Below are 55,187 nucleotides of genomic sequence, written 5' to 3'. Positions count from 1 at the left end.
CCGACAGTCTATAGTTATTCCGGCGATGCTGCCGGCGTTGCACTCATCGGTGGCATGTCTTCGTGACGTCCGAAATGATTTCGGCGCGGCAGGAAAGGTGTGTCCACGTCGGGAATGACCATCATGAAAATCAAGACGCAATTCATCGCCCTGGCGTCGGCTACCGGCGTGGTGATGGCAGGGCTCGTGGTGAGCCTCTGGGAATATGCCGGCGCAGCCGACGACGTCACCCGGGCCTACGACCAGAAATACCAGTCCTATGTGCTCGCCGACGGCTTCCGGCAATCATCGGACGACCTGACGCGCATGATGCGCACCTATGCCGAGACGGGCGATCCGGCCTTCAAGGACCAGTACAACGCCGTCATCGAAATCCGCAACGGCACGCGTCCGCGGCCGGAAGGTTATGAACGGATCTACTGGGACTTCGTCGCCGGGGGCGTCGCCAAGCCGCGGCCGGACGGCCCGGCCGTCTCGCTGCACGACCTGATGAAGCAGGCCGGCTTCACCGACGAGGAATTCGGCCTTCTCGACGAGGCCGGCAAGCGCTCGGACGCGCTCATCAAGCTGGAGACCGAGGCGATGACCCTGGTCGACAACGCCGCCACCCTCGGCCCGCAAGCGCGCGAAAAAGCGACCCGGATGCTCAACTCGCCCGACTATCACAAGTTCAAGGCCAACGTGATGCAGCCGGTCGATACCTTCTTCGAGAAGATGGAGGCGCGCACGCAAAGCGTCATCGACGAGGCCAACGGCCGGGCCGGCCTCTGTTGGACGCTGATCGTCACGGCCATGTCCGCGTTGGCGCTGATGTTCTCCATCGTCGGCTACGTGACGTTCAGGCGCATCATCGGCGGCATGTCGCGCCTCGGCGCATCCATGGGCCTCGTCGCCGACGGTCAGCTCGACACCGAGATCGTCCTTGCCCGCAACAATGACGAGATCGGCGACATGGGCAAGGCGCTCGAAGTGTTCCGCCAGAGCGCCATCGCCAACCGGCGCCTGGAGGAGGAAGCGGTGGAAGGCCGCAAGCGCGCCGAAGCCGAACGGATCGCCATGCAGGAAAAGGCCGAGGCCGATGCGGCCGAACGGCTGCGCGTGGCCACCTCCGGCCTTGCGGCGGGCCTGAAGCGCCTCGCCGCCGGTGACCTCGCCTTCCAGATCGACGAAATCTTCGCGCCCGATTTCGAGCCGCTGCGCCAAGACTTCAACCAGTCGGTCGCCCAGCTCGCCACGACGCTCAGCGATATATCGAACGCCATCTCGACGCTCGACAACGGCACGCGGGAAATCGCCGCCGGCACGGACGATCTTTCCAAACGCACCGAGCAGCAGGCGGCCTCGCTCGAGGAAACCGCGGCAGCACTCGACGAGATCACCGTCAACGTCGCCAATTCCAGCAAGCGCACGGAGGAGGCGCGCAGCGTCGCGGGGCAGGCCAACCACGCCGCCGCCCAGTCCGCCGAAGTGGTCTCCTACGCGGAGGAAGCGATGCGCAAGATCGAGGAGAGCGCCCAGCAGATCTCCAACATCATCGGCGTGATCGACGAGATCGCCTTCCAGACGAACCTTCTGGCGCTGAATGCCGGGGTGGAAGCGGCGCGCGCGGGCGAGGCCGGCAAGGGCTTTGCCGTCGTCGCCCAGGAGGTGCGCGAGCTCGCCCAGCGCTCCGCACAGGCGGCAAAGGAGATCAAGGAGCTGATCCACAACTCCTCCACCGAGGTGGACAACGGCGTGAAGCTGGTGCGCGATGCGGGTTCGGCGCTGAAGACCATCAGCGGGTTCATCATCGAGATCAACACGCACATGGAATCCATCGCAACGTCCGCGAAGGAGCAGTCCGTCGGGCTTGCGGAGGTCAACACCGCCGTCAACGCCATGGACCAGACGACGCAGCAGAACGCGGCGATGGTGGAAGAATCCAACGCCGCATCCAATACGCTGGCGACGGAAGCGGTGCGCCTTCGCGACCTCGTCGGCCGGTTCCGCCTCGCCGGCATGCCGGCGGCGAAAGCGACATCCGGGCAGGCCGCACGCCCGCAGGCCTCCCCTGCCCGCACGCTCGGCCGCAAGGTCGCCGCCGCTTTCAGCGGCAATGCGGCCCTCGACACCCGGGCGGAATGGCAGGAGTTCTGACCGCCCCGGCGGAAAGCCGCCAGACTGAACCCGCCTGCGAAATATCGCGGGCGGGTTTTCGCATTCCCGAATGGGCTTTCGGATGAAAAGGACTATAGTATCAGGACAAAAAAATTGCACTGAAGGATGACTGCATGGATATCGACCGGGCGCGCACCTTTCTGGAGATCGTGCATACCGGCAGCTTCCTGAAGGCATCCGAACGGCTGCATATCACCCAGACGACGGTGAGCGCGCGCATCCGCACGCTGGAGGAGGCGCTGGGCCGCAAGCTCTTCGTGCGCACGCGCAACGGCGCGGCGCTCACGCCGGCGGGCCGCGAATTCGAGCGTTTCGCGCAGTCCTTCGTGCAGGTGTGGGAGCGGGCGCGCCAGCAGCTCACCGTACCGCCCGGCCGCACCGCGGTCGTGGCTGTCGGCGGGGAGATGAGCCTGTGGAACCCGCTCATGCTGGAATGGCTCGTCTGGATGAAGGGCAATTGCCCGCATATCGCCGTCCACGCCCGCGTCGGCATTCCCGACCAGTTGCTGGAGCAGCTGCGCACGGGCGTGCTCGATGTCGCCGTGCTCTATGCGCCGAAGCTGATGCCCGGCTTCCGGATCGATCTCCTGGAGGAAGAGCAGCTCATCCTGGTGCAGAACGTCGCCGGCCTGAAGGAAGGCGAGGAACCGGACCATGTGCGCGTCGAATGGGGCACGCAATTCGCCGGCCAGTCCGGTTTCGGGCAGGCCGGTTTCGCCGAGCCGGCGCTTCAGGTGGATTTCGGTCTGCTTGCCCTTCACTATATCCTGCGCGTCGGCGGCACGGGCTATTTCCGCAAGGGAACGGTGGCGCCCTATCTTGCGGCGGGCACGCTCGAAAGGGTCGAAGGCGCGCCCGAATTCACCTATCCCGTCTATGCCGTCTATGCGGAATCGTCGGAAGGACGCCGGGACGTACAGGACGCCCTTTCCGGCCTGAAGCAGGTTTCCGCCTAGCCGGACGGCCGAAAAGGCGAAAAAAGTTGCACTTCGGCAAAGGGAACGTTATCCCAAGAAATCCGCTCGCGGCAAAACGCCTGAAACGCCCTTCCCCACCCCTTTGGAACACGCGTCTCAAGATGGATTGACTGCAATTTTCTTGCAGTCAGCGGACAATATCATTCGTTTGTCACACCTCAGAACGGCCGCCAATAGTGCCCGCGAACTCTTTGGAAATGCCGGTTTTCCGGCCTCAGGAGGCGAGCGGACGCATGACTCTCTTGGAATTCAACGGACCTGGGCTGAACGAAGAACAGTGGAAGACGGTGCGCACCGTCGCCACCCAGCTCAAGCCCCAGCAGGCGCTCTGGCTGAGCGGCTATTTCGCCGGCCTTGCCGATGCCGGCCGTCCCGATGCGGCCCATCTCGTGCCCGCCGGCCTCGATCCGGCGCCGGTCGCCGCGGCCGCTCCCGTGCGCACGCTCACCATCCTCTACGGCAGCGAGACCGGCAACGGCAAGGGCGTCGCCATCCGCCTTGCCGAAGCGGCACGCGCGGCCGGTTTCGCCCCGGTCCTCGCCGACATGGCCGACTACAAGCCGCGCCGGCTGAAGGAGGAGCAGGACCTTCTCATCGTCGCCTCCACCCATGGCGAGGGCGCGCCGCCGACCTCCGCCGCCGGCTTCTTCGAATTCGTCGAAAGCCGCAAGGCGCCCAAGCTCGAGGGCCTGCGCTATGCCGTGCTGGCGCTCGGCGATTCCACCTACGAATTCTTCTGCGGCGCGGGCCGGCGGATCGACGAGCGCCTTGCCGAGCTCGGCGCCGAGCGCCTGCATGATCGCGTCGACTGCGACGTCGACTACGACGACCCGGCCGCCGCCTGGATCGATGCGGCCGTGGGCCTGCTCGCCCCGCCGCGCTCCGTCGCCGCGACACCCGCCGCCAGCCCGGCCGTATCCGCTGCCACAGCCTACGACAAGCGCAACCCCTTCACGGCCATCGTCATCGAGAACCTGGCGCTCACCGGCCGGGGATCGAGCAAGGAGACGCGGCATATCGAACTCTCGCTGGAGGGCTCCGGCCTCTCCTTCGCGCCAGGCGACGCCCTCGGCATCGTGCCGCGCAACGATCCGACACTCGTCGAAAGCCTCCTGTCGGCGCTCGATCTTTCCGGCGCCGAGCCCCTGACGCTCAAGGGCGAGGCGACGACGCTCAGCGAGGCGCTCGGTGGCGTTCTGGAAATCACCGCCGCTACCCCGCGCTTCCTCGACCAATGGGCCGAGGTGACCGGCTCGGCGGAGCTGAAGGAACTGACGGGCGATGCCCGCTCGGCATTCCTGCGCGAAAACCACGTCATCGATATCGTGCGCCGCTTCCCGGTAAGGGGTGTCGATGCGGCGGCGCTCGCCGCCGGCCTTCGTCCGCTCCAGCCGCGGCTCTATTCCATCGCCTCCTCCGCGACGGCCGTTCCCGACGAGGTCCATCTGACGGTCTCCACCGTGCAGTATGCAATGAACGGCGAGGAGCGTTTCGGCGTCGCCTCCGGCCAGTTCTCGCGCCGCGCCGGGCCGGAAACCGTCCTGCCCGTCTATGTGCAGGAGAACCCGCGCTTCCGCCTGCCGGCGGGCGATGCGCCGATCATCATGATCGGCGCGGGCACGGGCGTCGCCCCCTACCGCGCCTTCCTCCAGGAACGCGAGGCGCAGGGCGCGGACGGCCGCGCGTGGCTGTTCTTCGGCGAGCGCAACTTCGACAGCGACTTCCTCTACCAGACGGAATGGCAGGGTTTCCTGAAGGACGGCGTGCTCTCCCGCATGAACGTCGCCTTCTCGCGCGACGGGGCGGAGAAGACCTATGTGCAGCACCGGCTGCTGGAAGAGGCCCGCGACGTCTATGCGTGGCTGGAAGAGGGCGCGCATCTCTATGTCTGCGGCGACGGCTCGAAGCTCGCGCCCGACGTCCACCGCGCCCTCCTGACGATCGTCATCGAGCAGAGCGGGCGTGGCAAGGCTGCCGCCGAGGAATACCTCGCCGCGCTGCAGGAAAGCCGCCGCTATCAGATCGACGTCTATTGAGGCCCGACATGACCCTTCTTGAAACCGACCGCAGCCACGACATCTCCCAGCCCCTCGAAAGGCTCACGCCGGACGAGACGATGAAGGCAAACAGCGACCAGCTGCGCGGCACCATCGCCGAGGGGCTCGCTGCGCCGCTGACGGCCGCCGTTCCCGGCGACGACATCAAGCTGATGAAGTTCCACGGCGTCTACCAGCAGGACGACCGCGACATCCGCGACGAGCGGCGCCGGCAGAAGCTGGAGCCCGCCTATCGCTTCATGGCGCGCGTGCGCCTTCCCGGTGGCGTGCTGACACCCGCGCAATGGCTGAAGCTCGATGCGCTGGGACGTGCCTATGCCGGCGACATGCTGCGCCTGACGACGCGCCAGACCTTCCAGTTCCACTATATCCACAAGAAGAACCTGCGCGCCGTCATGCAGGGGCTGAACGACGTCGCGCTCGACACCAAGGCGGCCTGTGGCGACGATGCGCGCGGCGTGATGGCCTCGATCAATCCCGAGCTTTCGGCGCTGCACGCCGAGGTCTACGCGCTCGCCAAGGGCGCAAGCGACCACGCCACGCCGAAGACCGGCGCCTATCCCGAGATCTGGTACGGCGAGGAGCGCCAGACAAAGGGCGACGGGCCGGAAGAGCCGATGTACGGGCGCACCTACATGCCGCGCAAGTTCAAGATCGGCTTCGTCATCCCGCCCGTCAACGATATCGACGTCTACGCGCAGGACCTCGGCTTCATCGCCATCGTCGAAAAGGGCCGGCTCCTCGGCTTCAACGTGGCGGTCGGCGGCGGCATGGGGCGGACGGACCAGGCGCCGAAGACCTATCCGCGCCTTGCCAGCGTCATCGGCTTCGTTGCCAAGGACAAGGTGATCGAGACCTGCGATGCCGTCATGGGCGTGCAGCGCGACTACGGCGACCGCGCCGACCGCAGCCGCGCCCGCTTCAAGTATACGGTGGACGACAAGGGGCTCGACTGGATCAAGGCGGCGATCGAGGACCGGCTGGGCTTCGCCCTCGGCGAGGCGCGCGCCTACGCCTTCACCACCAACGGCGACACGCTCGGCTGGCAGCGCGGCGAGGACGGGCGCGAGCACTATACGCTGCGCATCGAGAACGGCCGCGTGAAGAATTTCGAGAACCTCGCGCTCTTCGACGGCATACGCGCCATTGCCGAGGCTCATCGCGGCACCTTCCGCGTGACGCCCAACCAGAACCTCATCATCGCCGAGGTGGACCCCGCCGACCAGCCGAAGATCGAAGCGCTCCTGAAGGCGCACGGGCTCGACAGGCTCAACGGCGGCAGCGGCCTCCGGCGCAATTCCATGGCCTGCGTGGCGCTGCCGACCTGCGGCCTCGCCATGGCCGAGAGCGAGCGTTACCTGCCGACGCTGATCACGAAGATCGACGCCATCCTCGCCGAGCACGGCCTGTCGGACGAGCCCATCACCATCCGCATGACCGGCTGTCCGAACGGCTGCGCACGGCCCTACATCGCCGAGATCGCGCTGACGGGCCGCGCGCCCGGCAAGTACAACCTCTATCTCGGCGGCGGTTTTGCCGGCCAGCGCCTCAACAAGATGGTGCTGGAGAACGTGGCAGAGCCGGCGATCCTCGAGCTTCTCGGCACGGTGATCGGCCACTTCGCCCGCGAGCGGCAACCGGGCGAGCATTTCGGCGATTTCGCCATCCGCGCCGGCTACGTGGCCGAGGTCACGGAAGGCCGCCATTTCAACGACTGACGGAAAGGAAAGCATCATGACGAAAGCAGCAACCGATTCGCTTGTGACCGTGGACTGGCTGAAGGACCATCTCGACGATCCCAAGGTGCGGGTCTTCGAGGTGAGCGTCGATACCGGCGTCTACGAGAAGGGCCATATCCCCGGCGCCGTCGACCTCAACTGGCACACGGACCTCGTCGACACCGTCAACCGCGACATCGCCTCGCGTGAGAAATTGCAGGAGCAGCTTCGCCGGGCGGGCGTCGACAAGGATACGACCGTCATCATCTACGGCGACCACAACAACTGGTTCGCCGCCTGGGGCGTCTGGGTGCTCGACGTCTACGGCTTCGGCGAGCGGGCCAAGTTGCTCGACGGCGGCCGCAAGCTGTGGGAAGCCCGCGGCCTGCCGCTGACGGCCGAGGTGCCCGCCTACGAGGCGACCAGCCTCGAACTGCCCGAGCGCGACAACAGCCTGCGCGCCCGCCTCGTCAACACGCTCGACTTCGCCGAGGGCCGCATCGACGGCAAGCTGGTCGACATCCGCTCGCCCGACGAATATCTCGGCAAGGTCTTCGCGCCGGAAGGCGTCAAGGAACTGTCGATCCGCGCCGGCCACATCCCCGGCGCCGAGAACGTGCCGTGGGCGACCATCGTCAACGAGGACGGCACCTACAAGCCGCTCGACGAGATCCGCCGCATCTATGCCGAAAAGGGCATCGACGGCACCAAGCCGGTCATCACCTATTGCCGCATCGGCGAGCGCTCCAGCCACACCTGGTTCGCGCTGAAGCGCCTGCTCGGCTACGACGCCCGCAATTATGACGGCTCCTGGACCGAATACGGCAACGCCGTCGGCGTGCCGGTCGTCAACAAGACCGGCACCGTCTGGCTCGGCAAGTAAGCCTAGCCGAGAAGCCCTTCGACAACGGAGGCGACGGCGAGAACCCGCGCGTCGCTTCCCCTCGGCCCCGAGACGAGGAGGCCCGCCGGCATGCCGGCGGCACCCGTCCCGCAGGGCAGCGAGACGCCGCACCAGTCGAGGAAATTGCCAACGAGCGTATTGCGCAGCGTCTTGCCGTTCACCGCAAAGAACAGGTCCTCATCGTCCACCAGCGGCTGGGTGAGCGGGGCGACATGCGGCAGCGTCGGGCTGATCAGCAGGCTTTCCGGCCCGAGCCGCGCTTCGACGGCGGTCGTCAGCCTTTCGCGGGCGGCCTGCGTTTCCAGATAGTCGGCCAGCGTGATCTTCTCGCCGAGCAGCGTGCGCTTGACGACGCGCGGGTCCATGCCTGCGGCCGCTTCGCCCTTGATGCGCTCGCGGTGGAGCACGAAGGCCTCGGCCGTAACCAGCGCACCGTGCCGCGCCATCACCGCGAAGATCTCGGCAAATTCCGGGAAGGCCTCGCGGCGGATGCGCGCGCCGGCCTTCGCCAGCCGTTCGACGCCGGCCTCGAAGACCGCGACCACCTCCGGCTCCGCACCATCGAAGAACACGGTCTCGGGGATCACAAGGGAAAGCCCGGCAAGGTCGGCGCGCGGCAGCGCTTCGCTGGCCGGTCGGCCGCGCATGGCGGCATCCACCCAGACGGCATCCTGCACGGTGCGGCAGAGCGGCCCGAGCGAATCGAGGGTGCGGGCGAGCGGGAAGACGCCCTCCATGGAATAGCGCCCGCGCGAGGCCTTGTAGCCGACGATGCCGGTGAAGGCGGCCGGGATGCGCACCGAGCCGCCGGTATCCGTGCCGATGGAGACGGGAACGAGGCCGGCAGCGACGGCAGCCGCCGAGCCCGAGGACGAGCCGCCGGGAATGCGGTGCTCGCCGGCCGGCGCTGCCGGATTGCGCGGCGTGCCGTAATGCGGGTTGATGCCGAGGCCGGAAAAGGCGAACTCGCTCATGTTGACCCGCCCGATGCTGACCATACCGGCCCCGGCCAGCGCCCGCACCACGGCCGCGTCCCGTTCGGCGGGCGCCGCGTCCGCCAGCACGCGCGAGCCGGCCGTCGTCGGCAGGCCCGCCATGTCGAAGAGGTCCTTCCAGGCGATCGGCAAGCCGTCGAGCACGCCGAGCGAGCGGCCCTCACGCAGCCGTCGGCGGGAGGCCTCGGCCTCCGCCCTCGCCCGCTCCTTCGTCAGCACCGTGAAGACCGCCTTGTCGGGGTACACTTCCACCGCGTCCAGCGTCTCCTCCAGCAGCGCGACAGGATCGAGCGCGCCCGATTGCAGAAGCACGGAAAGCTGGGCGATGGAACGCGGATTGGCAGGCATTGTCGAATGTCCTCTTCTGCACGCCGCAAGGCATGGCGGCAATTGTCTTTCACAAAGCGGTTTTCCCGGCAAGGCGGCGAAGGTCCGCCACCTCCGCTTCCGTCAGCGGCCGCACGGTGCCCTTTTCAAGGTCGCCGAGGGCGAGATTGCCGATGGAGACGCGCAGGAGGCGAAGGCAGGCAATATCCAGCGCCTCCAGCATCCGCCGGATCTGGCGGTTGCGCCCCTCCTCCAGTTCGATCTCCAGCCAGGCATTCCGCCCGCCTTCGCGAAGGAGGTGCGCGCGCCTCGCCCGCAGGAACTCGCCGTCATGCCGCACGCCCGCCGTCAGGGCGTCCAGCGCCGCGGCATCGACATGCCGGTCCACCTGCACATGGTAGGTCTTCGCCACATGGGTCTCGGGATCGAGCAGCGCCTGGGAAAATTCCGTGTCATTGGTGAAGAGCAGCAGCCCCTCGCTCGCCTTGTCGAGCCGGCCGACCGGCGAAAGATGGGTGTGGTCGAGCCCGGCAAGGCACTCGTAGACCGTCGGGCGGCCCTGCGGGTCGTGCCGGGTGGTGACAAGGCCGCGCGGCTTGTTCAGCATCAGGTAGACGCGCTTTTCGGCGGTCACCCGCCTGCCGTCGACGGCGATGGCCGCCGTCTCCACGTCGACCCAGGTTTCAAGGCTCGTCGCAATACGCCCGTCGACGCTCACCCGTCCGGCCCGCACCAGCTCTTCGGCCTGCGTGCGTGAACAGAAGCCGAGCTTGGAGAGCGCCCGCGGCAGGGTCGCGCGCTTGCCGGCGGGCGCGGGCGGCGCCTTGCGGCCGGCGGCGGATTTCTGCCCTTTGCGGATGTCTTTCATGATGGCGCCCTTGAAGCCGTGCGGCGGCCCCGCTATCGGTTGACCCATCGGCCCTTGCCACTCAACGGCGGGGGCGTCCAGCCCAATTCGCACCATTCGAAGTGAGACGCCGTTGAACAAGGACGACATTACCAGCGAACTCGTGACCCTGCGCGATTACTGGCGCTACGCGATTTCCCGCTTCAACGCCGCCGATCTCGGCTTCGGCCACGGCACGACGACCGTCGGCGACGACGCGGCCTTCCTGCTGCTCGATTCGCTCGACCTGCCGATCGACACGCTCGATCCCTTCCTCGACGCGCGCCTGCTGCCGGCCGAGCGCAAGCTGCTGGCGGAGCGCATCGAAACGCGCGTGACGACCCGCAAGCCGTCTTCCTACATCACCGGCCATGCCTATATCCAGGGCGTGCGCTTCCATGTCGACGAGCGGGTGATCGTGCCGCGCTCGCATATCGGCGAGATCCTGTTCGGCGAATATCTGAACTCGGAAGGCTCCTCTTTCCTGCCCGATCCGCTGTCGGTGGAAAGCGCGGCGGACATCTGCACGGGCTCGGGCTGCCTTGCGGTTCTGGCCGCGAAATTCTTCCCGCAGGCCGCAATCGACGCCGTCGACCTCTCAGCCGATGCGCTGGAAGTAGCGAAGATCAACCTTGCCGAACATGACGTGGAGGACCAGGTGAGCCTCCATCACGGCGACCTCTTCGCCCCGCTTGCCGGCCGCCGCTACGACCTCATCATCACCAACCCGCCCTATGTCGACCATGCGGCGCTTGCCGGCTTCCCGGCCGAGCATCGGGCCGAGCCGGTCATGGCCCATGACGGCGGCGAGGACGGGCTCGACCTCGTGCGCCGGCTTCTGACGGAAGCGGGCGACCACCTGACACCGGAGGGCGGCATGATCTGCGAGATCGGGTCGGGCCGGGAAATCCTCGAAGAGGAATTCCCCCATCTCGATTTCCTCTGGCTGGAAACCGCCGAATCGCAGGACGCGGTGTTCTGGATCTCCGCCGAGGCGCTCGGCGCCTGACGGCCTATCCGGCGTCGCCGGGCAGGCGTGCCTGCGCGATATCCGCGACGACGGAAACGGCGAGCGAGCGGGAATCGCGCGCCTTGTCGAAAATCCCGATGGGCGCGCGGATGCGCGCGAGCGCGGCGGCCTCGACGCCCCGTTCGCGAAGGGCGGCGCAGCGCTTCTCATGCGTGCGCCGGCTGCCGAGCGCGCCGATGTAGAAGGCGTCGGTGGCGAGCGCCTGCTCGAGCAGCGGCACTTCCCGATCGACGTCATGGAAGAGGATCGCGACGGCCGTATCCGCATCGACGTCGCCCGGTGCGGGCACCTTGCCGCGCTCGACGACGATCACCTCGTAGCCGGCCGCCGTCGCGACCGCGGCGACCCGCCCCGTCTCGGCAGGACCGCCGGCCAGAACCAGTCGCTCCTTCGGCCGGTACCGACGAATGAAACAGTCATTCTCCCAGCCGGTCGGGCCTGCGCCCTGAGCGAGGGAAAGCGCCTGCGCACCCGGATCGTAGCGCAGGCGCACGGGCATGCGCCGCTCCAGCGCGGCGAGCGCCCGGTGCAGCGGATCGGCATCGCGCAGGACATGGATGGCAAGGGTGATGCCGCCGCCGCAGGGCAGCACGATATCGAAGAAGGGTGAGCCTTCGCCGAGGCGGAGGTTCCGGTCTACGCCCTTGGCAATGGCGCTCGCGGCCTCCGCCGCCACCGCCGCCTCGGTGCAGCCGCCGGAAACGAAGCCGCAGTAAAGCCCGTCCCCGCGCACCGCCATCTGCGCACCGATGGCGCGGGCCGCACCGCCGTGGATCTCGACGAGGGTGACGAGGGCCGCCTTGTGGCCCTCGTCGAGACATCGGGCGGCAAAGCCCAGAATCTCGACGGCGTCGTCGGAAAGGAATGCAGCGCGCGGTTCTAGCGTCAGCGTCTGCGGGTCGGAGGCGATAAGGGCGGCCATGTCACTCCACTCCTTGCGTTCCCTGCCATCGTCGCACGATACCGGCGTCGAGGTCAAAGAGATCGAGGACCCGGCCGACCGTGTGGTCGACCATGTCCTCCAGGCTTTTGGGCCGGGCGTAGAAGGCGGGAACGGGCGGGTAGATGATACCACCCATTTCGGTCACCTGCGCCATGTTCCTGATATGGCCGAGATGCAGCGGCGTCTCGCGCAGCATCAGCACGAGCCGGCGGCGTTCCTTCAGCACCACGTCGGCGGCGCGCGAGAGGAGGTTGTCCGTCGTGCCGGTGGCGATCTCGGCCATGGTCTTCACCGAGCAGGGCGCGACGATCATGCCGAGCGTCTTGTAGGAGCCGGAGGAGCAGACCGCGCCGATATCCTTGTTGGAATGGGTGGTCGTCGCCAGCGCCTCGAGGTCCTGCTTCGTGAAGTCCGCCTCGGCCGCCAGCGTGATGCAGGCGGCGCGCGACATGACCAGATGCGTCTCGACCCCGAGGTCGCGCAACACTTCGAGGATGCGCTTGCCGTAGATGGCTCCGGAAGCGCCCGAAATGCCGACGATCATGCGTGCTGGCCGCTCGCTCATCGCCTATCCCGCGCTTGCAAGGAGTGCGGCGGCGCGCGCATTGGCCTCGTCGCTGATGCGCGCGCGCACGCCGTGGAAATTCGGCCCGCGCGTCGCATCGAGCCCCATGCGCGAGGTCGTGCCGATGCCGCTCGCCGACGGATCGAGCGCATTGCCCGGCAGGCCCTCGATGATGACGACGTCCTTGTGCGGCTGGAAATGGGTGGCGAGCGCCCAGAGCACTTCCGAGTCCTTGGTGATGTCGACGTCCGCGTCCACCACCACGACGTTCTTCAGGTACTGGTCCCAGCCGAGAAGGCCGAGCATGACCTGCCGCGCCTCGCCCTCGCGCGTCTGGTTCATCGCGATATAGGCGTGGAAATGGGTGCCGGAGGACGGGTAATGCACAGCGGTGATCGAGGGGAAGCGGGCCTTCAGCTTCTCGACCACCTCCGCCTCGCGCGGCACGCGGCCGAGGTTCAGGTGCTCGGCCGAATTGCCGCCCGCGACGGAAACCAGCATGGCATCGCGCCGGCGCATGATCGTCTCGACCGTGAAGAGGTTGTTGGTCGAGCGGTCGGAGGAATAGCCGGTGAACTCGCCGAACGGCCCCTCCTCAACATGGGCCTCGGGATCGATCACGCCTTCCAGCACGATCTCGGCATGGGCGGGAACGCGGATGCCGTATTTCGGCGTGCGCACGACCTGGAGCGGTTCGCCCATCAGGCCGCCGGCGACGTCGCGCTCGTCTTCACCGAAGGCAAGGCGGGCGGAGGCGGCGATCATGAACAGCGGATGGCCGCCGATCACCATGGCGACAGGCATCGGCCTGCCCTTCTCCTTCGCCATGTTCATCAGGCGCCAGAGATGGCCGCGCGAATGCAGCGAGGTCGCGAGCGCGTTCCTCGAATGGATCATTGCCCGGTGATAGCTGAGATTGCCGGCGCCCGTTTCCGGGTGCTCGCTGATGATGATGCCGCTGGTGATGTATTTCGTGCGGTCGGTGTCGAAGTGTTTCAGCATCGGCAAGCCGTGGAGATCGACGGCGTCGCCGGAGATGATCTCCTCGCTGACCGGGCCGCTTTCCACCACTTCCGGCGCGAAGGGCTTGTTGGCGCGGGCCTGGTAGGCCTCGTGCAGCCTGTCGGCGGTCGAGCCGAGAAGGCGGGCGATGCGCTCGCGCGAGGCGAAGATGTTGCAGAGGACTTCCGCGCCGATACCGCTGACGTTCTTCAGGTGCAGCATCGGGTGCTGCCCCTTGTCCGCAAGGTTCCAGATCAGCGCCGTAGCATCCTGATCGTCCGAGACCGGCCGGTCGATGGTGATGACGTCCTCGGGGTGCCGGTCCCGGTAATCGGCCAGGAAGCGGCGGACGTCTTGCTTGTGGTACTCGGTCATCTCTCGGCCTCGGTTCTGCGGGTAGGTGACGGCGCCCCGGAGGGCGCCGCCGTGTTCGGATCAGGCCGGCTGCAGCAGGTGCTTGCCGGTGGCGCGGTCGACGCCGGCGTAGCTGTCCGTCAGGCGCGCCTGGGCGTCCTTCAGGTCGCGCGGCGGCGGCGAGGGGTCGATGCCGACGAGCTTGGCGATGTTGTTGCCGAGATAGCCTTCCAGGTCGTCCTCGGAGAGGTTGATGCCGTGCGGCGGATCCTTGCAGAGCACTTCCAGCTCGCGCAGCCACATGCCCGGGTCGTTCGGCGGGCTGTCCGTGCCGAAGACGATCTTGTTCTTCGGAAGCTGCTGGGCGAACTCCACGATGCGCGACTGGAAGCACCAGCCGGATTCGCAGTAGACGTTCGGCGTATCCATCGCCATCCAGAAGGACTCGAACGAGTAGTTGCCGCCCGTCTGGATGCCGAAGTGACCGATGATGAAGTTGACCATCGGGAACTCGCGGATGATCGGGTAGAACATCGTCGGGATGGTGTACGGGCCGTCGCCGGTGTGGATGAGGACGACGACGCCAAGCTCGGCGCACTTCTTCATCGCCGGACGCAGCCATTCGAGCGCGCGGTCGGGACGGTAGCCGTGCATGTTGGCATGCAGCTTCAGCATCTTGAAGCCGTATTCTTTGACGTGGAATTCCAGCTCCGCAGCGCCGTTTTCGGGCCCCCAGCGCGGGTTGTAGTTGAAGTTGCCGATGAAGCGGTCCGGATACTTCTCGCACAGCTCGGCGATATAGGCCATGTAGTCGCGGATGCCCTCGCGGCCCTTGCGGTTGCCGTCACGGTAGCCGGTGTTGCCCGGCGGCGGCTGGATGAAGCCCATGTCGATACGGCGTGGCTTGCCGTTGATCATGTAGGGGCCGTCCATCAGCTTGAGCATGCGCTCGCCCGTGAAGGGCGTACCCGTATGACGCCACGCCTCGTCGACGAGGTTGGTCGGGTGAAGATGGGTATCGATGATCATTGTTCACTCCGTTCGTTTACGCGGCGATCTGGACGCCGTGCTGGCGCAGATACGCCTCGGCTTCCTCGACGGTTGCCGGCGGGGCGGTCGGCTCGAGGCCGATCATGCGGGCGAGGTTGTTGCCGAGGTAGTCCTCCAGCGTGTCCTCATCGAGGTTGAGGCCCTGCGGCGGCTCGTGGCAGAGGACTTCCAGAAGGTTGATCCACATGCCCGGCTCGTTCGGCGGCGTATCGGAGCCGAAGAGGATCTTGTGCTTGGGCAGGACCTTGGCGAACTCGACGATGCGCGACTGGAGGCACCAGCCGGATTCGACATAGACGCTCGGCGTGTCGAGGGCCATCTGCATGGGCTCGAACACATAGACGCCGCCGGTCTGCACGCCGAAATGCGCGAGGATGAAGTTGATTTCCGGGAACTCGCGGATGATCGGATAGAATTCCGTCGGGATCGAGTACGGACCGTCGCCGGTATGCACCTTCACCATCAGGCCGAGCTCGGCGCACTTCTTCATGGCCGGACGCAGCCAGTCGAGTGCGCGGTCCGGGCGGTAGGCGTGCATGTTCGCCTGGAGCTGGACCATCTTGAAATCGAATTCCTTGGCATAGCGTTCGATTTCGTCGACGCCGTTCTGCACGCCGTAGCGCGGGTTGTAGACGAAGCAGCCGAGGAAGCGGTCGGGATGCTCGGTCACCATCTTTTCCGTATAGCCCATGTACTGGCGGATGGCGGCTTTGCCTTCCAGGTCCATGACTTCATGGGTGTAGATGGTGTTGCCCTGCGGCGGCTGGATGAAGGCCTTGTCGATGCGGCGCGGCTTGCCGTTCACGTAGTACGGGCCGTCCATCATCTTCAGAAGCTTGTCGCCGGTGAACGGCGGTCCGTCATGGCGCCAAGCCAGGTCCACCAGGTCGGTGGGGTAGCAGCTTAGGTCGATTATCATTCCTGTTCTCCTGTCGTAGAGGGTCCGGTCGATGCGGGGCCGCGCGATGAACGCCATGCCGGCAAAAGCCGGGCGTGGATCCGCGATCTCAGGAAATGCCAATGACGGAGGAAACGGGCCGGCGCATCGTCCCCAAGGCGGGGGCAACCGGGCGTTCCTTTCGTAGTCAGCATCGACATCGCAGCCTCATCTTCCAACAGACGGTGAGCAATTGTCGGTGCTTCTACTCGCCTGCGAAAAGACCACAGGGCGGGCTTTATGTCAATAAAATAATCAATCTAACCCATTATTTTTAAAAGGATTTTTCCGCGCAAACGGCAGCGACCGCCCGCGCGCTGGAGGGTGCGCGGGCGGTTCAGACAGAGGACTTGCGAAAGCGGCTTGAGAGCGGGAGAAGCGCCGTCAGGCCGCCAGGCATGCACGCAAGTTTCTGTCGATACCCTCACGGTCGAGATTGCGGCCGATGAAGACGAACTTCGACTTCGGCTTGTCCTCGCCCCAGGCGTGATCGGCCCGGAAATCGACCAGCTTATGGACGGCCTGGAGCACGAAGAAGCGCTCGTCGTCCGCCACCGAGACGATGCCCTTGGTGCGGAAGATGTCGTCGCCGTGCTCGGCGAGGTAATCCTTCAGGAAAGCCGCAAGCTTCTCACCGTCGAAAGGCTCCGGATAGACGAAGGAATGGGACTTCACCGTCGCGTCGTGCCGGTGCGGGCGCAGCGAGATCGGGCCGGCCTTGCCGCCCTCGTCGCCGTGATGGTGATCATGGGCATGGTCGTGATCGGGATGGTCGCAGGCCGCATCGTGGCAATCGTGGTCGTGATGGCCATGTGCGTCGCGGTCGTCGTCGAGGTCGATGTCGAGGATCTCCGCCCGCTCGCGCACATAGGACGGGCGGAAGCCGTTGACGCCGAGGATATTGGAAAGGTCGACCTTGCCGTAGCTGGAGCGCAGGATCGGCGCCGTCTGGTTGAGCTTGCGCAGCGAGCCCTCCAGCGAGCCGAGAGCGTCCTCCTCGGCAAGGTCGATCTTGTTGACGAGGATGCGGTCGGCCGCGACGATCTGGTTGACCGCCTGGTTGTCGCTGCCGTCGAGCACCGGGTCGTAGAGGTGCTGGTCGATATGCATGGCGTCGACCAGCGTCACGATGGCGTCGAGCTCGACTTCCTCGGCGACGCTGCGGTCGACGAAGAAGGCGGTGGCGACCGGCGTCGGGTCGGCAAGGCCGGAGGTCTCGACGATGATGTGGTCGAACTTGTCCTTGTGGCTGAGGAGCTTCTTCATCACGTCGATCAGGTCGTTGCGCACGTCGACGAAGCAGCAGATGCAGCCGTTCTGCATCTGGAAGATCTCCTCGTCCGAGGCGAGCACGAGGTCGCTGTCGACGTCCACCTCGCCGTATTCGTTCTCGATCACCGCGATGCGGTGGCCGTGGCGCTCGGTGAGGATGTAGTTGAGCAGCGTCGTCTTGCCCGACCCCAGGAACCCGGTGAGGATGGTGATCGGGAGTTTTCGTTCGGCGGGTTGGATGTGCATGTTCATGCGTCCTTCTCCCTCAAGGCTTTCAAAATATCTTCCGGGGTGATCGGATAGTGGTGGAAGCGGACGCCGATGGCGTCGTGGATGGCGTTGGCGATGGAGGGGCCGATGGCGATGATCGGGTCCTCGCCGACCCCCTTGGCACCCCACGGTCCGCCCGGATCGGGCGCGGCTTCCAGGATGATCGTCTCGATGTCCGGCATGTCCATGGACAGCGGCATCTTGTAGTCGACGAGGCCCGCGTTGAGTGAGCGGCCGGTCTTCTTGTCGATGACGTAGTCCTCGGTCAGCGTGTGGCCGATGCCCTGCTGGATGCCGCCCTCGATCTGGCCCTGCGCGGCGATCGGGTGGATGACCCGGCCGACATCGTGCACCGGGATGACGCGCTTGACCTCGACGATCCCGGTTTCCGTGTCGACGTCCACTTCGGTGAAGTGGGCGGCGAAGGAATAGGACTTCGTCGGCTCGTAGGTGCCGTTGCCGACGATGTTGGCGGCCGGTATGCCCTTCGACGGGCCCATGGCCTCGGCAACGCTGATGAAGCGGCCGGGTTCGGCGATCACGAAGACGCGGCCTTCGCTCGCATCGATCTCGCCGACCTGGACCTGCAGCTTCATCGCCGCCCGTTCCAGCACGGCTTCGCGCGCCTTGCCGGCGGCGATCTTGGCGGCGCTGCCGACGAGATAGGTCGTGTGGCTGGCGAAGGCCCCGATATCCCATGGCACGACGTCGGTGTCGCCGTGGATGACGCCGACATCCTCGAAGCGCACGCCAAGCTCTTCGGCGACAATCTGCGCCAGCGCGGTATGCGCGCCGGTGCCGAGGCCGGCGGCCCCGGTGAGCAGCGTCACCGTGCCGTCCTCGTTGACCTTTACCGTGGCGTTGCCCTGCTCCTTGATGCCCGGATAGGCGGAGGAGCCGTGCATCTCACAGCCGACGCCCCAGCCCTTGCGGATATGCGGGCGCTTCGGGTCCGGCGTGCGGTCGCGCTCGCGCAGCTTCTTCCAGCCGATAGCGTCGATGCCGTGCTTGATGCAGGTCTCGAGCCCGTGGCCGACGATCGCATGGCCGGAGGGCGCGATATCGCCCTGGCGGACGGCGTTCTTCAGCTTCACCTCGGCCGGGTCCAGTCCGAGCCGTTCTGCGGCTTCGTCCATCTGGATATCGAGCGCATAGTAGCTCTGCACCACGCCGTAGCCGCGGAAGGCCCCGGTGATCGGCGTGTTGGTGTAGACGCAGCGGCCCTCGATGCGCACGTTCTCGCAGCGATAGAGCGAGGTCGCGGCATTCGTGCCGACCGTTGTGACGCCCGGGCCGTGCGAGCCGTAGGCGCCGGAATCGTAGACGAGCTTCATGTCGCGCGCGACGATGGTGCCGTCGTTGCGGAAGCCCTGCTTGAGCCAGACCTTGCAGGGATGGCGGGCGCGGCCGGCGACGAACGTCTCGTGGCGGGTGAACTCCATCTTCACCGGCCGGCGCGTCTCCTTTGCAAGGAGCGCGCAGAGGAACTCGTGCTGGAAGCAATCCTGCTTGGCGCCGAAGCCGCCGCCCATATGATCGACGAGGACGCGCACCTTGGTGAGCGGCAGGCCGAGCACTTCGGCAAGGATGCCGCGCACCATGAAGGAGGTCTGCGTCGAGATCCAGACGGTGAGCTTGTTGGAGCCGTCCCAGTCGGCGATGCAGATGTTCGGCTCCATATAGGCCGGATGCGGCCGGCCGCCGGAGAAGACGCCTTCGAGCACGAAGTCGGCCTCGGCGAAGCCCGCCTCGACGTCGCCGCGGTTGACGCGGACCGGGTCGAGCACCAGGTTGCCGCCCGGGCCGACCTCGTGGAGGATCGGCGCGCCCGGCTTGACGGCCTCGTCCGGGTCGAAGACGGCCGGCAGGGGCTCGTATTCCACCTCGATGAGGTCGAGCGCCTCGTCGGCGATCTCCTCGCTGATGGCGGCGACGGCGGCGACGCCCTCGCCCCAGAAGCGCACGCGGTCGTCGAGGATGTACTGGTCCTTGGTGCAGGAGGCCGAGCGCGGATGCGGCGAGCCATAGTGCAGGACGCGCGGCACGTTCTCATGCGTCAGCACGGCCTTGACGCCCGGATAGGCGAGCGCCTTGCTGACGTCGATGCTCTTGATGCGCGCATGGGCGACGGCGGCGCGCTTCATCTTGCCGTAGAGCATGCCCGGCAGCTTGACGTCGCCGGTATACTGCGCCTCGCCTGTCACCTTTTCCAGGACGTCGTCGCGCTTGACGCTCTTGCCGACGATCTTGAACTCGCGCTTTTCGATCGGGGTCGTCATGTTCATGATCTTGCTGCCTCCATCTCGCGCGCGGCGGATTTGATCGCGTCGAAAATCTTGGTGTAGCCCGTGCAGCGGCAGATATTGCCGGACAGGCCGAAGCGGATGTCCTCGTCGGTGGGGTTCGGGTTGTCGTCGAGCAGCTTCTTGGCCATCATCAGGATGCCCGGCGTGCAGAAGCCGCATTGCGATGCCCCGTGCCGCATGAAGGCGTCCTGCAGCGGATGAAGCCTGTCGACGCCAGGCTGGAGCCCTTCGACGGTCTGGACCGAGCGGCCCTCGGCCTCCACGGCCAGCATGAGGCAGGCATTGACCGGCTCGCCGTCGACGATGACGGTGCAGGCGCCGCAGTCGCCGACGTCGCAGCCCTTCTTGGTGCCGGTAAGGCCGACCTCCTCGCGCAGCGCGTCGAGCAGCGAGCGGCAGGTGTCCACCGTCATCTCGCGCGGCTCGCCGTTCACGGTGAATTCGACGATCTTCTTCATGCGAAAGTCTCCAATGCCTGTTTGATGGCGCGGCCCGTGAGCACGCCGACCATGTCGCGGCGGTAATCGGCGCTGGCGCGCACGTTGCTGATCGGCGTGCACTCCTCCATCGCCTTGTCCGCGGCGCTCTTGACGGTTGCCGCGTCGAGCGCGGTGCCGCGCAGCATGGCCTCGGCCTGAGAGGCGCGCAGCACGGTCGCGCCGACGGCGCCGAGCGCGATGCGGATGTCGCTGCAGACGCCCTCCTCCATCAGGAGGCTGACGGCGACGCCGACGGTGGAAAGCTCCATCGCCTTGCGGCGGCCGTGCTTGAGATAGGCCTTGCCGCTGTTGTCGGCGGCCGGCGGCACCGTGATGCCGGTGACGATCTCGCCCTTGGCGAGCACGGTCCTGCCCGGCCCGGTGAAGAATTCGGAAAGCGGCACCACGCGCATGTCGGTGCGGCTGTAGATATGGACGAAGGCGCCGTCCGCGATCAGCGGCGGAATGGTGTCGGCGGACGGCGAGGCGCGACAGATATTGCCGACGACCGTCGCGCGGTTGCGCACCTGGATGGAGCCGAGCGAGGCGAAGGCCGCGCGCAGGTTCGGATAGCGCTGGCGCACCAGCGGCAGACGCTCCAGCCGGCCGACCGTCACCAGGGCGCCGAAGGTCAGCCCGCGCGTCTCGTCGTAGGTGATGTCGGACAGGCCGGGGATCGCCTTGATGTCGACGACGTTGCGCACGCGGCGCAGCCGCTCCCGGATCTCGACCAGAAGGTCCGTTCCGCCGGCGAACAGGAAGGTATCGTCACCGAGTTCGGTGAGAAGACGGGAGGCGTGCTCCAGCGTTTCCGCCCGATGATAGTCAAAGCGTCTCATGGCTTTCCTCTTTGTTCAGGGATCCGGCGGCGTAGAGCCGCCGGAGATGTTGCGTGTGTTGCCTTCAGGCCGCGTCGGGCGCGGCTGCGCCGTTCTTCAGGCCGTGGCTGTGGTCGTCCTCCTCGCGTGCGGGCACGCCGTTGAAGAGGATGTTGAGAAGCGCGGCGGCGAAGGTGCCGACGAGCACGCCGCTATGCAGGAACTTGTCCAGCGCATCGGGCAGCTTGTCGAAGATGTTCTCCGCCACGACCGGCACCATGGCGAGGCCGACGCTGACGGCGACGATGTAGAGGTTGCGGCGGTTGGCGACGAAATCCACCTTGGCGAGGATCTTCACGCCGGTGGCCGAAACCATGCCGAACATGACGATCGCCGCGCCGCCGACCACGTAGCTGGGGATCGATGCGCTGACGAAGGCGACCTTCGGCAGCACGCCGAGCAGGATCAGGATGGCGCCGCCCGTGGCGACCACCCAGCGGCTGAGCACGCCGGTGATCTGGAGCAGGCCGACATTCTGCGCATAGGTCGTGTAGGTGAAGGTGTTGAGCAGGCCGCCGATGATGTTGCCGACGCCGTCGGTGCGAAGGCCGCGCGTTAGGTCCTCCTGGGTGATCTTGCGCCCGGCCATGTCGCCGACCGCCAGGAACTGGCCGGTCGATTCGATCATCATGACCGTCATGACGGCACAGAGCGACAGGATCGACCAGAACTCGAAGACCGGCCAGCCGAAGGCGAGCGGATGGATGACGCGCACCCAGTCGGCATCTCCCACGCCGCCGAAATCGACCTTGCCGAAGGCGATGGCGACGGCAAAGCCGATGCCAATGCCGATCAGCACCGCGAGATTGGACAGGAAGCCCTTGAGAACGCGGGTGAGCAGGAGGATCGATACGAGGACGAGCGCGGCGATGGCGAGCGCGAAGGGCGCGCCGTAGGCCGGGTTCGGGATCATGCCGTCCGGTCCCTTGATCATCGGCTGGCCGCCTGCGGCCCAGTTGACGCCGACGCGCATCAGCGACAGGCCGATGACCAGCATCACCGTGCCGGTGACGACCGGCGGGAAGAAGCGCACCCAGCGCCCGAAGAACGGCGCCACGAGGATGGTGAAGATACCGGATCCTATGACGGCGCCGATGACGCCCGGCATGCCGAGGTCCGGATTGGTGCCCGTCGCGATGATCGAGGGCACGGCGGTAAACGAGATGCCCATCATGATGGGCAGGCGAACGCCGACATTCCAGATGCCGAGCGACTGGATGATGGTCACGAGACCGCAACAGAAGAGGTCCGCGCTGACGAGCATCGCGACCTGCTCCTTCGGCAGGTGCAGTGCGCTGCCGATGATGAGCGGCACGGCGACCGCGCCGGCATACATGACGAGAACATGCTGGAGGCCCAGTGCCAGAAGGCTCGGGACCGGGTACATTCTTTCGACGGGATCCGTCGTGGTATCGGGATTGGACATTCGCTTTCCTCCCAGCGAACAGGTTCCGGCGCGGTGGGGGGCATCTTGGCCTCTTGGGTTCGGCACCGCACGCCGTACACCGAGGATCATGAGGCTGGCCAAATCAGTAAACAATCGGCATAATTATATTTATTCATCCAATAATTGGATAAATGGTCGCCATGGACATCACGCTGAAGCAGCTCCGGGCCTTCGTCACCGTGGCCAATCTCGGGCAGTTCACCCTTGCGGCGGACAAGCTCGGCTCGTCGCAATCGGCGGTGAGCACATTGGTGCGGCAACTGGAGACGAACCTGAACCTGCGCCTCTTCGACCGGCATACACGACTCCTGCGCCTCACGCAGGCCGGCATGGACATATTGCCGATCGCCGCGCGCGCCGTCGCCGACATCGAAGGCATGGTGGAAAGCTCGCGGGAGCTGAACGCGCTCCGGCGCGGCAAGGTGACGATGGCGGCGGGCACGGTGCAGGCCGCGCTCATGGTCCCGCAGCTCGTCCACGGCTTCACCAAGCTCTACCCGGAGATCACGGTGGAGTTGCACGACGTCGCGGAGAAGACCGTGCTGGAGCAGGTCGCCAACGGTTCGGCCGACCTCGGCATCGGCACGGTGCCGGACGACGACCCCGATCTCGTCGGCACGCGGCTGACGACGGACGAGTTCCTCGTCGTGCTCCATGCGGAGGACCCGCTGGTCAAGATCGCGACGCTGCGCTGGACGGACCTTGCCGAGCGCAAGCTGATCGGCCCGCAGCGCGGCAACCCGATCCGCGAGCGGCTGGAGAACGAGCTGGCGCGCAACGGCATCATGCTGCCGCTCGACAAGGCCATGCAGGAGGTGGCGCTGCCGCTGACGATCATCGGCATGGTCGAGGGCGGACTGGGCGTCGCCATCATGACCTCGGCGGTGACGCGCCTTGCGACCTCAATGGGCCTCATCGTGCGCACGCCGACCGAGCCGCACATCAAGCGCGAGGTCAGCCTGATCCAGAAGCGCTCCCGCTCGCTTTCGCCGGCGGCCCGCAGGTTTCGCGATTTCCTGATCAAGTCCGTCCATTGACCCGCGAAAAATTCGGGCGTTATCTGATGGCGCTGCTGGACTGCGCGAGGCGCAGGCAGGCAGGGCGCAGCGGTCCCTGCTGCGCGCGGTGCCGGCGCCCGTGCGTGCTCCGGCCGCCGCCGCTCCCAGCCACACAAGACCAGGAGCACCCATGGCTCATTCCCTCAAAGACCGCGCCGCCTCTTGCGACGAGACCGGCCGGCCGAATCGCCCCGACCTTTCCACCGACGCCATCCGCACGGCGAAGGAAGACCTTGCCGCCTGCTTCCGCATGGCCGCCCGCAACGGTTTCGAGGAAGGCATCTGCAACCATTTCTCGGCCGTCGTGCCGGGCCATGACGACCTCTTCATCGTCAATCCCTACGGCTATGCCTTCCGCGAGCTGACGGCCTCGAAGCTCCTCGTTTGCGACTTCAACGGCACCGTCGTCGACGGCGAGGGCGAGCCGGAGGCGACGGCCTTCTACATCCATGCCGAGATCCACCGCCGCCTGCCGCGCGCCAGGGTCGCCTTCCACACCCACATGCCCTATGCGACCGCGCTTTCCATGACGGACGGCCAGCCGCTGATCTGGGCCGGGCAGACGGCGCTCAAGTTCTACGGCCGCACCGCGGTCGACGAGAACTACAACGGTCTCGCCCTCGACTATTCCGAGGGCGCCCGCATCGCCGGAACGGTGGGCGACGCCGATATCGTCTTCATGAAGCACCACGGCGTCCTGGTGCTGGCGCCGACCATCGCGGAGGCCTGGGACGACCTCTACTACCTCGAACGGGCCGCCGAGGTGCAGGTGCTCGCCATGTCCACCGGCCGCACGGTCACGCCCGTCGACCCGGCGATCGCCGAGGCCGCCTACCGCCAGATGCGCGAGGGGGACGCGGATTCCGCAAGAGCCCATCTGGCGGCCATCCGCCGGCAGCTCGACGCCGAGGAACCGCAATATCGCCATTGAGGGCGGAACGCGTTTGCGCCGCGCGCCTTTCAGGCGGCGCAAACGCATCTCTCACACAGACTATTGAAAATACTTCATTTTCTGACGCGGTTTTTGCAAACGCAAAAAATCTTAGCAACTGCGATTATTTGGAATCTGTTATCAAACAATTGAAATAATGAATTTGTTTGAATTAATGGCCCGTGCTTAGGTTCCTTACATAACGAAAAAGGCGGGAACGAATGGTACGCGAAAATCCAACTGCGTCGCTCGCAAGTCTGGCCTCCGGTCAGTCCTTTGCGCTTACGGGAGGCACCGTCATCCTCGAGGACGGCTCGCAATCGGCAAGCGACATCATCGTGGGAGCGGACGGGCGCATCGTCGCCGTCGAACCCTTCCTCGACACGAGTTCGTGCGGAGCCTGCGTCGATATCGCAGGCATGCTGGTCACGCCCGGTTTCCTCGATGCCCACCAGCACCTCGACAAGACCGGCGTGCTGCGCTTCACGCCCAATCCCTCCGGCACGCTGCAGGGCGCCCGCGAGGCCTTCGCCAAATATGCCCGCACCGCCGGGCCCGACGACATCCACAAGCGGGCGACGCGCACTGTCGAGCGATGTCTTTCCCGCGGCACCACGGCCATCCGCAGTCATATCAACGTCGACAAGGATGCCGGCTTCCACGGCATCGAGACGCTGGCGGGCGTGCGCGACGCCGAGAGGGACCGCATCACCCTCCAGCTCGTCGCCTTCATGACACCGCATCCCGGCCAGGACTTCGACTGGCTCGGCAAGAACATCGACGACGCGGTGGCGCTGGCCGACGCGGTCGGGGGAACGCCCGCCGTTTCCGAGGATCCGCCGCGCTATCTCGACATCCTCTTTTCCGCCGCCGTGAAGGCCGGCAAGCCGGTCGACCTGCACCTCGACGAGCATCTCAACGCCGGCGTCCACCTGCTCGATGCCGCCCTCGACCGGGTCGAGCGCTTCGACATGCGCGGCCGCACCGTGTTCAGCCACATCTCCGTGCTGAGCGCCCTGCCCCGCCGCGACTTCCAGCGCATCGCCCAGCGCATGCTCGACCTCGATGTCGGCGCGGTGACGCTGCCGGCGGCGAACCTCTACCTTCAGGGCCGCGACTACGAGATGCTGCCGCCGCGCGGGCTTACCCGCGTCGCCGAACTTCACCGGATGGGCGTCACCATCGCCACGGCCTCGGACAATATCCAGGACCCGTTCGTGCCGACCGGCTCGGGCGACATGCTGGAAATCGCCCGCTGGACGCTGCTCGCCGGCCATCTGCGCGGCGACGAGCTCTCCGCCGCCCACCACATGATCACGACGGCGCCGGCTCGCCTGATGGGCCTCGGCAAGGACTACGGCCTGAAGGCCGGCGCGCGCGCCGACTTCGTCGTCACCGATTGCATCGATACCGACACGCTGGTTGCCGGCGGGCCGGATCGCGCCTTCGTCTTCTCGAAGGGCCGCCTCGTCTCGCAGACGGCGACCGAGACCATCCGCGAAAAGGAGGATGCATAACCGAGCGGCGACTCCGGGGGATTGGAACTGCAATCTATTGGGAGGAATGAAATGGGAAAGACCGCGATTTCACGTCGTTCGTTGCTTGCGTCCACCGTTGCACTGGCCCTTGCCGGAATGGCCGGGCCCGTCCATGCCGAAGACTTCAAGATGGGCCTCCTCGTTCCCGGCAGCGTCGCCGAGGAAGGCTGGAACCGCATCGCCTACGACGCGCTGAAGCGCGTCGAGAAGGAACTCGGCGCCAAGATCAGCTATGTCGAATTGCCCGACAACCCGGCCGCCTTCGAAAAGGCGTTCCGCGACTATGCCAGCCACGGCTACCAGGTCGTCCTCGGCCACGGCTTCCAGTTCCAGGATGCGGCCCTGACGACGGCGGAGGACTTTCCCGATACCGTCTTCCTCGTCTCGTCGAGCTACATCCACGAAGGCAAGGTGATCGGGCTCAACACCGATGCCAGCCAGCCCTTCTATCTGATGGGCGTGATCGCCGCGAAGATGGGCAAGGGCGCCGGCCTTGTCGGCGGCATGGAAATTCCGCCCATCGCGCATGCCTTCGAAGGCTTTGCGAAGGGCGCCAGGAGCGTCGATCCGGACTTTCCGGTCTCCACCGTCTATATCGGCAGCTTCACCGATGCGAGCGCGGCCAAGGAAGCCTCGCTCAGCATGATCTCGCAGGGCGCCGATTTCGTCGTTCCCAATGCCAATGCGGCGGGACTGGGCGTCATCCAGGCGGCGCAGGAGACGGGCGACCGGCTCGGCACCTTCAGCGTCTACAGCGACTACACGGACGTCGCGCCGAAGAACATTCTCGGCACGTTCATCGCCGATTACGGGCAGGGCATCGTGCGCATCGTCTCGGGGATCAAGGACGGCACGATACCGCAGAGCAATGTCGACTTCGGCCTGGCGGACAAGGACGTGATCAAGTTCACGTTCAACGACGCGGCCGCCCGGTCCGTGCCGGAAGACGTCCGCAAATATGTGGAGGAGGTGAGCGCCAGGATCTCCGCAGGCGAGATCGAGACGCGCACGAAGTAACCGATGCCCCTCCGGGGAAATCATCTTAATGGGAGGAAGAGCAATGAGACTTTCACGACGGACTTTCCTGGAAGGAGTGGCGGCGCTGTCCATCGCCGTTTCCATCCCGGCAATGGCTCAGGCCGAAGACTTCAAGATGGGCCTTCTGGTGCCCGGCAGCGTCTCGGAAGAGGGCTGGAACCGCATCGGCTACGACGCGCTGAAGGGCGTGGAATCCCAGCTCGGCGCCAAGATCAGCTATGTCGAGCTGCAGCAGAACCCCGCCTCCTTCGAGAAGGCGTTCCGCGACTATGCGAGCCAGGGCTACAAGGTCATCCTCGGCCACGGCTTCGAGTTCCAGGACGCCGCGCTTGAAGTGGCGCAGGACTATCCCGACACCTACTTCCTGATCTCCTCGAGCGCGATCCACGAAGGCAACGTCATCGGCCTCAACACCGATACCAGCCAGCCCTTCTACCTGATGGGCGTCATCGCCGCGAAGATGGGCCACAAGGCCGGCCTCGTCGGCGGCATGGAGATCCCGCCGATCCAGCAGGCCTTCACCGGCTTCAAGAACGGCGCGAAGAGCGTCAATCCCGATTTCCCGATCAGCGAGGCCTATATCGGCAACTTCACCGATACGACGGCGGCCAAGGAAGCGGCCCTCAGCATGATCTCGCAGGGTGCGGACTTCGTCGTGCCGAACGCCTCGGGCGCCACCGTCGGCGGCTACCAGGCCATCGCCGAATCCGGCCCGGACGTGCGCACCTTCTCGATCTTCAGCGACTTCACGCCGGTCGCGCCCAACAACATCCTCGGCCTCTACGTCGCCGATTATGCGCAGGGTGTGGTGGAAGTCGCCCGGGCGATCAAGGACGGCAACCCGCCGACCGAGAACGTCGTCTTCGGCCTGAAGGACCCGAAGGTCATCTCCTTCACCTTCCGCGAGGACGGCCCGGTCACGGTGCCCGAAGACATCCGCGCCGAGGTCAAGGCGATCAGCGACAAGATCGCGGCCGGCGAGATCAAGACCGACACCCCGTAATCGGCTGTGCTGCGGCCGGCCCTCCGGCCGCAGCGCACCGTCCAGCGCCACGCCAACATCCGGACCTATCATGGAACAGGTTAACCAGGGAGTGCGCGAGACCGTGTATCCTCAAGCAGCCCATACTTTCTACCGCAAGCTCTCGCAGATCGCACTCAGCGCGGTGACCCCCATCGCGGCGGTCTCCGTGGCGCTCGCCTGCGGGGCCGTCCTTCTCTGGCTCAACGGCTTCAACGGGCTCGACGCCATCACCGTCATGGTCTTCGGCTCGTTCCAGGACATGCGGGCGGTCGGCGAGATCCTCCTGAAGGCGACGCCCCTCATCCTCATCGGCGCGGGGCTCTGCGTCGCCTTCCGGTGCAGCATCTGGAACATCGGCGCGGAGGGCCAGCTCTATGCGGGGGCGATCGCCGCCACGCTCGTCGGCACCAGCCTCGACGGCCTCTCCGTCTGGATCCATGCGCCGCTCGTCATGCTGGCCGGTGCGCTCGCGGGCGCGGCCTGGGCCGGCATTGCCGGCTACCTCAAGGTCCGCTTCCGGGCGAGCGAGATCGTCACCACGATCATGCTCAACTATATCGCGCTGATCCTGACGAGCTATCTCGTCACCGGCCCGATGAAGGATGCGAGCGCCGCCTATCCGCAATCGGCGCGCCTCGTGCGCGAAGCCTGGACGCCGCGCATCGTCTCCGACATGCGCCTGCATATCGGCATCCTCATCGCCGTCGTGCTGGCCGTCGCGCTCTATATCTTCCTGCAAAGGAGCAGCCGGGGCTTTGCGCTGCGCGTCGTCGGCCTCAATCCGCATGCGGCGCGCTATGCCGGCATGGACGTCGCCCGCAACGTGATGGTCGCCATCTGCATCTCCGGTGCGATGGCCGGCCTTGCCGGGGCCTTCGAGGTGGCCGGCGTCACCCACCGGCTCTACCAGAACATCTCGCCGGGCTACGGCTTCGAGGGCATCGCGGTGGCGCTGCTCGCCAACAACAATCCCCTGGCGGCGATCCTGTCGGGCGGGCTTTTCGCGACGCTCCGCTCCGGCTCGGAAGTCCTCCAGATCACCTCGCAGGTGCCGCAGGTCCTCGTGCTGGTCATCCAGGGCATCGTCATCCTCTCGGTCGTCGCCTTTGCCAAGCTGCGCGACATCCTCAGGATCGTGGCCTGAAAGAATGGAAACTCCCGCAGGGCCGCCGGTCCTGCGGGAAAACAAAAACCTGGGCGACATTCCCGAAGGACCTCACCATGGACGACATGATGTTCCTCACCTTCCTCGCGACGCTCATGGGCGCCGCCTGGAGGCTTGCGACCCCCCTCATCTTCGCCTCGATCGGCGAGGTCTTCTCCGAGCGTGCGGGCGTGCTCAATATCGGGCTGGAAGGCACGATGCTCGTCGGCGCCTTCTGCGGCTTCGCCACGGCGTCCGCCACCGGCAGCATCCTCATCGGGCTTCTTGCCGGCATTCTCGGCGGCATGGCGTTCGGCCTCCTCTTCGCCCTCTTCACGATCACCATCAAGGCGGACCAGATCGTGGTGGGCGCGGCGCTCAATCTTCTCGGCATGGGGCTGACGGCCTTCCTCTTCCGCACCTACTACGTCTCGACGGGCAAGGGCATCGAGATCGCCCAGCCGGTCCACATTCCCTTCCTCAGCGACCTGCCCTTCCTCGGCGAGGCCTTCTTCCGGCAGAACCTCATCGTCTATTCGACGATCCTCGTGACGATCCTCGCCGCCCTCGTGCTCTACCGCACGTCCTTCGGCCTGACGCTGCGGGCCGTCGGCGAGCATCCGAAGGCCGTCGACGTCGCCGGCCGCAACGTCGCGGGCTACCGCTATGCCGCCGTGCTGGTCGGCACGGGGCTCGCCGGGCTCGGCGGCGCCTTCCTGACGCTCGGCCATTCCAACCAGTTCGTCGAGGGCATCACGTCCGGCCGCGGCTTCATCGCGCTCGCCGTCGTCGTCTTCGCCCGCTGGTCGCCGACGGGGGCCTTCTTCGTCTCGCTGCTCTTCGGCCTCTTCTATGCCCTTCAGTTGATGCTGCAGGCCGAGGCATCGGTGGTCGTGCCCTACCAGGTCCTCCAGGCGCTTCCCTACATCATGACGATCGTCACGCTCGTCGTCGTCCGCGGCAAGGGCGCGGCTCCCAGCAAGCTCGGCCAGCCCTACGAGATGAGGTAACGGACATGTCCAACAAACCCTTCCTGCGCATCGACAACATCCGCAAGCGCTTCGGCCCCATCGTCGCCAGCGACGGCGTGTCGCTGGAAATCGAAGAGGGCGAGATCCACTCGCTGCTCGGCGAGAACGGCGCGGGCAAGAGCGTGCTGATGAGCATGATCTGCGGCATGGTGCGGCCCGACGAGGGTGAGATCGTCTACAGGGGCGAGGTCGTGCGCTTCAACAGCCCGCGCGAGGCGATCCGCCAGCGCATCGGCATGGTGCACCAGCATTTCATGCTCGTGCCCAACCTGACGGTCGCGGAAAACTACATCCTCGGCCAGGGCTCGGCGCTGCGCGTCATCAACGACATGGACAAGGTCCATGCGAGAATCCGCGCGCTTTCCGACCGCTACGCCCTCGACGTGCGCCCCGATGCCGTCGTCGAGGACCTTTCCGTCGGCGAGCAGCAGCGCGTGGAGATCCTGAAGGCCCTCTTCCACGGCATCGACCTCCTCATCCTCGACGAGCCGACCGCCGTGCTGACGCCGCAGGAGACCGACCGGCTGCTCTCGCTGATGGGCGATCTCGTCAAGGACGGCAAGACGGTCGTCTTCATCTCGCACAAGCTGGACGAGGTGATGCGCGTTTCCAACCGCATCAGCGTCATGCGCGACGGGCGCGTGGTGCATACGGTCGATGTCGGCGAGACGAATGCGCGCGAGCTCGCCCGCATGATGGTCGGCCGCGACGTGCGCATGGAGCTGCCGCGCAGCCCCGAGCCCGCCGGCCGCATCGTGCTCTCCGTCGAAAATCTCACCTGCCGCGCCGAAACGGGCCTTCCCGCCGTGCGCGGGGTGAGCCTCGACGTGCGGGCCGGCGAGATCGTCGGCATCGCCGGTGTCTCGGGCAATGGCCAGACGGAACTGTCGCTGGCGCTCTCCGGCCTGCTGCCGGTCGATTCCGGCCGCGTCGTGCTCAATGGCAAGGACATCACCGGGCTCGATCCCGCCCGCATCAATGCCAGCAGCTTCTCCCATATCCCGGAGGACCGCCACAAGCACGGCATCGTCATGTCGCTCTCGCTCAGCGAGAACGCCATCCTCCAGCGCTACGACCAGGCACCCTTCGCCGCCCGCGGCATGCTCAACGGCCGGGCAATCGGCGAGCACACCCGCGACCTCATCAAGCGCTTCCGCGTGAAGAGCCGCGACGAGAACCAGGCGATCGGCTCGCTTTCCGGCGGTAACCAGCAGAAGCTGGTGGTCGCGCGGGAACTCGCCCGCAACCCGGATTTCATCCTCGTCAACCAGCTTGCCCGCGGCATCGACATCGGCGCCATGGAATTCGTCATGGAGGAGATGCTGAAGCAGCGCGACAACGGCCGCGCTGTCCTGCTCATCTCCACGGAACTGGAAGAGCTGTTCGCCATCTGCGACCGCATCCTCGTGATGTTCCACGGCGAGATCCTCGGCGAGCTGCCGCCCGACCGCAGCCGCCTCGACGAGCTCGGCCTGCTGATGGCCGGCAAAACGGAGCAACCGGCGCTTGCAGGCTAGACAGGAGAACGCGCGGTAGCGTTTTATACGAACCGCACGAACAGGAAGGCGGCGCGGACATGAATATAACCCTGCGGCAACTCAGGGCCTTCATCGCGGTGGCCGAGTTTGGCCAGTTCAATCTCGCCGCCCGGAACCTGCACATCACCCAGTCGGCGGTCAGCATCCTCATCCGCGACCTCGAGACGGAGATCGGCGTGCGGCTGTTCGACCGCCACACGCGCATGGTCTCCCTCACGCTCGTCGGCCAGGAATTCCTGCCGCAGGCGCGCAAGATCCTGAAGGATCTGGAGCTTGCGGTCGGCGACGTGCGCGACAACGCCTCGCTGAAGCGCGGCCAGGTCACCATCGCCGCGGCGATCGTACTGGCCGCGACCATCGTGCCGCCGATCCTTGCGCGCTTCATGCGCATGTATCCGGAAATCTCCGTCAGCATCCGCGACATGCCGGAAGAGCAGATCAGCCCGGCGCTGAAGCGCAACGAGGTCGATATCGCCGTCGGCACGCTGTCGGAGGACGACCCCGAGATCGCCGCGACGGCCCTGCTGCGCGACAAGCTGATGCTCGTCTGCCGGGAAGACCACCGCTTCGCCAAGCGCAAGTCCGTGCGCTGGACGGAACTGAAGGACGAAACCCTCATCACGCTTGCCGCAGCCAACCCGCTGCGCAACATCGTCGAGCACAATCTCCTGCGCGTCGTGCCCAACTACCGGCCGAAATACGAGGTGCGGTTCTCCACCACCGCCATGAGCATGATCGCCGCCGGCATGGGCGTCGCCGTGCTACCGGAAAACTCCAGCCAGCTTGCCTCGGCCGTGCGGGTGACGACCGTCGATCTCATCGAGCCGATGGTCATGCGCGACGTCTCGCTGCTCCAGCGCCGCCATCACAGCCTTTCGCCGGCGGCGGAACATCTCAAGGCGGTCTTCATCGCCTATGCCGCCGATCGCGAGGCCCTTTCCGGCCTCGCCGACTAGCACCGCGCGAAATATCCTGCGGGAAGGCGGCCTCCCGTCACAACCTGCCCGACATTTGCCACAAGCCGGATCGATATGCAGCCGTTGCCCAGCGCGGATCGAACCATGTCGAATGAGAATAACGGGATTGTCGAGGATCGGCCGGCGCTGATCGTGCGGTTCTTCCTGACCTATCGGTTTTACATCCTGGGCGCGGCCAGCCTGCTGATCTTCGCCCTCGTCGCCTCGGGCGTCTACCGCCTCACCGCCGAAGTGCGCTACGACGAGGTGCTGGCGGCGCTTTCCGACACGTCCTGGAGCGCCATCGCCCTTGCGATCCTCTTCACGGGCCTCAGCTTCTTCGCGCTCGTCCTCTACGACGTCAACGCCATCGACTATGTCGGCCGCAGGACGCCGTTCCCCTCCGTGGCCGTCACGGCCTTCATCGCCTATGCCGTCGGCAACACCGTCGGCTTCGGCCCGCTCAGCGGCGGGGCGATCCGTTTCCGCGCCTATTCGCGGCTCGGCCTCTCGCCCGGCGAGATCGCCCGCGTCATCGCCTTCGTCACGCTCTCCTTCGGCCTCGGGCTCCTCTCCGTCAGCGCGCTCGCCACCCTCGCCGTCGCCCCGCGCGTCGCCGGCATCCTCGGCATCGACGCCGACTGGCTGCGGGCCATCGCCCTTGCCGTTCTCGCCGTCCTGGCGGCCGTGTTCTTCATCGGCCGCGCCGGCAAGGGAATCGATATCCGGGGCTTCAGCCTGCGCCTGCCCGACAGCCGCACCACCTCGCGCCAGTTCCTCGTCTCGGCGCTGGACATCGCCGCCGCTGCGTCCGTGCTCTACGTGCTCCTGCCGGAAACCCATGTCGGCTGGCCGACCTTCCTTGCCGTCTATGCGGTGGCGATCGGCTTCGGCGTCCTCAGCCATGTACCGGCCGGGCTCGGCGTCTTCGAGGCGGTCATCATGGCCGGCCTGTCGAATGTCATCAGCATCGACCAGCTCCTCGGCAGCCTCGTGCTCTACCGGCTGATCTACTACGTCCTGCCGCTCCTCCTCTCGACGATCCTGCTGCTCGTCACGGAAATGCGGCAGCTCACCCTGCGCCCGCGCGTGGCCGAGGCCGCGCAGCTCGCCGGCAAGCTGGCCCCGGCGCTGATCGCAACGCTGTCGCTGGTGCTCGGCACCATGCTGATCTTCTCCAGCGTGGTGCCGACGCCCGATTCCGATCTCGACGTGCTGGCGACCTACCTGCCGCTGCCCATCGTCGAGGGCGCGCATTTCCTCTCCAGCCTCCTCGGCCTGCTGCTGGTGGTGGCCGCGCGCGGCCTCGGCCAGCGGCTGGACGGGGCCTGGTGGGTGGCGCTGGGGGGCGCGGCGGTCGCCTTCGCCTTCGCCTTCCTCAAGGCCATCGCCGTCTTCGAGGCGGCGCTGCTCGCCCTCTTCATCGTCGCGCTCCTCGTCAATGCCCGCGCCTTCGACCGGCACAGCTCGCTGCTGCGCCAGACGCTCGGCCCCTCCTGGCTCGCGGCCATCGGCGTCATCCTCGTCACCGCCTTCGTCATCCTGCTCTTCGTCTACCGCGACACCGAATACGGCCATGACCTGTGGTGGCAGTTCGAATTCTCCGAGGAGGCCCCGCGGGGCCTGCGCGCGCTTCTCGGCCTTGCCATCGCCGCATCGGCGCTCGCGCTCTCCAGCCTGCTCCGCCCGGCGCATTTCCGCACGGAAGGGCCGACGAAGGAGGAACTGGAGCGCGCCGTCGCCATCACCATGGAACAGGACCTCGCCGACGCCAATCTCGTGCGCATGGGCGACAAGCGGCTGCTGTTCTCCCCATCCGGCCGGTCCTTCATCATGTACGGCATCCACGGCCGCTCGTGGATCGCGCTCGCCGACCCGATCGGCGCGGAGGAGGAGTTTCCCGAACTCGTCTGGCAGTTCGTCAGCGCGGCGCGCGCGGGTGGCGGGCGGCCCGCCTTCTACCAGATTTCGCCGCCGCTGCTTTCTGCCTGCGCGGATGTGGGCCTGCGCGCCTTCAAGCTGGGGGAGCTCGCCGTCATCGATCTCGCCGGTTTCGAGATGAAGGGAAGCCGCTTTGCGAACCTGCGCCAGTCGTACAACCGCGGCCTTCGCGACGGCCTCACTTTCTCCGTCGTGCCGCCGGGCGCGGTCGACGCCGTCCTTGCCGATCTCCGGGCGATTTCGGACGGCTGGCTCGCCGAGCACGAGACGAAGGAAAAGACCTTCTCCCTCGGTGCCTTCGAGGATGCCTACGTCGCCGCCCAGCCCGTCGCCGTCGTGCGGCTGGAGGATAAGATCGTCGCCTTCGCGACGCTGATGGTGACGAACACCAGGCACGAAGCCACCGTCGACCTGATGCGCTTTGCCCCCGAGGCGCCGAAGGGCACGATGGATTTCCTCTTCGCCAGCATCCTCGAATACCTCAAGGCCGAGGGCTACCGGCAGTTCAACCTTGGCATGGCGCCGCTCTCGGGCATGGCACGGCGCGAAGCGGCCCCGGTCTGGGACCGGGTCGGCGGAACGCTCTTCGAGCACGGCGAGCGCTTCTACAACTTCAAGGGCCTGCGCGCCTTCAAGTCGAAATTCCATCCGCGCTGGGAGCCGCGCTATCTTGCGGTATCGAACGGAACGGGCGCGGCGCTCGCCCTCATGGACGTGACCTTCCTCATCGGCGGCGGCGTCAAAGGAGTGATTGCGAAATGACATTTTCCCCTCGCCTCGCCGCCGGGCTGCTTGCCGCCCTCCTCCTGCCGCTTGCCGCGGCCGCCGATGATGGCGGGCAGACCTTCGACACGGGCATGATCCCGCCCGGCCATATCCTGATGCCGGACGATGCGCCGGAGGCGAGCATCTTCCTCATCTCCGGCGCGGACGGATGGGGCGATGCGGAGGACGAGCAGGCCGCCGCCCTCGTCGACAAGGGCGCCGCCGTCATCGGCATCGACCTGCCGGCCTATCTGAAGGCCCTGCAGGCCAACACCGAAAGCGACGATCCCAAAGCGTCCGACGACTGCGTCTACATGATCTCGGATATCGAATCGCTCGCCCATCAAGTGCAGCGTGCGGGCGGCTCCACGAGCTACCACCCGCCGATCGTCGCCGGCATCGGCGAAGGCGGCGCGCTGGCGCTCGCCATGGTCGCCCAGAGCCCGGCCGCGACCGTCGGCGAGGCCGTCGCCGTCGATCCCGACGCCGGCATCGCCCTCGACAAGATTCTCTGCACGCCCGCCGCCAAGACGAAGACGAACGGCCGCACCGTCTACGGCCTGACGGACGGCCCGCTTCCCGCCGCGATCACCGTGCTCTTCACCGCCGACGCGGCGCAGGACGACCGCGACCACGTCGCCGCGCTCAGGAAGGCCCATCCCGACATCGACGTGCGCGATGCGTCGGCAACCGCCGGGGACGTCCTCGGGCAGGCCCTCGCCGACCGGATGGATGCGGAAAGCGACACGGATTCCCCGCTCGGCCTGCCGCTCACCATCCTCAAGACGGCGCCGGCCTACGACACGATGGCCGTCGTCTATTCGGGCGACGGCGGCTGGCGCGACATCGACAAGGAGGTGGCGGGCGCCCTCCAGCAGCGCGGCATTCCGGTCGTCGGCGTCGATTCGCTGCGCTACTTCTGGTCCGAGCGCAAGCCGCAGGAGACGGCGGATGACCTTGCGCGCATCATCGATACGTTCCGCAAGAAATGGAACGTGAGTCATGTCCTGCTCGTCGGCTATTCCTTCGGCGCGGACATCATGCCGGCCACCTACAACCTCCTTTCGCCGGAGGACAGGGCTCGCGTGCCGCAGGTCACGCTCATGGCGCTCTCCCGCCAGGTCGACTACGAGGTTTCCGTGACAGGCTGGCTGGGCGTTGCCGGAGCCGGCGCGGGCGGAGACCCCGTCGACGACATCGCGAAGATCGATCCCGGGGACGTGCAATGCATCTACGGCTCGGAGGAGGACGACGATCCCTGCCCGACGCTGAAGGCATCGGGCGTCGAATCCATCCGCATCGAGGGCGGCCACCACTTCGACGGCGACTATGACACGCTCGCGACCCGCATCATCGAAGGCCTCAAGCGACGGCTTGAAAAATAGGGGGAAAAAGACCGCCTGAAACAGGCATGGCGGAACGGGGGGAAAACCGTATAGAAAGCCGTCTTTCGGAATCATCGGCGAACTGCGCGCGAACATGCTACAGCTTGGACAGCGCAGGCCGTGCGGAACATGAGAGAAAGTATGGCGGACGACGACCGTGACGACGATCGCAAACCCGACACCGATGCATTGCCCGCCGGCGCCGCCGAAAAGGAGCAGCGCGGCAAGCTGACCGTCTTCCTCGGCGCCGCGCCCGGCGTCGGCAAGACCTATGCCATGCTGACGCGCGCCGGCAAACTCAAGGCCGAGGGCGTGGATATCGTCGTCGGTCTCGTCGAGCCGCATGGCCGCAGCGAGACGGCCGCCCTTCTCGACGGGCTCGAAGTGCTGCCGCGCCGCAAGGTCGTCCAGGGCGAGAAGGTGCTGGAGGAATTCGACCTCGACGGCGCGCTCGCCCGGCATCCGCGCATCGTGCTCGTCGACGAGCTTGCCCATTCCAACCCGGAGGCGAGCCGCCATCCCAAGCGCTACCAGGATGTCGAGGAACTGCTTGCCGCCGGCATCGACGTGTGGACGGCCCTCAACATCCAGCACCTCGAAAGCCTCGCCGACATCGTGGCGCAGATCACCGGCGTGACGGTGCGCGAGCGCGTGCCGGACCTCGTCCTGAAGAAGGCCGACGAGATCGTGCTGGTCGACCTGCCGCCGACCGAGCTGATCGAACGGCTGAAAGAAGGCAAGGTCTACCTGCCGGAAAGCATCAGCCGCGCCGTCGACCGTTTCTTCCGCCTCGGCAACCTGACGGCGCTGCGGGAACTTGCGCTGCGCCGCACCGCCGACCGGGTCGACGACCAGATGGTCGACTACCTCCGCCAGAATGCCATCGAGGGCCCGTGGGCGGCCGGCGAGCGGCTCCTGGTCTGCGTCGGGCCGGACGATCTTTCGGAAAAGGTGCTGCGCGTCGCCGCGCGGCTCGCCACAGGCCTCCACGCGCCCTGGCTCGTCGTCTCCATCGAGCGAGCGGACCGGGAGGAGGAAACGCCGGAGCGCCTGCAGCGCATCGAGGCGCTGTTCCGGCTGGCCGAACAACTGGGTGCGGAAACGCGCCGGGTGGCCGGCACGGATTTCGTCGAGGAGATCCTGAAGCTCGCGCGGCGCGAGCACGCCACGCAGATCGTCATCGGCGCCCGGCGCCAGCGGGGCTGGATGCGGTTCTTCTCCCGCTCCCTGCCGGATGCGCTGTCGCGCCGCGCCAGCGGCCTCGGCGTCTATTTCGTGACGCCCGAGAAGGCGGACAAGCCGGCCATGCCGGCTGCCGCCCTTCCGGCCGTCAGCATCGCTTCGCTGCGCCATGCCGCATTGGTCGCGGCCGGCCTCGTCGGCGTGACGGCGGTGGCGGGCAAGCTCGTCTACCAGTTCGCCGAACTGCCGAACATCTCGCTGCTCTTCCTGCTCGCCGTGCTCGGCGCGGCGGTGGTCGGCGGCTATGCCTCGGCCTTCATCGCCGCGCTTCTTTCGGCGCTCGCCTACAACTTCCTCTTCATCGACCCGCTGCACACCTTCACGATCACCGCGCCGCACGAGGTCTTCGCGCTCGTCGTTTTCGTGTCCGTAGCGGTGATCGCCGGCAGCTTCGCCTCACGCATCAAGGAACAGGCGGAAGTTTCGCGCGTGCGCGCCGCCGCCCTGCAATCGCTCTACGATTTCTCCCGCAAGCTCGCGACGACCGCGACCGGGGACGATGCGATCTGGCTCGCGGTCTCCTATCTCCAGGCCAGCCTCAAGCGCAACGTCGCGCTGCTGGTGCCGGAGAAGAGCGACCTCAAGGTCGCCGCCGTCTGGCCGCCGGATACCGATCTCGACGCCACCGATTTCACCGCCGCGCGCTGGACGCGCGACAAGCAGGAGCCGGCGGGCTTCGGCACGGGAACGCTGCCGGCGAGCCGCTTCGAGTTCCGTCCGCTGATGGGCCCGCACGGGCTGGTCGGCGTCTGCGGCATCGAGCATTCCGACGAGCGCCTCGACCTCAACGCCGAACGGGCGCTGACCGCCATCCTCGACCAGACGGCGATCGCCCTCGACCGGGCGCGGCTTTCCGACGAAAGCGTGACGCAGGCCGCGCGCCTCGAAGGCGAGCGCTACCGCGAGGCGCTGCTTTCCTCCGTTTCGCACGACCTGCACACGCCGCTCGCCACCATCCTTTCCGCCGTCCGGAGCCTGCGCCAGCCGGCCGCCGATACGACGGCGGAAGAACGCGACGAACTGCTGCGCTCGATCGAGGAGGAAGGAAGCCGCATGAACCGCTTCGTCTCCAACCTCCTCGACATGACGCGCATCGAATCGGGCACGCTGAAGCCGAAGAGCGACTGGATCGACGTCTCCGAACTCATCCACTCGGCCGTCGAGCGGGCGCGCAAATACTATCCGGGCAAGGTCATCGAGACGGGGATCGCTCCCGACCTGCCGCCCATCGAGGGCGACAGCGTGCTGCTCGGCCAGGTGCTCTTCAACCTGCTCGACAACGCCGTGAAATATGGCGGCGAGGAGCCGGTCAACGTCTATGCGCGGCGCGACGGGACGGACGTGCTGATCTCGGTCACCGACCTCGGCAAGGGCATCGCGCCGGCCGACATCGACCGCATCTTCGACAAGTTCCACCGCCGCGGCAAGCCGGACGGCCGCACGCAGCAGAGCACGGGGCTCGGCCTTTCCATCGCGCGCGGCTTCGTGGAGGCGATGGGCGGGCGCATCCATGCCGAAAGCCCCGCCGTGAAGAAGAAGGGCACGCGCATCGTCATCCGTTTCCCGACCGGAGACAGGACAAAGGCCGAGAAGGCGAAATGAGCGAGGCCTACTCGCTCTCGGGAGTGCCGCGCCGCCAGTAGGAGACGACGAGGTGCTCGCTGCCGGCAAGCCCTCGTTCCTGCCGCACATGGCTGCGGATCGCCCGGAAAGCCTCGAATTCGCAGCCGGCCCAGACATAGACCTTGCCGCCCTCCGCCGGAAAGGCGGCGGCGCGCACCGCATCGGCAAGAAGGCTGGTGCCGCCCGCCGGCCGGCCGTCGCGCAGGAGCCATTCGACGGCAATGCCGGCCGGCCCGGCGAGCGCCTGGATCTCCGCCGCATCGGCGACTTCGATGAAGGCAAGGCCGCGGGCATCGGCCGGCAGGTGCTCCAGCATCCGGGCGATGGCCGGAAGCGCCGTCTCGTCGCCGGCGAAGAGATACCAGTCGGCCGCAGCAAGGCCGCCGCCGCCCGGCCCCACCACCCCGACGCGGTCGCCGACCGAAGCGCGTCCGGCAAAGGCCGAGCCCGGCCCGGCATCGGCATGCAGCACGAAATCGATATCGAGCGTGCCGGCGGCAAGATCGACGCTGCGCACGGTATATTTGCGCATGAGTGGGCGCAGGTCCGGATTGTCCCAGGCGATCACGCCGTTCGCCCCGACGCGCGGCCATTGCGGCTCGGCGGCCCCCGGGCGCTGGACCATCAGGTTGAGATGCAGCGCATCGAGCCCGGCAAAGCGCGCGACGTTCTCGCCGGAAAGGGTCAGCCGGCGCATGTGCGGCGTCACCTGCCGACAGCCGACGACCTGAAGAATCTGGAAATTCGGCGGCCGGACGATCTCGCCGCCATCGCCCGTCCAGGCGATCTCCGGCGGGTCGTCCCCGGCAAATTCCAGGATATGCGAGGCCACCGACATGCGGGCGAGATAGAGGCCTTCAAGGTCCGGCGCGGCGACTTCCACCACCGTTTCACCCCCGGCGCGGGAAAACTGCGCACTGATCCCGCCCATGCGCAGCAGCGGGCCGGTCGGGCCGGCGCTCACCACGGCATTATGCTCGGTCATGTGCTCGCAGAATTCCGCGATGACGGGATCGGGATCGCGAAGGGCGATGCGGGCCTGAGCGGTATAGTGTCTGCCTTGCATGCGGCGTCCTATTCGGTTTCGTGGTCGATCCAGAACGTGCCTTCGAGCGGCACCGCCAGGAAACGGTCGTTGATTTCGGCGAGCGTCGCGGCGGGGTCGACATCGGAAAAGACGTCGGGATGCAGCCACTTGGCGAAGCACTCGAAGACGAGGATGTTGACGACGGAGATGGAGAGCTGGTGCGAGACCGCATGGGCCCGCCCGCTGCGCACCGCCGTCAGCGCGTCGCGCATTCCTTCCCCGAGAATGCCGTCGAAGGATCTTTCCGCCGAAGCCCGGTCGATGCCGCCGCCGAGAACGAGGCCGCTCTGGGCGGCAAGATGCGGGCCGCCGGTCGCGATATAGACCGACGGATCCGCCCCGAGCACGAATTCCGGGCTCAGCCGGCCGTCATAGCCCGGCACGTCCGCGCCGATGCTTTTTCCGCCGGCAAGGCGCAGCGCCTCCGTCATCCGGTTGCCGCTGCCCGGTGTCGAACAGCAGGTGGCGCCCGCATGGGCGTCGACGAGGACGGAGACCGGGGAAAGGGTGGCGGTCCTGTCCGTGATGCGCTTGTAGCGGGCCCGCACGAAATCGCCGTAGGCCCTGCCCTTCTCCTCCCGCCCGACCGCCTTGGCCAGCAGTTCCACGGAAAAGGCCGTCGTCTCGGCCGGCCCCTTGCCGTCGTTCACCGGCCCGTCGAGGAAGAGGACCGGCACGCCGGCCGCCTCCAGCGTCGCCGCCGTCTCGTTCCAGCCGGCCTCCCAGATGGAGACGACGAAGAGGTCCGGCTTGACGGACAGGATTGCCTCGACGGAGGTTTTTCCGGGCAAAACGGCGCCGACGGCCGGGATCGCCTCGATGGCGGGAAAGCGGCGGCGGTAGGCCTCGTACATGCCGCGGTCGATGCGCTGCGGCGCAGCCCAGCCGGCGATACGCGCGACGGGATCGGCATCGACGAGGGCGAGCGAGATGAGGATGAGGCTTTCGTTCGTGGCGATGCGGTGCGCGGGCCCGGCGAGGCGGACGGTACGCCCCGCCGCGTCGGACAGCACGATCTCCGCCCGCGCCGGGATGGACCACGCCAGCACGAGGGCCGCGGCCACCATCAGGAAACGGAGGACCGGCGGCATGCCGCCGGCTCTCTTCATCGACGGAAATCGCGTCAACAAGCTCACCATTCGTATTTCAGGCTTGCCATGACGGTCCGGCCCGGGCCGTAGTTGCAACTCCCACCCGTGTCGTTGGTGCACTGGACGACATAGACCTCGTTGAACAGGTTGGAGACGTTGAGGCGCAGCGTCGTTCCGGAAAAATCCTTGTTCAGGGCGCCGAGGTCGAACTGCGCGCCGATATCGACGAGCGCGAGGCCCGGGATCCTGAGCGCATCCAGATAGGCCGTGTCGGTATGGTAAGACGACATAGCGCGAACGCCCGCGCTCAGCGACAGGCCCTCGGCCCATTCCGGCCGGTACTGCACCCAGAGGGCGCCCTGATGCTTCGGCACGCGGAGCATGTCCTGCCCGACCTGTGTCGCGATATTCGTCTCCAGCACCTTGGAGTCGGAATAGGCATAGGAGGCGATCAGGTCCAGTTCCGGCGTCAGCTCGTACTTGCCCTCGATCTCGAGGCCGCGGATGCGCTGCTCGCCGGTCTGGACATAGCCGAGCGTCGAGCCCGTGCCGCTGTAGACGGGCGTCAGCGCATTCTCCAGCGTCAGGTCGAAGACCGAGACGCCGATCATGCCGCGCCCGCCCTCCGGCTCGTACTTGATGCCTGCCTCGAACTGCTGCGATTCCTGCGCCTTGTAGGGATCGCCGTCGACGTCGGCGCCGATCGTCGGCAGGAACGACGTGGAGAAGCTCGCATAGGGTGTCAGGCCGTTGTCGAAGAGATAGGCAAGCCCGGCCCGGCCCGAAAGCGCGCCGTCCTCGTTCTCGTAGGTGACGTTCTTTATGCGGTCTGTCGTCGTAATCTCCGAATGGTCGTAGCGAAGGCCGAGCGTCGCCAGCCAGCCGTCGTAGCGGACCTGATCCTGGATATAGGCGCCGATCTGGTCCTGCTCGGATACCCTGGAGGTCGTCCAGGCCGGGAAGGCATAGGTGCCGCCGTAGACCGGGTCGAGGTAATCCTGGCTGGTTATCTTCGCGCTGCCGAAATACCGATCGGACTTGAGATGCATGTATTCGAGCCCGAACAGCATCGTATGGTCCAGCGCGCCGGTATCGAAGCGCGCTTCGAGCTGGTTGTCGATATCGATGGACGACAGCCTGTCGTCGGACGCCGAGACGACGCGGCCGAGCGTGGTGCCCGAAGGCGGCTTCGTCGTCCATGTGAAGGCCGGATTCACGACGGCCAGGAACATGTTCTGGTCGGCATGGCTGTAGCGCAGGTTCTGCCGGAAGGTCAGGTCTTCGGTGAGATTGTGCGAGAACTCGTAGCCGGCCGTATAGAGATTGGCGTCGAACTCGTTCGCATTGGAGAGATAGTCACCCATATGGGTGCTGGTCGGTATCTGCCCGGCGGGGTTCTGTATCAGCGTGCCGAAGGCCGGATAGAAGCGCCCGCTGAAATTCTTCGGGTTCACCTTCTGATAGAAGCCGTAGAGGGTAAGCGAGGTGTCCTCGTCGGGCGACCAGGTGAGGCTCGGCAGCAGCATGAGCTGCCTGTTGCGCTCCTCATCGATCTGGCTGCCGAGGTCGCGCGCCTGCCCGACGAGACGATAGGACCAATCGCTGTCGGCACCGACCGGCCCGGTGAAGTCCACCGAGGTCTGGATGCCGCCGAGGGACGACGTCGTCACCTCCACCTCGTTATGGGCGTCGGCCTGCGGCCGCTTGCTGACCTGGTTGACCAGGCCGCCGGGCAATGTCTGCCCGTAGAGGACCGAGGACGGTCCCTTGATCACCTCGACGCGCTCCAGCGCATAGGAATTGATCGGGGTGGAGGCATATCCCTCCGTATCCCCCGCCATGGCGAGGCCATCGAGCCAGAGCCGGGCATAGGCATTGTAGCCGCGGATCCACATCCAGCCGCCGCGCACGTCGTCGCCATTGGCCTCCGCCATGACGCCGGGCGTGTAGCGAAGCGCCTCGCGGACGGAGTTTGCACCGCGCGCATCGATCTCGTCACGCGTGACGACGCTGACGGCCTGCGGCGTCTCGCGCAGCGGCGTGTCCGTCTTGGAGCCGCTGAGGCTGCGCCTGGCGACGATGCCACGGTCGGGGCCCTTCGCATTGTCGCCGGCATTGTCTACGGTGACGGCCTGAAGCTCCGTCGTCGCCGCATCCTGCGCCGACAGCGGCCCCGCCGCCGCGCCCACCGCGAGCGCCACCGTCGAGGCGAGCCAAAGCCGCCGGCGCCCTGCCCTCCTCATCGCCGTTTTCTGTCCCAAATTCATGTTCACGACCCCAACGTCCCTGCCTTCTGCAATAACTTGACCTTGTTAATCAAGTTAAGTTATTCCTAGGGCAACATTCGCACGGCCGGCAACGCCGGTTCCTTTGCGGAACGCGCAGATGCCTTTGCGCGACGGGAAATCTCCACCCCGGGTCGGGAAACGCAACAGAAGGGAAAGCAATGGCAGCCGCAGGCGGCGATGCCGGAAACCGGGCCGACGCAGGCCATCTTCGCGTGCGCGATTTCATGCGCCACGAAGGCATTGCGCTCGAAAGCCCGGAGGAGCGGCTTTCCCCCGACGATACGCTGATGAAGGGCGCGTTCCTGCACCGGGAACTGCGCCGCGGCCTCTTGCTGCATGTCAGCGACGCCATCGAGGAGCGGGCCTTCACCGCCACCTCGCTCCTGCCGGAAGAGCTCTCCTGCATCTTCTTCCTGGAGGGCAGCGTCGATCTTGCGATCGGCGGCCGGCGCTTCGCCTTCCATGGCGAAGGGGGCCTTGCCGAAGGCGTGGCCATCGTGAATTCCTGCCCGGAGCATTTCGCCCGCGCCTCCCGCGGGCGCCAGCACCTTCGCCATCTCGTGGTGTCGGCGACGCCCGAATGGCTGCACCGCGACGCGCTCGAAGCCGTCACGGACGGGACAGGCGGCGCCCGGCTGCTGCGCAACCATCTTGCCGAGCACCGCTGGACGCTGACCCCGCGCATGATCGACCTCGTGCGGCAGATCTTCTCGCCCTCCCCGCTCGTTCCCGAACTGCGCGACCTCTATCTGGAAGGCCGGGCCGTCGAACTGGTGGCCGAGACCATGGCGGCGGTGCTGCGGTCCGACCGCCGCGAGGCCGGCGGGGCGACGCTGACCCGCCAGGACGCCGTCTGCCTGCAGCGGGCGAAGGATTTCATCGAGGCCCATGCCGGCGAGCCGATGAGCGTGGAGGCGATCGCCCGCGAGGCGGGCATCAGCGCGAGCGGCCTGCAACGCCTCTTCCGCGCCGCCGAGAGCCGTAGCGTCTTCGACTATGTGCGCAACGTGCGGCTTGAGCGCGCCTTCACCGCCCTCGGCCGCGGCGAGGCCACGGTACAGGAGGCGAGCGCCATCGCCGGCTATACCAGCCCCGCCAATTTCGCCACCGCCTTCCGCCGCCGCTTCGGCATCGTGCCGACCGCCGTCCGGCGCACGGGCCTTTCCTGAAGGGCACGGCGCAAGCCCCGACGGCTGCCCGAAAGTTTATTTGCACAACCGTACCGGATTCGCCGAATCAGACCTTCCCTGTGCCCCGGCGAAACCCTAGTTGGATATCACTCGCGCAACCCGCGAGCTTCCCCGCGTCATTGGGAGCCAAACCGTGGCGCTCGCTGCCCCGCTTCGTGCGGGGCTTCTTTTTTTCACGACGAGCGATCAGCGAGGCGGCGGATGCGGTAGACGCCGAACGCACTCATGGCGGCCAGCGCATACCATGTCAGCGCGTAGACGAGGTGGCTGTTGCGGAAGGCGACGACCGTGAGGCCTCCGACGGGAAGGCCGCCCGGATTGGGCGTCGCATCCGCATCGATGAAATAAGGCGCGACATCGGAAAGCCCTTCGGCCGCGGCAATGGCGGCGACATCGCGGGAGTACCACCGGTCATGCGCCGGATCGTTGGAGCGCAGGAACGCGCCGCCGGGCTCCGTGATGCGCAGAAGGCCCGTCACCGTGACGGGGCCGGCGGCGATCTCGCCTGCCAGGCGCGCGGCCGGATCGCGCTTGCCGGCGGGCACGAAGCCCCGGTTGACGAGGATCGCCGACCCGTCGGCAAGGCGCAGCGGCGTCACCACCCAGAAGCCGGCGCCGAGCGCCGTCACCGCCTGCACGAGGACCGACTTGTCGTGTTCGAAGAGCCCGGTCGCGGTGACCCGGCGATATTCGTCGTCCCGCGCATTCACGCCGCCCCATTCGTTGCGCGAAGGAGCCGGCACCGGCGCGGCATGGATCCGCGCCTCCACCCGGGCAATGAGATCGAGCTTCCAGGAAAGCCTCTGGACCTGCCATGTGCCGAGCGCGAGGAAGACGGCGACGAGAAGGACGAGGAAGGCGATGAGGCGCCGGCGGCGGGAAGCGGGCTGGGGCATGCTACAGCATCACGTCCATCGTCATCGTCCCGCCCGTCAGGGCATGTTCTTCATCATCTCCTGGGTCATCGGCATCATGTTGGCGTTGAGGTGATGCATGACCCAGAGGGAGCCGGCGAGCGCGATGCCGACGATGATGAGCGTGAAGATCAGCGCCATCAGCGTCCAACCGCCCTCCGAGCGCGGGTTCATGTGCAGGAAGTAGATCATGTGCACGAGGATCTGCACGACGCCGATGCCCATGACGAGCACGGCCGTCAGCAGCTTGCTTTCCAGCACGCCCGCCATGACGAGCCAGAAGGGAATGGCCGTCAGGATGACCGACAGGATGAAGCCGGTCATGTAGCCCTTGAACGAGCCGTGCCCGGCCTCGTGGCCGTGGCTGTGGGCGTGATGTGCTTCAGAGGCGCTTTCGTGGCTCATCCGAGGACTCCCAGGAGATAGACGAAGGAGAAGACGCCGATCCAGATGACGTCGAGGAAGTGCCAGAACATGGAAAGGCACATCAGGCGGCGGCGGTTCTCGGGGGTGAGGCCATGCTTGCCCACCTGCACCATCAGCGTGATCAGCCAGATCGTGCCGAAGGTGACGTGGAGGCCGTGCGTGCCGACCAGCGTGAAGAAGGAGGAGAGGAACGCCGAGCGCGTCGGGCCCGCCCCTTCGAGGATGAGGTGGTGGAACTCGTAAAGCTCCACCCCGAGGAAGGTCGCGCCGAAGAGGCCCGTGACGGCGAGCCACACCAGCGTCTCCATCTTCGCGCCCCGCTCCATCTGCAGCATGGCGAAGCCGTAGGTGATGGAGGACAGGAGCAGCATCGCCGTGTTGAAGGCGACGAGGCCGAGGTCGAACAGGTCGGCCGGCGACGGGCCTGCCGCATAGCTGCGCCCGAGCACGCCGTGCGTCGCGAAGAGCACGGCGAAGATCAGGCAGTCGCTCATCAGGTAGATCCAGAAGCCCAGCATGGTGCTGTTTTCCGGATGGTGTTCTTCCGTCAGGTAGAACTGCGGCTTTTCGGTTTCCTGGACTTGGGTCGCGCTCATGGGCTCAGGTCCGTTCTGCAAGCGTCTTGGTGCGGGCTTCTTCCGTCGCCACCACGGTATCGGCGGGAATGAAGAAGTCGCGGTGATAGTTGAAGGTGTGGCCGATCGAGACCGCGACGATCGCGATGAAGGAGAGGGCGGCCAGCCACCAGATGTACCAGATCAGCGCGAAGGCAAGCACGGTGCTGATGCCGGCGAGGATGATGCCCGTGCCGGTGTTCTTCGGCATGTGGATCGGCCTGAAGCCGGTCAGCGGGCGCTCGTAGCCGCGGCTCTTCATGTCGTACCAGCTATCATGATCGTGCACGACGGGCGTGAAGGCGAAGTTGTAGTCCGGCGGCGGCGAGGAAGTCGACCATTCCAGCGTGCGGCCGTCCCACGGATCGCCCGTCGTATCGCGCAGCTCATCGCGGCGCAGGAAGCTGACGACGAGCTGGACGATGAAGGCGAGGATGCCGAGCGCGATCAGGAAGGCGCCGACGGCGGCGATGATGAACCAGATCTGCAGCGAAGGGTCCTCGAACTGCGAAACGCGGCGCGTGACGCCCATGAGGCCGAGCACGTAGAGCGGCATGAAGGCGACGAAGAAGCCGATCTGCCAGAACCAGAAGCTCAGCTTGCCCCAGAAGGGATCGAGCCGGTAGCCGAAGGCCTTCGGGAACCAGTAGTTGACGCCCGCAAGCAGGCCGAACAGCACGCCGCCGATAATGACGTTATGAAAGTGGGCGATGAGGAAGAGCGAGTTGTGCAGCACGAAGTCGGCTGGCGGGATGGCCAGCATCACGCCCGTCATGCCGCCGATGACGAAGGTCACCATGAAGCCGACGGTCCACAGCATCGGCACATCGTAGCGGATGCGTCCGCGATACATGGTGAAGAGCCAGTTGAACATCTTCGCGCCCGTGGGGATCGAGATGATCATCGTGGTGATGCCGAAGAAGGCGTTGACCGATGCACCCGAGCCCATCGTGAAGAAGTGGTGCAGCCACACGAGATAGGACAGGATCATGATCACGCAGGTCGCATAGACCATCGAGGCATAGCCGAAGAGGCGCTTGCCGCAGAAGGTCGCCACCACCTCGGAGAAGATGCCGAAGGCCGGCAGCACGAGGATGTAGACCTCCGGATGGCCCCAGATCCAGATGAGGTTGATATACATCATCGGGTTGCCGCCGAGGTCGTTCGTGAAGAAGTTCGTGCCGACATAGCGGTCGAGCGAGAGCAGCGCGAGCGTGGCCGTCAGGATGGGGAAGGTGGCGACGATCAGGATGTTCGTGCAGAGCGAGGTCCAGGTGAAGACCGGCATCTTCATGAAGGTCATGCCGGGCGCGCGCATCTTCACGATGGTCGCGATGAGGTTGATGCCCGACAGCGTCGTGCCGACGCCCGCCACCTGCAGGCCCCAGATGTAATAGTCGACGCCGACGCCGGGGCTGTAGGCCGCACCCGAGAGCGGCGGATAGGCAAGCCAGCCGGTGCGCGCGAACTCGCCGACGAAGAGCGACATCATGATGATGATCGCGCCGGCCGTCGTCATCCAGAAGGAGAAATTGTTGAGGAACGGGAAGGAGACGTCGCGCGCGCCGATCTGCAAGGGCACGACATAGTTCATGAAGCCGGTGACGAAGGGCATCGCCACGAAGAAGATCATGATCACGCCATGGGCGGTGAAGACCTGGTCGTAGTGGTGCGGCGGCAGGTAGCCTTCGCTGCCGTTGAAGGCGATGGCCTGCTGGATGCGCATCATGACGGCATCGGAAAAGCCGCGCAGCAGCATGATGATGGCGAGGATGATGTACATGATGCCGATCTTCTTGTGATCGACGCTGGTGAACCATTCGTGCCAGAGATAGCCCCAGAGCCTGTACTTCGTGATGAGGGCAAGGAGGGCGAGGCCCCCGAGCGCCACGACCGCGAAGGTCACCACGAGGATCGGCTCGTGGTAGGGGATCGCTTCCCAGGAGAGCCGCCCGAAGAGGAAGTGCGTGAGGCTGGTATTACCGAACATGGGATCGTCCAATATCGTTTCCATTGCAGCCCGCGGGACCGCGGGGCCGGGATGCCCGCCGGGACCGGCGGACATGGAGAGCTGTTACATCTGGTGCCCGTCGTGGTTCATCGTGGCCGGCTCCTCGACGCCTTCGGCCGGTTCCTCGCTGTGCGAGGGATTGCCGGTGTCGGGGAAGGTCGCGGCTGTTCCCCCTTCCCCGGACGCCTGGTCGGCATGGCGGTTGTCGTGCTGGAGCTTCGCCCTGTTCTCCTGGCTCTCGACGCCGGCACCGCCCATCATGTCGATATGCATCATGTCCTTCATGCACATCTGGCCTTCGCGCACGCACATGTTGAGCACGGCCTCGTAGAGCCCGTCATCGACCGAGGCGTAATAGCGCACGGGTTCCTTGACGCTCGGCTTTTCCAGCTTGAGGTAGGCGTCGCGGTTGAGCGCCGTGCCGTTCTGCTTGACCTGCGCGACCCACTGGTCGAAGCCGGCCTGGTCGAGCCCGTGGAACTTGAAGCGCATGTGGGAAAAGCCGTCGCCGCTGTAGTTGGACGAGAAGCCCTCGTAGTCGCCGGCCTTGTTGATCACGGCATGCAGCTTCGTCTCCATGCCGGGCATTGTGTAGATCATGCCGGCGAGCGCGGGCACGTAGAAGGAGTTCATCACCGAGGAGGCGGTGAGCTTGAAATTGATCGGCACGTCGACGGGCGCGGCCATCTCGTTGACCGTGGCGATGCCGTAATCAGGGTAGAAGAACAGCCACTTCCAGTCGAGCGCCACCACCTCGACGGTGATCGGCTTGACTTCGCCGCTCACCGGGCGGGCGGCATCGATGCGGTCGAGCGGCCGGTAGGGATCGAGCTTGTGGGTGCTGACCCAGGTGATGGCGCCGAGCGCGATGATGATGGCGAGCGGCGCCGACCAGATGATGACCTCGAGGCCCGTTGAATGGTGCCATTCCGGATCGTAGGTCGCCGCCTTGTTGGACTGGCGGTAGCGCCAGGCGAAGAACAGCGTGAGGCAGATCACCGGCACGATGATCAGCAGCATCAGCACCGTCGAGATGACGATCAGGTCCCGCTGCTGCACCGCGATATCGCCGGAGGGCGCCATGACGACCATGTCGCATCCGGACAAGGTCGCGAGCATGAGGGGAAGGACGATCGAGATTCGGGCTAAACTGAATGGCTTCGGCATTTCGGCCTCGACTTGCGTTCTGTCTAGTCGGCATTAAGCGGGCGCTGTCGCACTTGGAAATGAGGTGGTTCGTCGCAGCGCAGCATTGTGTCGCACCGCGGCAGGACGTCGGGGGCTGTCCGCCGGGGCGGATTTGTACTAGCCCAGATGCGTAGGGCGCCGTCGTCGGGCGACGCTCGAATGTACAAGCCAATTCTTGATATTCGACGCCGAATAGTCAACACTTGAACGACATGGCGCACATCGCTCGGAGAAATTCATGAGTTCGGTCGCTAACCCCACTTCGTCAGGTCTGGAACGGGACGCCCGCCGCATGCATGCGGACGGCAAGCCGCTGTCGCCGGGCAGTGTCGCCATCGGTGTGGTTATCGGCCGCACCTCGGAATTCTTCGATTTCTTCGTCTACGGCCTCGGCTCCATCCTCGTCTTCCCGAAGCTCATCTTTCCCTTCGCGCCGAGTGCGGTGGCCGGCACGCTGATGGCCTTCGCGCTCTTCCCCCTCGCCTTCCTTGCCCGGCCGGTCGGCTCCTTCATCTTCATGTGGATCGACCGCAACTATGGCCGCGGCACGAAGCTGACGGTCGCGCTCGTCATCCTCGGCGGCTCGACCGCCTCCATCGCCTTCCTGCCGGGCTACGAGACGATCGGCTACTGGGCGGTGGCGCTGCTCGCACTCTTCCGGCTGGGGCAGGGCTTCGCGCTCGGCGGGGCGTGGGACGGACTCGCCTCGCTCCTCAGCCTCAGCGCGCCCCCCAACCACCGCGGCTGGTACGCGATGATCCCGCAGCTCGGCGCGCCCTTCGGCTTCGCGCTCGCCAGCATCCTCTTCGGCTATTTCGTCAGCAACCTTTCCGAGGCCGATTTCCTCGCCTGGGGCTGGCGCTATCCCTTCTTCGTCGCCTTCGCGATCAACGTCGTGGCGCTCTTCGCGCGCCTTCGCATCGTCGCCAGCAAGGAATTCGGCGCCGCCATGGAAGCGCAGGAGCTGGAGCCGCGGCCGGTCTTCGAAATGCTGAGCAAGCATGCGATCGACGTCGTGCTCGGCGCCTTCGTGCCGCTCGCCAGCTTCGCGATGTTCCACCTCGTCACGATCTTCCCGCTCTCCTGGGTCACCCTCAAGGGCGGCCAGTCGGCGGCGGAATTTCTCTGGGTGCAGGTGGCGGGCGCGGGCGTCGGCGCGGTCGGCATCGTGCTGTCCGGTATCCTCGCCGACCGGATCGGCCGGCGCAACCAGTTGATGGCCGGCGCGATCCTCATCGCGATCTTCTCCTTCTCCGCGCCCTTCCTGCTGGATGCCGGCGGCAAGGGGCAGGACGCCTATATCCTGATCGGCTTCTTCATCCTCGGCCTTACCTTCGGCCAGTCCTCGGGCGCCGTCTCCTCGCGCTTCACGCAGCCTTACCGCTATACCGGCGCGGCGCTGACCTCGGACCTCGCCTGGCTCGTCGGCGCGGCCTTCGCCCCGCTCGTGGCGCTCGGCCTTGCCTCCAGCTTCGGCATCATCTTCATCGGCGGCTACCTGATCTCCGGCGCGATCTGCACCATCGCCGCGCTCACCCTGACGCGGGTGCTCGACCAGCATTAGGCAGTATCCGGGGGCGCATGCCCCCGAGCGGAGGTTCTCCTTGGACTATCTCGTCAACCTTACGCGCCTTGCCCCCGCGCCGGCGCTCGACGTGCGCATGGCGGAGGCCGGGGTGACGATCCGCCGGCCGCTCGCGCCCGAGGCCGGCCTCGTCACCGACTGGATCGCCGCGACCTTCGGCAGGGGCTGGGCGAGCGAGATGTCCGTCGCGCTGACGCGCCAGCCGCCGAGCGCCTTCGTCGCCACCCGCGCCGGCAGGCTCGTCGGCTTTGCCTGCCACGAGGCGATCGCCCGCGGCTTCTTCGGCCCGACCGGCGTCGAGGAAGGCGCACGCGGGCTCGGCATCGGCCATGCCCTCCTGCTCGCCAGCCTCTTCGACCTCAAGGCGATGGGCTATGCCTATGCGATCATCGGCGACGTTGGCCCCTCCGCCTTCTACGAGAAGACGGTCGGCGCCATGCCGATCCCCGATTCCGCGCCCGGCATCTATGCCGGCATGCTCGACATCTGAGAACGCCATGCTCGCCCTCGAAACCATGTTCGTTCCGGCCGGCGACGACAGGGCAATGGCCTATCGCCTCAGCCTTGCGAACACATCGGGGGAAGCGCTTGCCGGCTTCCGGCTCTGCTTCAGCGGCCTCGGCCAGATCGCCCCGACGGCAAAAGCCGAGGGCGGGACCATCGGCCGGATATTCTCGACCTTCGTGGAGCTCCTCCCGCCGCAGGGTTTCATCCTCGCACCCGGCGCGACCTGGACGGTCACGCTGCACGATCTCGGCTGGGCGTTCCAGCACTGGACGGACGGCGCGCGCGGGGCCTATCTCGTGCTTGCCGACGGCTCCACCCTCGCCCTTGCCACCGCTGCCACGAAATTCGCCGGCCGCAATACGCCGGCCAAGCGCGGCGCGGAGCCCTTTCCCGTTCCCGCCGCCCCGCCCGCGCCCATCGCGGTCATTCCCTGGCCCAACGCTGTCTCCGTCAGCGGCCTTGCCGGCGCGCCGGCTGGCCTTGCCCTCATCACCGAGGGGCGTGAAGCGGAGGCGGCCGCGGAAGCCTTCGCCCGGCTCACCGACGACCTCTTCGCCGTCGAGGGCATCGTGCGGCCGGAGGAGGAAGGCGGCCGGCCGGTTCATCTGCATTGCCGCGAAGGGTTCGGCGCGGAAGCCTACGAGATCGCCTTCGCACCGGCCGCGGCCACGGTATCGGCGTCCAGCCGGACGGGCCTCCTCTACGGCCTCGTCACGCTCGGCCAGATCTGGCGCGGCGCGCATCATTTTCCCTCGGCCTACGGTTTTCCCCGGGAGGGGACGATCGGCGACGCGCCCGCCATGGCCTGGCGCGGCCTCCTCCTCGATACCGCGCGGCAGTTCTACGCGAGCGCCGAGATCAGGAAGCTGCTTTCCGTCCTCGCCTGGAACAAGGTGAACCGCTTCCACTGGCATCTTTCCGACGACGAGGCCTGGCGCATCGAGATCGACGCCTATCCGGCGCTTGCCGCCGTCGGCGCCTGGCGCGGCCATGGCCTTGCCATCCCGCCCCTGCTCGGCACCGGCCCGGAAAGAAGCGGCGGCTATTACAGCAAGGCGGCGGTGCGCGACATCGTCGCCCATGCGGCAGGCTTCGGCATCGAGATCGTGCCGGAGATCGACGTGCCCGGCCACAGCCACGCCCTCCAGCAGGCGATCCCGGAACTGCGCGACCCGCAGGAGAAAGGCGGCTACCAGTCCGTGCAGGGCTTTCCCGACAATTGCCTCAACCCTGCGCGCGAAAAGACCTACGAGGTGCTGGAGGCGATCTTCCGTGAGGTCATCGACCTCTTCCCCTTCAGGACCATCCATATCGGGGCGGACGAAGTGCCGCTCGCAGCATGGTCCGGCTCCCCGGAAGCGCTCGAAAGGCTGCGCGCCATCGGCGGCCCCGCAATGGCCGAAGCCCATGCGCGGCGGCTGAACGCCGTCAGCCAGTCGCCCCTTGCCGAGGACATCGAGGGCTCCGGCGCGGCAGCGTTGCAGGCAATCTTCCTCAAGCGCATCCAGACGTTCCTCGCCGCCGAAGGATGCGTCACCGGCGGCTGGCAGGAGGCCGCGCACGGCAATGCCTTCGACAGGGAGACGACCTATCTGTGCGGCTGGCGCGACGGAGAGGTCTCCGCCGCGCTCGCCGAGGAAGGCTACCGGATCGTCGTCACGCCGGGACAGGCCTATTACCTCGACATGGCCATGAGCCCCGACTGGGACGAGCCGGGCGCAAGCTGGGCTGGCTCCTCGACGCCGGAGGCGACCTACGCCTTCGATCCCGTCGCGGGCTGGAGCGCTTCCCAGAAGGAAAGGCTGCTCGGCGTGCAGGCCTGCATCTGGTCGGAGGCGATGAAGGACCGCGCGGTCTTCGACCGTCTCGTCTTCCCGCGCCTTTCCGCCGTCGCCGAGACCGGATGGACGCTGCCCGGGCGCAAGTCCTGGAGCCGCTTCAAGGCCGCTGCCGGCCTGATGCCGGTGCTTTACGGATCTTCCGGACACTGAAAGGCGCCCGCAAGGGGCGCCTTCGCATTTCGGTTCCGATGCCCACCGCCTATTCCGCGGCGGCTTCGAGGTTGCCCGCAGCCGGCGCCGCGTTCCTCGCGCTCAATTTCCTGTAGAGGAAGAAATAGAGCTTGATGTATTGGCCGACGAGGATGGCGTTGAGGATCGTGCCCTCGCGGATGAACTTGATCTCGCCGAGGAAGGCAAGGCCGATCAGCGCGGAGATGACGAGCAGCGTGCAGTCGAAGCCCGTCTTGATGTTGCCCCACTTCCAGCCGGTGCGCTTGAAGATCGTGTTGACGAACATGTCGATCGGCATCAGCACGAGGTTGGCGCGGATCATCAGGAAGAGGCCGAAGGCGAGCGCCGCATCGGCGAAGACCAGCAGGGCGACCCGGTAATAGTAATCCTCCAGCACGATGAACTCGGTGAGCTTGAGGTTGAGGTCGAGGAACACGGCCAGAACGAAGGCGGGGATCAGGGCGGCGAAGTTCTTCAGCTTGAAGTCCTTCGGCAGCACCAGGTAG

The 55,187-nt window shown here is 66.4% G+C and carries 43 protein-coding genes (1 of these 43 cut by a window edge); 22 read left to right on the top strand and 21 right to left on the bottom strand.

Annotated elements, in window-relative coordinates:
• The first annotated feature begins 123 nt into the window (after positions 1–123).
• From ACZ5TO_RS22130 to ACZ5TO_RS22110, 5 genes are all read left to right on the top strand, one after another.
• Complete coding sequence (locus tag ACZ5TO_RS22130; RefSeq protein ID WP_464800717.1) at positions 124–2,136, top strand: methyl-accepting chemotaxis protein; 2,013 nt, start codon at positions 124–126, stop codon at positions 2,134–2,136.
• A gap of 134 nt (positions 2,137–2,270) precedes the next feature.
• A complete protein-coding gene (locus tag ACZ5TO_RS22125; RefSeq protein WP_464800716.1) occupies positions 2,271–3,113 on the top strand; it encodes a LysR family transcriptional regulator in 843 nt (280 codons plus the stop codon).
• A gap of 254 nt (positions 3,114–3,367) precedes the next feature.
• The gene (locus ACZ5TO_RS22120; protein WP_464800715.1) at positions 3,368–5,170 is read left to right on the top strand and encodes an assimilatory sulfite reductase (NADPH) flavoprotein subunit; all 1,803 of its coding nucleotides are present in this window, start codon (positions 3,368–3,370) and stop codon (positions 5,168–5,170) included.
• 8 nt (positions 5,171–5,178) lie between these two features.
• Positions 5,179–6,909, top strand: a complete 1,731-nt coding sequence (locus ACZ5TO_RS22115) for an NADPH-dependent assimilatory sulfite reductase hemoprotein subunit (RefSeq protein WP_464800714.1) — start codon at positions 5,179–5,181, stop codon at positions 6,907–6,909.
• Positions 6,910–6,925: 16 nt separating this feature from the next.
• On the top strand, positions 6,926–7,792 hold the full coding sequence (locus tag ACZ5TO_RS22110; protein WP_464800713.1) for a sulfurtransferase: 867 nt from the start codon (positions 6,926–6,928) through the stop codon (positions 7,790–7,792).
• Positions 7,793–7,794: 2 nt separating this feature from the next.
• Here the strand turns inward: ACZ5TO_RS22110 and ACZ5TO_RS22105 are convergent, their stop codons facing one another.
• The gene (locus tag ACZ5TO_RS22105; protein ID WP_464800712.1) at positions 7,795–9,156 is read right to left on the bottom strand and encodes an amidase; all 1,362 of its coding nucleotides are present in this window, start codon (positions 9,154–9,156) and stop codon (positions 7,795–7,797) included.
• 49 nt (positions 9,157–9,205) lie between these two features.
• Positions 9,206–10,003 (bottom strand): pseudouridine synthase, encoded by a 798-nt coding sequence (locus ACZ5TO_RS22100; RefSeq protein ID WP_464800711.1) that lies wholly within the window; start codon positions 10,001–10,003, stop codon positions 9,206–9,208.
• 112 nt (positions 10,004–10,115) lie between these two features.
• On the opposite strand from ACZ5TO_RS22100, the gene prmB reads away from it, so the two are divergent.
• Positions 10,116–11,030: a 50S ribosomal protein L3 N(5)-glutamine methyltransferase gene (gene prmB / locus ACZ5TO_RS22095; RefSeq protein ID WP_464800710.1), complete on the top strand. Its 915-nt coding sequence runs from the start codon at positions 10,116–10,118 to the stop codon at positions 11,028–11,030.
• 4 nt (positions 11,031–11,034) lie between these two features.
• On the opposite strand, the gene ACZ5TO_RS22090 is transcribed toward prmB, so the two are convergent.
• From ACZ5TO_RS22090 to ACZ5TO_RS22045, 10 genes are all read right to left on the bottom strand, one after another.
• Positions 11,035–11,973, bottom strand: a complete 939-nt coding sequence (locus ACZ5TO_RS22090) for an XdhC family protein (protein WP_464800709.1) — start codon at positions 11,971–11,973, stop codon at positions 11,035–11,037.
• 1 nt (position 11,974) lies between these two features.
• Positions 11,975–12,559, bottom strand: a complete 585-nt coding sequence (locus ACZ5TO_RS22085; RefSeq protein ID WP_184140749.1) for a UbiX family flavin prenyltransferase — start codon at positions 12,557–12,559, stop codon at positions 11,975–11,977.
• 3 nt (positions 12,560–12,562) lie between these two features.
• Positions 12,563–13,936, bottom strand: a complete 1,374-nt coding sequence (locus ACZ5TO_RS22080) for a UbiD family decarboxylase (protein WP_464800708.1) — start codon at positions 13,934–13,936, stop codon at positions 12,563–12,565.
• Between the two features lie 60 nt (positions 13,937–13,996).
• Entirely contained in the window at positions 13,997–14,944 is a 948-nt protein-coding gene (locus tag ACZ5TO_RS22075; protein ID WP_160786443.1) for an amidohydrolase family protein, read from the bottom strand.
• Positions 14,945–14,960: 16 nt separating this feature from the next.
• Positions 14,961–15,884 (bottom strand): amidohydrolase family protein, encoded by a 924-nt coding sequence (locus tag ACZ5TO_RS22070; protein ID WP_184140745.1) that lies wholly within the window; start codon positions 15,882–15,884, stop codon positions 14,961–14,963.
• 402 nt (positions 15,885–16,286) lie between these two features.
• Entirely contained in the window at positions 16,287–17,426 is a 1,140-nt protein-coding gene (locus tag ACZ5TO_RS22065) for a CobW family GTP-binding protein (RefSeq protein WP_184140743.1), read from the bottom strand.
• A complete protein-coding gene (locus ACZ5TO_RS22060) occupies positions 17,423–19,729 on the bottom strand; it encodes a xanthine dehydrogenase family protein molybdopterin-binding subunit (RefSeq protein WP_464800707.1) in 2,307 nt (768 codons plus the stop codon). The genes ACZ5TO_RS22065 and ACZ5TO_RS22060 overlap by 4 nt, the downstream gene beginning before the upstream one ends.
• A complete protein-coding gene (locus tag ACZ5TO_RS22055; RefSeq protein WP_184140739.1) occupies positions 19,726–20,208 on the bottom strand; it encodes a (2Fe-2S)-binding protein in 483 nt (160 codons plus the stop codon). Before ACZ5TO_RS22055 ends, ACZ5TO_RS22060 begins: the two co-directional genes overlap by 4 nt.
• On the bottom strand, positions 20,205–21,068 hold the full coding sequence (locus ACZ5TO_RS22050) for an FAD binding domain-containing protein (RefSeq protein WP_184140737.1): 864 nt from the start codon (positions 21,066–21,068) through the stop codon (positions 20,205–20,207). The genes ACZ5TO_RS22055 and ACZ5TO_RS22050 overlap by 4 nt, the downstream gene beginning before the upstream one ends.
• 64 nt (positions 21,069–21,132) lie before the next feature.
• A complete protein-coding gene (locus ACZ5TO_RS22045; protein WP_184140735.1) occupies positions 21,133–22,533 on the bottom strand; it encodes a nucleobase:cation symporter-2 family protein in 1,401 nt (466 codons plus the stop codon).
• A 161-nt stretch (positions 22,534–22,694) separates the two neighbouring features.
• On the opposite strand from ACZ5TO_RS22045, the gene ACZ5TO_RS22040 reads away from it, so the two are divergent.
• The 12 genes from ACZ5TO_RS22040 to ACZ5TO_RS21985 all read left to right on the top strand — a co-directional run bounded on the left by ACZ5TO_RS22040 (position 22,695) and on the right by ACZ5TO_RS21985 (position 39,747).
• Positions 22,695–23,591 (top strand): LysR family transcriptional regulator, encoded by an 897-nt coding sequence (locus tag ACZ5TO_RS22040; RefSeq protein ID WP_184140733.1) that lies wholly within the window; start codon positions 22,695–22,697, stop codon positions 23,589–23,591.
• 151 nt (positions 23,592–23,742) lie between these two features.
• A complete protein-coding gene (locus ACZ5TO_RS22035; protein ID WP_464800706.1) occupies positions 23,743–24,543 on the top strand; it encodes an aldolase in 801 nt (266 codons plus the stop codon).
• Between the two features lie 221 nt (positions 24,544–24,764).
• Positions 24,765–26,060, top strand: a complete 1,296-nt coding sequence (locus tag ACZ5TO_RS22030; protein ID WP_464800705.1) for an amidohydrolase family protein — start codon at positions 24,765–24,767, stop codon at positions 26,058–26,060.
• 51 nt (positions 26,061–26,111) lie between these two features.
• Entirely contained in the window at positions 26,112–27,098 is a 987-nt protein-coding gene (locus ACZ5TO_RS22025; RefSeq protein WP_464800704.1) for a BMP family protein, read from the top strand.
• 43 nt (positions 27,099–27,141) lie between these two features.
• Positions 27,142–28,122, top strand: a complete 981-nt coding sequence (locus ACZ5TO_RS22020) for a BMP family protein (protein WP_184140725.1) — start codon at positions 27,142–27,144, stop codon at positions 28,120–28,122.
• Between the two features lie 103 nt (positions 28,123–28,225).
• Positions 28,226–29,287, top strand: coding sequence for an ABC transporter permease (locus ACZ5TO_RS22015; protein ID WP_343059415.1), 1,062 nt, complete (start codon positions 28,226–28,228; stop codon positions 29,285–29,287).
• A 77-nt stretch (positions 29,288–29,364) separates the two neighbouring features.
• Positions 29,365–30,297: an ABC transporter permease gene (locus tag ACZ5TO_RS22010; RefSeq protein WP_464800703.1), complete on the top strand. Its 933-nt coding sequence runs from the start codon at positions 29,365–29,367 to the stop codon at positions 30,295–30,297.
• Positions 30,298–30,302: 5 nt separating this feature from the next.
• Positions 30,303–31,835, top strand: a complete 1,533-nt coding sequence (locus ACZ5TO_RS22005) for an ABC transporter ATP-binding protein (protein ID WP_184140719.1) — start codon at positions 30,303–30,305, stop codon at positions 31,833–31,835.
• A gap of 59 nt (positions 31,836–31,894) precedes the next feature.
• Entirely contained in the window at positions 31,895–32,812 is a 918-nt protein-coding gene (locus ACZ5TO_RS22000) for a LysR family transcriptional regulator (protein ID WP_184140717.1), read from the top strand.
• A gap of 105 nt (positions 32,813–32,917) precedes the next feature.
• The gene (mprF, locus tag ACZ5TO_RS21995; protein ID WP_464800702.1) at positions 32,918–35,515 is read left to right on the top strand and encodes a bifunctional lysylphosphatidylglycerol flippase/synthetase MprF; all 2,598 of its coding nucleotides are present in this window, start codon (positions 32,918–32,920) and stop codon (positions 35,513–35,515) included.
• Entirely contained in the window at positions 35,512–36,903 is a 1,392-nt protein-coding gene (locus ACZ5TO_RS21990) for an AcvB/VirJ family lysyl-phosphatidylglycerol hydrolase (RefSeq protein ID WP_464800701.1), read from the top strand. Before mprF ends, ACZ5TO_RS21990 begins: the two co-directional genes overlap by 4 nt.
• Positions 36,904–37,044: 141 nt before the next feature.
• The gene (locus ACZ5TO_RS21985) at positions 37,045–39,747 is read left to right on the top strand and encodes an ATP-binding protein (RefSeq protein WP_464800700.1); all 2,703 of its coding nucleotides are present in this window, start codon (positions 37,045–37,047) and stop codon (positions 39,745–39,747) included.
• 7 nt (positions 39,748–39,754) lie between these two features.
• Here ACZ5TO_RS21985 and ACZ5TO_RS21980 read toward each other — a convergent pair whose 3' ends face one another.
• Genes ACZ5TO_RS21980 through ACZ5TO_RS21970 form a run of 3 tightly spaced genes read right to left on the bottom strand, consistent with a single transcriptional unit; the run spans position 39,755 to position 44,189 of the window.
• Positions 39,755–40,834, bottom strand: coding sequence for a DUF2218 domain-containing protein (locus ACZ5TO_RS21980; protein WP_464800699.1), 1,080 nt, complete (start codon positions 40,832–40,834; stop codon positions 39,755–39,757).
• Between the two features lie 8 nt (positions 40,835–40,842).
• Positions 40,843–41,946 carry an ABC transporter substrate-binding protein gene (locus ACZ5TO_RS21975; protein WP_464800698.1) on the bottom strand — a complete coding sequence of 368 codons (1,104 nt, stop codon included), beginning with the start codon at positions 41,944–41,946 and terminating at the stop codon, positions 40,843–40,845.
• A 41-nt stretch (positions 41,947–41,987) separates the two neighbouring features.
• Entirely contained in the window at positions 41,988–44,189 is a 2,202-nt protein-coding gene (locus ACZ5TO_RS21970) for a TonB-dependent siderophore receptor (protein ID WP_464800697.1), read from the bottom strand.
• A 203-nt stretch (positions 44,190–44,392) separates the two neighbouring features.
• On the opposite strand from ACZ5TO_RS21970, the gene ACZ5TO_RS21965 reads away from it, so the two are divergent.
• Positions 44,393–45,403, top strand: coding sequence for a helix-turn-helix domain-containing protein (locus tag ACZ5TO_RS21965; protein WP_464800696.1), 1,011 nt, complete (start codon positions 44,393–44,395; stop codon positions 45,401–45,403).
• A gap of 194 nt (positions 45,404–45,597) precedes the next feature.
• Here the strand turns inward: ACZ5TO_RS21965 and ACZ5TO_RS21960 are convergent, their stop codons facing one another.
• The 5 genes from ACZ5TO_RS21960 to cyoA form a co-directional block, all read right to left on the bottom strand.
• Positions 45,598–46,320: an SURF1 family protein gene (locus tag ACZ5TO_RS21960; protein WP_464800695.1), complete on the bottom strand. Its 723-nt coding sequence runs from the start codon at positions 46,318–46,320 to the stop codon at positions 45,598–45,600.
• A 36-nt stretch (positions 46,321–46,356) separates the two neighbouring features.
• Entirely contained in the window at positions 46,357–46,743 is a 387-nt protein-coding gene (cyoD, locus tag ACZ5TO_RS21955; protein WP_184140700.1) for a cytochrome o ubiquinol oxidase subunit IV, read from the bottom strand.
• Positions 46,740–47,360, bottom strand: a complete 621-nt coding sequence (cyoC, locus tag ACZ5TO_RS21950; protein WP_464800694.1) for a cytochrome o ubiquinol oxidase subunit III — start codon at positions 47,358–47,360, stop codon at positions 46,740–46,742. The genes cyoD and cyoC overlap by 4 nt, the downstream gene beginning before the upstream one ends.
• Positions 47,361–47,364: 4 nt before the next feature.
• On the bottom strand, positions 47,365–49,368 hold the full coding sequence (gene cyoB / locus ACZ5TO_RS21945) for a cytochrome o ubiquinol oxidase subunit I (protein WP_184140696.1): 2,004 nt from the start codon (positions 49,366–49,368) through the stop codon (positions 47,365–47,367).
• A gap of 84 nt (positions 49,369–49,452) precedes the next feature.
• The gene (gene cyoA, locus ACZ5TO_RS21940; protein WP_184140694.1) at positions 49,453–50,556 is read right to left on the bottom strand and encodes a ubiquinol oxidase subunit II; all 1,104 of its coding nucleotides are present in this window, start codon (positions 50,554–50,556) and stop codon (positions 49,453–49,455) included.
• A 259-nt stretch (positions 50,557–50,815) separates the two neighbouring features.
• On the opposite strand from cyoA, the gene ACZ5TO_RS21935 reads away from it, so the two are divergent.
• The 3 genes from ACZ5TO_RS21935 to ACZ5TO_RS21925 are packed head-to-tail and all read left to right on the top strand — an operon-like array spanning position 50,816 to position 54,660.
• Complete coding sequence (locus ACZ5TO_RS21935) at positions 50,816–52,141, top strand: MFS transporter (protein WP_464800693.1); 1,326 nt, start codon at positions 50,816–50,818, stop codon at positions 52,139–52,141.
• A gap of 40 nt (positions 52,142–52,181) precedes the next feature.
• Positions 52,182–52,652, top strand: coding sequence for a GNAT family N-acetyltransferase (locus tag ACZ5TO_RS21930; RefSeq protein ID WP_464800692.1), 471 nt, complete (start codon positions 52,182–52,184; stop codon positions 52,650–52,652).
• Between the two features lie 7 nt (positions 52,653–52,659).
• On the top strand, positions 52,660–54,660 hold the full coding sequence (locus tag ACZ5TO_RS21925; RefSeq protein WP_464800691.1) for a beta-N-acetylhexosaminidase: 2,001 nt from the start codon (positions 52,660–52,662) through the stop codon (positions 54,658–54,660).
• Between the two features lie 49 nt (positions 54,661–54,709).
• On the opposite strand, the gene ACZ5TO_RS21920 is transcribed toward ACZ5TO_RS21925, so the two are convergent.
• Positions 54,710–55,187, bottom strand: the 3' portion of a protein-coding gene (locus ACZ5TO_RS21920; RefSeq protein WP_464800690.1) for a YczE/YyaS/YitT family protein. 233 nt of this gene lie beyond the right edge of the window; the window shows 478 of its 711 coding nt (coding positions 234–711); its start codon lies off the right edge, out of view — the gene reads right to left on this strand; it ends in the stop codon at positions 54,710–54,712.

The sequence above is a fragment of the Shinella sp. Sh6 genome, from assembly GCF_055392685.1.
This window is presented reverse-complemented; position numbering and strand designations above follow the sequence as displayed.

Coding starts and splice junctions, on each gene's coding strand:
- ACZ5TO_RS22130 (WP_464800717.1), top strand. CDS start 124: ATGAAAATCAAGACGCAATTCATCGCCCTGGCGTCGGCTACCGGCGTG.
- ACZ5TO_RS22125 (WP_464800716.1), top strand. CDS start 2,271: ATGGATATCGACCGGGCGCGCACCTTTCTGGAGATCGTGCATACCGGC.
- ACZ5TO_RS22120 (WP_464800715.1), top strand. CDS start 3,368: ATGACTCTCTTGGAATTCAACGGACCTGGGCTGAACGAAGAACAGTGG.
- ACZ5TO_RS22115 (WP_464800714.1), top strand. CDS start 5,179: ATGACCCTTCTTGAAACCGACCGCAGCCACGACATCTCCCAGCCCCTC.
- ACZ5TO_RS22110 (WP_464800713.1), top strand. CDS start 6,926: ATGACGAAAGCAGCAACCGATTCGCTTGTGACCGTGGACTGGCTGAAG.
- ACZ5TO_RS22105 (WP_464800712.1), bottom strand. CDS start 9,156: ATGCCTGCCAATCCGCGTTCCATCGCCCAGCTTTCCGTGCTTCTGCAA.
- ACZ5TO_RS22100 (WP_464800711.1), bottom strand. CDS start 10,003: ATGAAAGACATCCGCAAAGGGCAGAAATCCGCCGCCGGCCGCAAGGCG.
- ACZ5TO_RS22090 (WP_464800709.1), bottom strand. CDS start 11,973: ATGGCCGCCCTTATCGCCTCCGACCCGCAGACGCTGACGCTAGAACCG.
- ACZ5TO_RS22085 (WP_184140749.1), bottom strand. CDS start 12,559: ATGAGCGAGCGGCCAGCACGCATGATCGTCGGCATTTCGGGCGCTTCC.
- ACZ5TO_RS22080 (WP_464800708.1), bottom strand. CDS start 13,936: ATGACCGAGTACCACAAGCAAGACGTCCGCCGCTTCCTGGCCGATTAC.
- ACZ5TO_RS22075 (WP_160786443.1), bottom strand. CDS start 14,944: ATGATCATCGATACCCATCTTCACCCGACCAACCTCGTCGACGAGGCG.
- ACZ5TO_RS22070 (WP_184140745.1), bottom strand. CDS start 15,884: ATGATAATCGACCTAAGCTGCTACCCCACCGACCTGGTGGACCTGGCT.
- ACZ5TO_RS22065 (WP_184140743.1), bottom strand. CDS start 17,426: ATGAACATGCACATCCAACCCGCCGAACGAAAACTCCCGATCACCATC.
- ACZ5TO_RS22060 (WP_464800707.1), bottom strand. CDS start 19,729: ATGAACATGACGACCCCGATCGAAAAGCGCGAGTTCAAGATCGTCGGC.
- ACZ5TO_RS22055 (WP_184140739.1), bottom strand. CDS start 20,208: ATGAAGAAGATCGTCGAATTCACCGTGAACGGCGAGCCGCGCGAGATG.
- ACZ5TO_RS22050 (WP_184140737.1), bottom strand. CDS start 21,068: ATGAGACGCTTTGACTATCATCGGGCGGAAACGCTGGAGCACGCCTCC.
- ACZ5TO_RS22045 (WP_184140735.1), bottom strand. CDS start 22,533: ATGTCCAATCCCGATACCACGACGGATCCCGTCGAAAGAATGTACCCG.
- ACZ5TO_RS22040 (WP_184140733.1), top strand. CDS start 22,695: ATGGACATCACGCTGAAGCAGCTCCGGGCCTTCGTCACCGTGGCCAAT.
- ACZ5TO_RS22035 (WP_464800706.1), top strand. CDS start 23,743: ATGGCTCATTCCCTCAAAGACCGCGCCGCCTCTTGCGACGAGACCGGC.
- ACZ5TO_RS22030 (WP_464800705.1), top strand. CDS start 24,765: ATGGTACGCGAAAATCCAACTGCGTCGCTCGCAAGTCTGGCCTCCGGT.
- ACZ5TO_RS22025 (WP_464800704.1), top strand. CDS start 26,112: ATGGGAAAGACCGCGATTTCACGTCGTTCGTTGCTTGCGTCCACCGTT.
- ACZ5TO_RS22020 (WP_184140725.1), top strand. CDS start 27,142: ATGAGACTTTCACGACGGACTTTCCTGGAAGGAGTGGCGGCGCTGTCC.
- ACZ5TO_RS22010 (WP_464800703.1), top strand. CDS start 29,365: ATGGACGACATGATGTTCCTCACCTTCCTCGCGACGCTCATGGGCGCC.
- ACZ5TO_RS22005 (WP_184140719.1), top strand. CDS start 30,303: ATGTCCAACAAACCCTTCCTGCGCATCGACAACATCCGCAAGCGCTTC.
- ACZ5TO_RS22000 (WP_184140717.1), top strand. CDS start 31,895: ATGAATATAACCCTGCGGCAACTCAGGGCCTTCATCGCGGTGGCCGAG.
- mprF (WP_464800702.1), top strand. CDS start 32,918: ATGTCGAATGAGAATAACGGGATTGTCGAGGATCGGCCGGCGCTGATC.
- ACZ5TO_RS21990 (WP_464800701.1), top strand. CDS start 35,512: ATGACATTTTCCCCTCGCCTCGCCGCCGGGCTGCTTGCCGCCCTCCTC.
- ACZ5TO_RS21985 (WP_464800700.1), top strand. CDS start 37,045: ATGGCGGACGACGACCGTGACGACGATCGCAAACCCGACACCGATGCA.
- ACZ5TO_RS21980 (WP_464800699.1), bottom strand. CDS start 40,834: ATGCAAGGCAGACACTATACCGCTCAGGCCCGCATCGCCCTTCGCGAT.
- ACZ5TO_RS21975 (WP_464800698.1), bottom strand. CDS start 41,946: ATGCCGCCGGTCCTCCGTTTCCTGATGGTGGCCGCGGCCCTCGTGCTG.
- ACZ5TO_RS21970 (WP_464800697.1), bottom strand. CDS start 44,189: ATGAGGAGGGCAGGGCGCCGGCGGCTTTGGCTCGCCTCGACGGTGGCG.
- ACZ5TO_RS21965 (WP_464800696.1), top strand. CDS start 44,393: ATGGCAGCCGCAGGCGGCGATGCCGGAAACCGGGCCGACGCAGGCCAT.
- ACZ5TO_RS21960 (WP_464800695.1), bottom strand. CDS start 46,320: ATGCCCCAGCCCGCTTCCCGCCGCCGGCGCCTCATCGCCTTCCTCGTC.
- cyoD (WP_184140700.1), bottom strand. CDS start 46,743: ATGAGCCACGAAAGCGCCTCTGAAGCACATCACGCCCACAGCCACGGC.
- cyoC (WP_464800694.1), bottom strand. CDS start 47,360: ATGAGCGCGACCCAAGTCCAGGAAACCGAAAAGCCGCAGTTCTACCTG.
- cyoB (WP_184140696.1), bottom strand. CDS start 49,368: ATGTTCGGTAATACCAGCCTCACGCACTTCCTCTTCGGGCGGCTCTCC.
- cyoA (WP_184140694.1), bottom strand. CDS start 50,556: ATGCCGAAGCCATTCAGTTTAGCCCGAATCTCGATCGTCCTTCCCCTC.
- ACZ5TO_RS21935 (WP_464800693.1), top strand. CDS start 50,816: ATGAGTTCGGTCGCTAACCCCACTTCGTCAGGTCTGGAACGGGACGCC.
- ACZ5TO_RS21925 (WP_464800691.1), top strand. CDS start 52,660: ATGCTCGCCCTCGAAACCATGTTCGTTCCGGCCGGCGACGACAGGGCA.